At 42.6% G+C, this 46,060-nt stretch carries 41 protein-coding genes, 1 tRNA gene and 1 pseudogene; 21 read left to right on the forward strand and 22 right to left on the reverse strand.

Annotated features, from left to right (window positions below; translation table 11 throughout):
• Positions 1–195: 195 nt before the first annotated feature.
• The 4 genes from B4K26_RS12560 to B4K26_RS12575 all read left to right on the forward strand — a co-directional run bounded on the left by B4K26_RS12560 (position 196) and on the right by B4K26_RS12575 (position 2,969).
• Positions 196–531 (forward strand): GNAT family N-acetyltransferase, encoded by a 336-nt coding sequence (locus B4K26_RS12560; protein ID WP_296245865.1) that lies wholly within the window; start codon positions 196–198, stop codon positions 529–531.
• A gap of 348 nt (positions 532–879) precedes the next feature.
• Positions 880–1,506 (forward strand): YceI family protein, encoded by a 627-nt coding sequence (locus B4K26_RS12565; RefSeq protein ID WP_296245866.1) that lies wholly within the window; start codon positions 880–882, stop codon positions 1,504–1,506.
• Between the two features lie 177 nt (positions 1,507–1,683).
• Positions 1,684–1,884, forward strand: a complete 201-nt coding sequence (locus tag B4K26_RS12570; RefSeq protein ID WP_296245914.1) for a hypothetical protein — start codon at positions 1,684–1,686, stop codon at positions 1,882–1,884.
• A 281-nt stretch (positions 1,885–2,165) separates the two neighbouring features.
• Positions 2,166–2,969, forward strand: a complete 804-nt coding sequence (locus tag B4K26_RS12575; protein ID WP_296245867.1) for an SDR family NAD(P)-dependent oxidoreductase — start codon at positions 2,166–2,168, stop codon at positions 2,967–2,969.
• Positions 2,970–3,123: 154 nt separating this feature from the next.
• Here the strand turns inward: B4K26_RS12575 and B4K26_RS12580 are convergent, their stop codons facing one another.
• On the reverse strand, positions 3,124–3,915 hold the full coding sequence (locus tag B4K26_RS12580) for a glucose 1-dehydrogenase (protein ID WP_296245868.1): 792 nt from the start codon (positions 3,913–3,915) through the stop codon (positions 3,124–3,126).
• Positions 3,916–4,132: 217 nt separating this feature from the next.
• Positions 4,133–4,207: transfer RNA gene (locus B4K26_RS12585), tRNA-Gly, on the reverse strand.
• Between the two features lie 486 nt (positions 4,208–4,693).
• On the opposite strand from B4K26_RS12585, the gene B4K26_RS12590 reads away from it, so the two are divergent.
• From B4K26_RS12590 to B4K26_RS12605, 4 genes are all read left to right on the forward strand, one after another.
• Positions 4,694–5,506, forward strand: coding sequence for a M48 family metallopeptidase (locus B4K26_RS12590; protein WP_296245869.1), 813 nt, complete (start codon positions 4,694–4,696; stop codon positions 5,504–5,506).
• A gap of 208 nt (positions 5,507–5,714) precedes the next feature.
• Positions 5,715–6,041, forward strand: coding sequence for a BolA family protein (locus B4K26_RS12595; protein ID WP_296245870.1), 327 nt, complete (start codon positions 5,715–5,717; stop codon positions 6,039–6,041).
• Positions 6,042–6,192: 151 nt separating this feature from the next.
• Positions 6,193–6,552: a SirB2 family protein gene (locus B4K26_RS12600; protein ID WP_296245871.1), complete on the forward strand. Its 360-nt coding sequence runs from the start codon at positions 6,193–6,195 to the stop codon at positions 6,550–6,552.
• A 96-nt stretch (positions 6,553–6,648) separates the two neighbouring features.
• Entirely contained in the window at positions 6,649–7,050 is a 402-nt protein-coding gene (locus tag B4K26_RS12605) for a hypothetical protein (RefSeq protein ID WP_296245872.1), read from the forward strand.
• 121 nt (positions 7,051–7,171) lie between these two features.
• Here the strand turns inward: B4K26_RS12605 and trxC are convergent, their stop codons facing one another.
• Both trxC and B4K26_RS12615 read right to left on the reverse strand, forming a co-directional pair.
• Positions 7,172–7,609 carry a thioredoxin TrxC gene (trxC, locus tag B4K26_RS12610; RefSeq protein WP_296245873.1) on the reverse strand — a complete coding sequence of 146 codons (438 nt, stop codon included), beginning with the start codon at positions 7,607–7,609 and terminating at the stop codon, positions 7,172–7,174.
• A gap of 248 nt (positions 7,610–7,857) precedes the next feature.
• Complete coding sequence (locus B4K26_RS12615; RefSeq protein WP_296245874.1) at positions 7,858–8,724, reverse strand: MBL fold metallo-hydrolase; 867 nt, start codon at positions 8,722–8,724, stop codon at positions 7,858–7,860.
• Positions 8,725–8,992: 268 nt separating this feature from the next.
• Between B4K26_RS12615 and B4K26_RS12620 the strand changes: the two genes are divergently transcribed.
• The 5 genes from B4K26_RS12620 to B4K26_RS12640 all read left to right on the forward strand — a co-directional run bounded on the left by B4K26_RS12620 (position 8,993) and on the right by B4K26_RS12640 (position 12,957).
• Positions 8,993–9,361: an ArsR/SmtB family transcription factor gene (locus B4K26_RS12620; RefSeq protein WP_296245875.1), complete on the forward strand. Its 369-nt coding sequence runs from the start codon at positions 8,993–8,995 to the stop codon at positions 9,359–9,361.
• An 82-nt stretch (positions 9,362–9,443) separates the two neighbouring features.
• The gene (locus B4K26_RS12625; protein WP_296245876.1) at positions 9,444–11,153 is read left to right on the forward strand and encodes a SulP family inorganic anion transporter; all 1,710 of its coding nucleotides are present in this window, start codon (positions 9,444–9,446) and stop codon (positions 11,151–11,153) included.
• Positions 11,154–11,326: 173 nt separating this feature from the next.
• Positions 11,327–11,653: a beta-lactamase hydrolase domain-containing protein gene (locus B4K26_RS12630; protein ID WP_296245877.1), complete on the forward strand. Its 327-nt coding sequence runs from the start codon at positions 11,327–11,329 to the stop codon at positions 11,651–11,653.
• A gap of 79 nt (positions 11,654–11,732) precedes the next feature.
• A complete protein-coding gene (locus tag B4K26_RS12635; protein WP_201544531.1) occupies positions 11,733–12,065 on the forward strand; it encodes a TIGR01244 family sulfur transferase in 333 nt (110 codons plus the stop codon).
• A 148-nt stretch (positions 12,066–12,213) separates the two neighbouring features.
• Positions 12,214–12,957, forward strand: coding sequence for a glutathione S-transferase family protein (locus B4K26_RS12640; RefSeq protein ID WP_296245878.1), 744 nt, complete (start codon positions 12,214–12,216; stop codon positions 12,955–12,957).
• 87 nt (positions 12,958–13,044) lie between these two features.
• Here B4K26_RS12640 and ahpF read toward each other — a convergent pair whose 3' ends face one another.
• Positions 13,045–14,622: an alkyl hydroperoxide reductase subunit F gene (gene ahpF, locus B4K26_RS12645; RefSeq protein ID WP_296245879.1), complete on the reverse strand. Its 1,578-nt coding sequence runs from the start codon at positions 14,620–14,622 to the stop codon at positions 13,045–13,047.
• A 514-nt stretch (positions 14,623–15,136) separates the two neighbouring features.
• Here ahpF and B4K26_RS12650 point away from each other — a divergent pair.
• Positions 15,137–15,385, forward strand: a complete 249-nt coding sequence (locus B4K26_RS12650) for a YdcH family protein (protein ID WP_296245880.1) — start codon at positions 15,137–15,139, stop codon at positions 15,383–15,385.
• A 174-nt stretch (positions 15,386–15,559) separates the two neighbouring features.
• On the opposite strand, the gene B4K26_RS12655 is transcribed toward B4K26_RS12650, so the two are convergent.
• Positions 15,560–16,429: a glucose 1-dehydrogenase gene (locus tag B4K26_RS12655; RefSeq protein WP_296245881.1), complete on the reverse strand. Its 870-nt coding sequence runs from the start codon at positions 16,427–16,429 to the stop codon at positions 15,560–15,562.
• A gap of 347 nt (positions 16,430–16,776) precedes the next feature.
• Entirely contained in the window at positions 16,777–17,343 is a 567-nt protein-coding gene (ahpC, locus tag B4K26_RS12660) for an alkyl hydroperoxide reductase subunit C (protein WP_296245882.1), read from the reverse strand.
• A 276-nt stretch (positions 17,344–17,619) separates the two neighbouring features.
• Here ahpC and B4K26_RS12665 point away from each other — a divergent pair, with 276 nt between their 5' ends.
• The gene (locus B4K26_RS12665; protein ID WP_296245883.1) at positions 17,620–18,528 is read left to right on the forward strand and encodes a hydrogen peroxide-inducible genes activator; all 909 of its coding nucleotides are present in this window, start codon (positions 17,620–17,622) and stop codon (positions 18,526–18,528) included.
• Positions 18,529–18,574: 46 nt separating this feature from the next.
• Entirely contained in the window at positions 18,575–19,270 is a 696-nt protein-coding gene (locus B4K26_RS12670) for a hypothetical protein (protein ID WP_296245884.1), read from the forward strand.
• Here the strand turns inward: B4K26_RS12670 and B4K26_RS12675 are convergent.
• The 7 genes from B4K26_RS12675 to B4K26_RS12705 all read right to left on the reverse strand — a co-directional run bounded on the left by B4K26_RS12675 (position 19,248) and on the right by B4K26_RS12705 (position 27,722).
• Positions 19,248–19,853 carry a methyltransferase domain-containing protein gene (locus B4K26_RS12675; protein ID WP_296245885.1) on the reverse strand — a complete coding sequence of 202 codons (606 nt, stop codon included), beginning with the start codon at positions 19,851–19,853 and terminating at the stop codon, positions 19,248–19,250. The genes B4K26_RS12670 and B4K26_RS12675 overlap by 23 nt on opposite strands.
• 80 nt (positions 19,854–19,933) lie before the next feature.
• The gene (locus B4K26_RS12680) at positions 19,934–20,599 is read right to left on the reverse strand and encodes a M48 family metallopeptidase (RefSeq protein ID WP_296245886.1); all 666 of its coding nucleotides are present in this window, start codon (positions 20,597–20,599) and stop codon (positions 19,934–19,936) included.
• Between the two features lie 2 nt (positions 20,600–20,601).
• Positions 20,602–22,128 (reverse strand): DUF1513 domain-containing protein, encoded by a 1,527-nt coding sequence (locus B4K26_RS12685; RefSeq protein WP_296245887.1) that lies wholly within the window; start codon positions 22,126–22,128, stop codon positions 20,602–20,604.
• Between the two features lie 3 nt (positions 22,129–22,131).
• Positions 22,132–23,277: an imelysin family protein gene (locus tag B4K26_RS12690; protein ID WP_296245888.1), complete on the reverse strand. Its 1,146-nt coding sequence runs from the start codon at positions 23,275–23,277 to the stop codon at positions 22,132–22,134.
• A gap of 90 nt (positions 23,278–23,367) precedes the next feature.
• A complete protein-coding gene (locus B4K26_RS12695) occupies positions 23,368–25,023 on the reverse strand; it encodes a di-heme oxidoredictase family protein (RefSeq protein WP_296245889.1) in 1,656 nt (551 codons plus the stop codon).
• A gap of 317 nt (positions 25,024–25,340) precedes the next feature.
• A complete protein-coding gene (locus B4K26_RS12700; RefSeq protein WP_296245890.1) occupies positions 25,341–26,795 on the reverse strand; it encodes an imelysin family protein in 1,455 nt (484 codons plus the stop codon).
• Between the two features lie 273 nt (positions 26,796–27,068).
• A complete protein-coding gene (locus B4K26_RS12705) occupies positions 27,069–27,722 on the reverse strand; it encodes an OmpA family protein (protein WP_296245891.1) in 654 nt (217 codons plus the stop codon).
• A 499-nt stretch (positions 27,723–28,221) separates the two neighbouring features.
• Between B4K26_RS12705 and B4K26_RS12710 the strand changes: the two genes are divergently transcribed.
• From B4K26_RS12710 to minE, 5 genes are all read left to right on the forward strand, one after another.
• Positions 28,222–29,190 (forward strand): acyltransferase, encoded by a 969-nt coding sequence (locus B4K26_RS12710; protein ID WP_296245892.1) that lies wholly within the window; start codon positions 28,222–28,224, stop codon positions 29,188–29,190.
• A 265-nt stretch (positions 29,191–29,455) separates the two neighbouring features.
• On the forward strand, positions 29,456–30,550 hold the full coding sequence (locus B4K26_RS12715; RefSeq protein WP_409521365.1) for a hypothetical protein: 1,095 nt from the start codon (positions 29,456–29,458) through the stop codon (positions 30,548–30,550).
• Positions 30,551–30,659: 109 nt separating this feature from the next.
• Positions 30,660–31,538 (forward strand): septum site-determining protein MinC, encoded by an 879-nt coding sequence (gene minC, locus B4K26_RS12720; protein ID WP_296245894.1) that lies wholly within the window; start codon positions 30,660–30,662, stop codon positions 31,536–31,538.
• A 426-nt stretch (positions 31,539–31,964) separates the two neighbouring features.
• Entirely contained in the window at positions 31,965–32,780 is an 816-nt protein-coding gene (gene minD, locus B4K26_RS12725; RefSeq protein ID WP_296245895.1) for a septum site-determining protein MinD, read from the forward strand.
• On the forward strand, positions 32,780–33,070 hold the full coding sequence (minE, locus tag B4K26_RS12730; protein ID WP_296245896.1) for a cell division topological specificity factor MinE: 291 nt from the start codon (positions 32,780–32,782) through the stop codon (positions 33,068–33,070). Before minD ends, minE begins: the two co-directional genes overlap by 1 nt.
• A 102-nt stretch (positions 33,071–33,172) precedes the next feature.
• Here the strand turns inward: minE and B4K26_RS12735 are convergent, their stop codons facing one another.
• The 8 genes and pseudogenes from B4K26_RS12735 to B4K26_RS12770 all read right to left on the reverse strand — a co-directional run bounded on the left by B4K26_RS12735 (position 33,173) and on the right by B4K26_RS12770 (position 46,043).
• A complete protein-coding gene (locus tag B4K26_RS12735; protein WP_296245897.1) occupies positions 33,173–33,700 on the reverse strand; it encodes a cytochrome b in 528 nt (175 codons plus the stop codon).
• 181 nt (positions 33,701–33,881) lie between these two features.
• Complete coding sequence (locus B4K26_RS12740) at positions 33,882–34,385, reverse strand: hypothetical protein (protein WP_296245898.1); 504 nt, start codon at positions 34,383–34,385, stop codon at positions 33,882–33,884.
• The gene (locus tag B4K26_RS12745; protein ID WP_296245899.1) at positions 34,382–35,428 is read right to left on the reverse strand and encodes a chemotaxis protein CheB; all 1,047 of its coding nucleotides are present in this window, start codon (positions 35,426–35,428) and stop codon (positions 34,382–34,384) included. The genes B4K26_RS12740 and B4K26_RS12745 overlap by 4 nt, the downstream gene beginning before the upstream one ends.
• The gene (locus B4K26_RS12750; RefSeq protein WP_296245900.1) at positions 35,418–42,422 is read right to left on the reverse strand and encodes an Hpt domain-containing protein; all 7,005 of its coding nucleotides are present in this window, start codon (positions 42,420–42,422) and stop codon (positions 35,418–35,420) included. Before B4K26_RS12750 ends, B4K26_RS12745 begins: the two co-directional genes overlap by 11 nt.
• Before the next feature lie 30 nt (positions 42,423–42,452).
• Complete coding sequence (locus B4K26_RS12755; protein ID WP_296245901.1) at positions 42,453–43,460, reverse strand: CheR family methyltransferase; 1,008 nt, start codon at positions 43,458–43,460, stop codon at positions 42,453–42,455.
• Positions 43,461–43,566: 106 nt separating this feature from the next.
• Positions 43,567–44,949 (reverse strand): annotated as a pseudogene (locus B4K26_RS12760) (methyl-accepting chemotaxis protein); the annotation flags it as partial.
• A gap of 197 nt (positions 44,950–45,146) precedes the next feature.
• Positions 45,147–45,677 carry a chemotaxis protein CheW gene (locus B4K26_RS12765; protein WP_296245902.1) on the reverse strand — a complete coding sequence of 177 codons (531 nt, stop codon included), beginning with the start codon at positions 45,675–45,677 and terminating at the stop codon, positions 45,147–45,149.
• Between the two features lie 3 nt (positions 45,678–45,680).
• Positions 45,681–46,043, reverse strand: coding sequence for a response regulator (locus B4K26_RS12770; protein WP_296245903.1), 363 nt, complete (start codon positions 46,041–46,043; stop codon positions 45,681–45,683).
• Positions 46,044–46,060: the final 17 nt, after the last annotated feature.

Consider the following 46,060-nt stretch of genomic DNA (forward strand, 5'->3'; position numbering starts at 1 on the left):
TTAACAAATAAACCTCCAAAATTACAATTTACTGTTCTCTTTTTTAGAACAATAGTGCCATAAAGACAGCGTAATATATTAATAACAGATCTCAGTATATTCATAACAATGCTATTAGCATAAGATGGGACAATAGTAGGTTATAATTGAGTGTATAAGTCGCTCATCCTACTTACAGAATAAGGAAGTTTAACCATGTCAGATACGACAAACAAAGCCCCATTAAATTATGAAATCATTGATAATACGGACAAGGAGCGTTTTGAGATTCATATTGGTGATCAACTTGCTTTTGAAGATTATGAGTTCTTTACCACCAGTCAAGGTGAAAAAGGTATCGATTATAAGCACACTAAAGTACCAGATGAGCTAGGTGGTCAAGGTATAGCAGGATATTTGGTCAAATATGTTTTGGATGATGCAGCCGCTAAACACTTACGCGTGAAACCGACTTGTTCTTATGTAAAATCCTATATTGATAAACATCCTGAATACCAAGACAACTCGGTATTTCATAACGCTACGCCCTAAATTATTAGGCCTAAGCGTTTAAGCGGTAGTAAAAAAAATACCTTATCAGAAGAGATAGGGCGTTTTTTACTAGCAGTTTTTTCTATTATCAATAATATAAACACTAAGGGCTAAGCAACATACATAAGTAGAAAATATGTTGTATTAAATAGTCAATTATTTTCTAAACCAATCTCAATGCTATATAAGTTATACTTAACGATTGATATTTTACTAAACGTAGTCTTTTTTAAGCAAGCTTAGTTTCTGAGTATAATTTAAAAAAGGCGATATAGTTAATTAACAATATACTTGCCTGTTTGTACTTCCTTGACCACATAAACCCACTTAATAAAAGGATGACTTATCATGACCATAAAATCCATTAAACCTATGCTAACTATGAAACAAGCAAACCGTGCGATAGCAATCGCAGCTGTCAGCACGCTTGGTATGTTTAGCACTTTGGGTCACGCGGCAACTTATGAGCTTGACCCCAAACATACGGCGGTTCGCTTCTTTGTCGATCATTTTGGTACTACAACCAACGCGGGCGGTTTTTACAATCTATCAGGCACTCTTGAGTACGCGCCTAAAGAGAAACAGGGTTTTGTGGGTATTAAGATTCCTATGGGTAGCTTAAGCACGGGAATAAAAGCATTTGACGGCCATCTAAAATCTGCGGATTTTTTTAATGTAAAAGAGTATCCAACTGCTTATTTTAAATCGACTAAGTGGGAATTTGAAGGTGATAAAGTCAAAGCGGTCAAAGGAGATTTAACACTGTTAGGTCAGACGCACCCAGTGACTTTAACGGCCACTAAATTTAACTGTTACGACAGTCCTCTATTAAAAGCTGAAGCTTGTGGTGGAGACTTTGAAACCACTATCGATAGAACCAAGTGGGGTATCAATGCTTTTACCGATGGCGGTATGATGAAAGACATCAAATTGGTCGTTCAGGTCGAAGGCAGTAAAAAAGCCGATCTTAAATAAGGCCGCTGCATCTGCATAAACATGTCTTTTTAGATAGAAAAACAGTCTCGATTATTTAACGTTATTGATTTAAGGCTGGGTTTCTAACTCAGCCTTAAATTTTTTATATCGTGGTGATAACACGATCTATCAGAACAATAATGGGATGGCTCAGATGGGAAGACTAGAAGACATGGCATCGCTTTTTTACCCAAGTTCCTCACTTATAAAACTTTAGCCAGTGGTAAGCTTGTGCCTGTTATGCAACAGTACCAATTACCCACTTTAAACGTTTATGCCGTCTATCACACAAACCGCTTTTTATCCCAGCGCTGGCGCTATTTAATTGATTTTATTGTCGAGCTTTTTGATGATGACCTTTACTGGAATGAGTTTTAATATACCTAACTGAGTAAACTGAACAGTTTTTTCGAGTCGCTACAAATTTTAAAACATTGCTGTTAGTATTATCTCAAGATATCCATTGGTCATAAGGAGATGCAATATGGATCTGATACCGCTTAGCATGGTGCGCGTACCTAACGTCACATGGTACACACGCAGCAGCTTCTACCTACAAAAAACCTATAAAATCTTTTATCTTTGGTCTACAAAGCAGATTGGTATTGCTCAAATAAGATTCGAAACGAACATAGCTCTTTGCAAAAGGATGACGCTTGATGAGTTACTTTAGCAATAAAACCGTTTATATCACTGGGGCAGCATCCGGAATCGGATTTGAAACGGCTAAGCAGCTGATTCAACAAAACGCCAACTTAGTACTGTTTGACAGGCAAGCGCTCGATGAAGCCATTGTCACGCTGCAAGGCTTGAACAAAAACAAAGCTTCGATTATCAGCTATGAATTAGACGTTACCGACGCCGCTATGACAACCAAGCAAATCGCTGAGGCAGCAAGCAAGTTATCGCCTGATATATTAATGCACTTTGTTGGTATTACCGGGCCTTGGACATTTGATGAAATGAGTCAGGAGCAATTTGAACGCGTTATCAACATCAATGTATTTGGAACACGCAATGTGTTGGCAGCCGTGCGGCCGTTTTTATCACGCGGCAATCAAATCATGGTAACCTCATCAATGGCCTCTTTTACGGGCAGCTATGGTTATAGCTCATATAGTGCCTCAAAATTTGCTATTTGGGGCATGATGCAATCCATAAACTACGAATGGCAGCCCTTAGGTATCGACGTTACTGTCTTTGCTCCACCGCCAATTGATACGCCAATGACCGAATCTGAAATCGGAGTCATGTCAGCGGCTGGCCTAAAGATGAAAAAATTTGCCGGTAAGTTAAAAATTGAGGACGCTGTGGAAACGATGCTTAAAGGTGTAGAAAATCGTCAGTTCTTGGTCGTGCCGGGCGTTATAGCAAACCTGCTTCGCCTACAAATGCGACTGTTGCCGGTCAGTTGGGTCAATTGGATAGGTAGTAAGACGGTCGCATTGTCGCTTAAAAAATAGCGATTAATAAAAAGCTTTATTTGTATTGAACTTTTAGAAGATTCATGTTCAGTCATGAAGTGAGCAATAACTCGCATAAAAAAACGTCACCTAATAGCAAGTAAGGCGACGCTCTTTTATGGTTGCTTCTTTATGCTAACCTTGAGTATTGGTTTCAATCTAAAGTTTGTACCCCGCCACCATTGACGAATATGGTCTGACCACTCACCCACGTTGATACTGGAGAGGCAAAATACAGCATGGCGCCAGCAATATCATCGGCTTCACCCAAGCGCTGAATAGGCGTATGAGCCAGCATTTTTTTCTCAATCTCTGGTGTCAATACAGTTTGCAACGCATCAGTGCGGGTAGCGCCAGGTCCGACCGCATTAACACGCACTTCAGGACCAAAATCGTGCGCTAAATTGGCCACCATGTGATTAACAGCAGCTTTTGAACCCGCATAACCACTCATATTTGGACTTTTATTGATACTGGACATCGATGTGGTAAACACAATTGAGCCATAGCCAGATTTTTTCATATGTGGCACGCACAGTTGTGATAAGCGCCAACCGCTAAAGACATTCAATTCAAAATCACGGCGAATATCATCGACAGAAATCTTAGTCGGGTTTTCACGGCCGCCACCGCCGCCGCCCGCGTTGTTGATCAAAATATTGATGCTACCAAATTCAGCGACTACTTTTTCTACCATATTTACCAAGTCATCGTCTTTTAAAATGTTGCACTCAACGGCAAATCCTCTGACGCCATATTCTTCGATATCTTTAATGGCCGCCTTAGCATCTTCTAATTTTAAGTCAGCAATCGCAATATTCGCGCCAGCTTGTGCTAAACGTAGTGCCGTTGCTTTACCAATACCGTTTGCCCCTCCCGTGACAATTGCCGTCTTTCCTGATAAATTAAACAATTCGTCAAATGCTTTGTATTCAAATTTTTGCATTATAAATCCTTATAATAGTTTTTGGTGATAATAGTTATTGGATTGGTTACCGTCATTTTTACAGCTCTTTGTATTATGTACTTTTGAATATAAAAACGTGTGTTGAATCATCTTCATTTTGTAACGCTATTCTTGCTTTCCCTAAATTTTGACCATAAAAAAAGCCTCACACCTTCTTTAAAAAGTGTGAGACCTTAGTGCTTTTTCAAGCCATATTTGGAGCGGGATAAGAGATTCGAACTCTCGACCCCAACCTTGGCAAGGTTATGCTCTACCACTGAGCTAATCCCGCTAAATATCAAACCGTAACGTTGTTAACAACGACTACGTCTCGATAGGCTGGCTATTTTAGCAAATATTTTGTTCATGTCAATAGCTTTTTTCAAATTTTTAACCAATAGCTTGCGTCTCAATCTGTTTTCAAAACAAATATGCCTATATATTATTGATTTTAAGAACTATTTAAATCAGTTTCGATGAGAACATTTTATTTTAAATACGTATGAAGAACAACTGATTTTACTATGACTATATGACGTTGTGTCAAACACCTATAAAGGGCATTTACAATCCTACCGCCTATTGTTACTTTTTTTGTATTGGTTTGAGCTTATTAACATTATTATACTTATGCCTAATGACAGTTGGCGTAAAATTTTACTGTTTAGGTAGTTTGGCGGGCGGTAGTAGAACTTTAATAATAAACTACCCTTTCCTCTACGGTTCGGATTTCAGCTTTGTTCAACTTTACTTTTTATTTACAGCGAGGATGTTTATTATGAAAAAAATGCTTACTACCACAGTGATGGCTGCATCACTGTCAGCATTGACCCTAACGGGTTGTTCTAGCACGACTAGCACTGGGGCCGTCGGTGTTGATCGCCAACAGCTGCTTTTGGTTTCTAGCGAACAAGTACAGCAATTATCAGCGCAAAGTTACAATAAAAATATCCAAGAAGCGCGAGCGCGTGGGTTACTTGACACCAACACAGCGCAGCTTAATCGCCTAAAAAAAATCTCTAGTCGCCTTATTGGCCAAGTGGGGGTTTATCGTCCTGATGCCGCGAAATGGAAGTGGGAAGTTCACACCATCAAGTCTAATGAGTTAAATGCGTTTGTAATGCCCGGCGGTAAGGTTATGTTTTACACTGGCATCATTGATCGCCTAAACTTGAGTGATGACGAAATTGCCGCCATCATGGGCCATGAGATGGCGCATGCGCTTCGTGAGCACTCACGCGAGCGTCTCTCACGTGAATATGCGACACAAACTGGTATCGGCGTTGCAGCGAGTATCTTTGGTCTCTCACAAGGTCAGGCTGAGCTTGCAAATGTCGCCGGTGATTTAGGTCTGAGCCGTCCACACAGTCGCACCCAAGAAGCCGAAGCCGATCAGATCGGTCTTGAGCTAATGGCACGTGCTGGCTATAACCCACAAGCAGCCATTACTTTATGGCAAAAAATGCAACGCGCCAGCCAAGGTGAGCCACCACAATTTTTGAGTACTCACCCAACCAGTAGCAACCGTATTGCGCAAATACAATCACTACTGCCTAAGGTGATGCCACTATATCAAAAAGCGCGTCGTTAAAATTTAACGGCAAATTGTATTCATAGTAAATGAAACGACAAAAGCAGAGCTCAATAGGGTTGAGCTCTGCTTTTTTATACACATAATTAATCCTTTCTTCACTTGTATAGAAGGCTTTGTAGAGTATTGCAGCATAACTATCAGTGTCTGCTATAATGAACGCCATCAGCCATTTAAAAGGCTAAGCATTAAAATAACGAGGATGACTATGACAACGAATACGCCGACTGCAGACGCCCTTAATGAGGCACTACAAGCCCTGCAAGCACAGTATGTTGAACTGGTGAATGAATCGATGAACCATGCCGGTTATTTTAACGGCAAAGAAAGTCACTTTAAACTGACCATTGTCAGCGACGCGTTTGAAGGTAAACGTCTGGTTGCACGTCATCAGTTGGTGTATGGTTTGGCAAATCCGCTTTTGACTTCTCAAGGCGGTCAAATTCATGCGTTGGCTATCCATGCTTATACGCCGTCAGAGTGGCAAGGCCAAAGCCCTGATAGCCCATTATGCGCTGGGCAGAATAAGGGCTAGATGACTGTTGTTTAGATCGCTTTTTTACACAGTCAATTCTAAAACAACAATAATCATCTATAAACTATAATTACCTATAATAAACACGCTGGTAAATGCCACTTTTTAAATAGCACCTGACAATTGGCACTCTTAAAGGAAACGGTATCCGATGAAACATCTTCACATGCTGATGGCAGTACTTTTGATTGCGCTGTTTTTATATCAAAGCTATGTGGTGCTACGCTCAAACAAGCAGCCACCATTTGCCATCAAAATTTCAACCCATATCCTCTATGCCGTTATTATTCTTTCGGGAGCCGGCCTGCTGGTGCAATTAATGAGTGCCAATGCGCCAGTCCAATGGGTATTTGCAAAGGTCATTTTGCTCGTTGCCGCCCTCAGCGCCAGTATTAAAGCCTTTAATCCTAGCGCGGCACCTAGTCAGAGAAAGACCGGTATTCTTATCACAGGCATCGCCTATGTTGGTATTTTAATACTTGCCTTTACCAAACCGGGAAATCTATTTTAATCATTGTAAAATCATATAACTTTCAATATCTTAATCGCTTTTTTTTTGCTATCTTAAATAAACACAATCACATCGACGTAGCTTAATGGAGACATTATGAAAACTCTTACTGCCGCAATCTTTCTGGCAACAGCTGGCGTTTTTGCTCTTTCAGGCTGCGCTTCAACGGGGAATATCACTCCGCAATACGTGCCACCAAGCACTTATCAAAGCTATGATTGCCAAGCGCTAAACCAAGAATATAACCGTGTCAATCGTTATGTAGACGCGGCCCGCAATGAGCAATCCACCTTGTCCGCCTCAGGTGTTGGCGTTGGGGTGTCCGCTGGACGTTGGGGTATTTCTCCTAATATCAGCTTTGGCGTGGGTAAAAGTAACAATACCAAAGCCCGCGATGCAAAATTATCGCGACTTTATGGTGAGCGTGATGCCATTATCCAGTCAGCCCGTATCCAACGTTGTAGCTTTGCCAATGGCATTAAGATTTATGGTGAGTAATGTTTAATCTGCCAAATTTGATCGTTTAATTTCATGCTGACTTTAAAAGCTGATTGTTAAAAAAGCCAATACGCGACAAGCATATTGGCTTTTTTAACAATCATCAGGACTTATTTAAAACTTAAGAATTTAAGCTTCTCACCCACTGAACAATTTGATCGCTCGGTAAAGCACCAGATTGACGTGCAACTTCTTTGCCGTTTTTAAACGCAACCATCGTCGGTAAGCTACGAATATTATAAGGTGCCGCGGCTTGATCGTATTTATCTGTTTGTATTTTGGCAAAAATTACTTGCGGCAACTGACTAGCAGCTGCTTTAAACTGCGGCGCCATCATCAGGCAAGGCTGACACCAACTCGCCCAAAAATCAACGATCGTCAATACCTCATTCTTTTGAATGACTTTATTGACTGACTGCGCATTCAACTCATGCGGGCTGCCCGTTAATAATGGCTGACCACATTTACCACAGTTTGGCGCTGCATTAAACCGTGCGGCGGGAATACGATTGGTGGCCTGACAATGAGGACAGACCAAATGAGAGATTTGTTCACTCATGATAGAACTCCTTTACGATTAACGTTGGCGTACGACTGAGCAACGCGCCAACAGTTAATACTTTTTAAGTGACCAATAATACGTCTAATCGCTATTTTTACTTGGTTTTTATTAAATCATATCAACTTATCGTAAAGACTAACATTATGATAGCGGTTACTCGTATTGTGCTTGCGTAACGGTTTGCTTATTTTTTTGCTTATTAATTACTTATCGATGTTGAATGGGTAAAACACTCTTATGGCTGATCAAAGTGCATTAATGGGTACCTTTAGATAACGCGTCCCATTGTCTTCTGGTTTTGGAAAGTGACCAGCATCGATATTGACTTGTACCGACGGGATAATCAGTCGCGGCATATCAAGAGTGGCATCGCGACGTTCGCGCATTTCGACAAACTCCGCTTCATTGATACCATTTTTAACATGGATATTACCGAGTTTTTGCGCTGCCACCGTTGTGGTTGGGCAATGTTTGCGACCTTGACTTGGATAGTCATGACACAGATACATGATGGTCTCATCAGGAAGGGCTAGTAACTTTTGAATTGACTGATACAGAGTTCTAGCGTCGCCACCTGGGAAATCACAACGCGCCGTGCCCACATCTGGGGCAAACAATGTATCGCCCACGAAAACCACAGTTTTTTCATCGTCGGCGGCAAGATACGCCATATCTGCCTGCGTGTGGCCGGGCACATACATGGCAGTGATCGTAATACCGCCAAGCTCTAAGGTTTCGCCATCATCGGTCAAGATATCGAACTGACTGGCATCGGTGTGAAAGCTGCTATCGAAGTTAAAGATTTGCTTAAATATTTTTTGAACTTCTGTAATGTGTTGACCGATGACCAATTCGCCGCCAAGCTCATTTTTTACATGGATAGCAGCCGATATATGATCGGCATGAGCATGGGTTTCTATAATGTAAACCAGCTCCCAATCTTGCTCGCGCACGAACGCTATCACTTCGTCGATACTAACCGTAGCCGTACACCCTGATTTGACATCAAAATCTAATACAGGATCGATAATGGCACACACTTGCCGCTGTACATCAGCGAGAACGTGGGTATAAGTTTCTGTATCGCTGTGTAAGAAAGAATGAACTTGCATAGCTACCTCTTTACTTTTATAGGAATGTTCTAATTTTTAATAGATTCTTACGTAGAATAGGCGCTTATCTATAGACACTGTTTGTATCTATATACCACTATAGCAACCACTAAACATTTCATCAATTTATATAATGTAATTAACGATAACTTGCTATCAATGCTGAAATCATTGATAATTCATCATATATAACCATATTTTTTTATACTTCTGTCTATTTATCTCTATTTTATATAAGGAGCTCGCTCTGACTACTTCAAATTCAGCATTGAGCACATCTACTCACAATACTGATGCGCATGTATCGACCAGCGCAGACTTTGCTCCCAAAGACCTTGCTGAGCAAATGCAACAAGCATCTACGCAAGCCAGCCAATTATTAAAATCACTTTCGCATCCCGATCGCCTATTACTTCTATGTCAGCTAACTCAGGGCGAGTACTGCGTTAGTGAACTTGAGAGTTTGGTCGGTGTTGGTCAGCCAAGCTTATCGCAGCAGCTTGGTATCTTACGCAAAGGCAAGCTAGTCACGACCCGCCGCGAGGGTAAACAAATCTACTATAGCATCGCAAGCGACGATGCGTTATCGGTACTACAACTATTGTATGAACGCTTTTGTGCTAAGACCGATAAGTAGCTTGGTGGCCTAATTTTTAGCTTAACCTTTTGAACTTAGTACTTGGCTATAATTACCCTTTTATAAATGATGACACATTGTTATGCCTTCCATTATTGCTCGTCTGATTCCTGATTGGTTACGCCAATACCAGCTGTCTGCCCTGCCGACTGACGTTATCGCAGGACTGGTGGTTGGAGTGCTTGTCATTCCACAAAGCTTGGGTTATGCGGTGTTGGCAGGATTGCCGCCTGTCTATGGACTCTATGCGGCGATTGTACCAGTCGCTGTTTATGCTTGGTTAGGCTCTAGTAATGTACAGGCAGTCGGCCCCGCAGCTGTTACGGCTATTATGACAGCAAGTGCTTTGCATCCTTATGCAGATAAAGGCATTGAGCAGTACGCATTGATGGCAGGATTGTTGGCCTTAATGCTAGGCGCTATTTTGTGGCTTGCAGGACAGCTTAAATTGGGCTGGATTATGCAATTTATCAGCCGCGGCGTATCTGCTGGTTTTATTAGCGGAGCTGCCGTCCTTATTTTTACCAGTCAGCTTAAATATTTGACCGGCATACCTATTACCGGTAACGGCCTAATTGGTTACTTATCTAGCATGCAGATATATTTTAGCCAGCTGCATCCATTGACATTACTCATCGGTGTGACCGCCTTTATACTGATGATGTTGAATCGTTATGCAAGCAAATGGCTATGGAGATCTTGGTTATCCTCCTCTTATGTCAAATGGGCTGAGCGGCTATTCCCGCTCATACTTCTTGGTGTTGCTATTGCGCTTAGTAGCAGCCTACATTGGTCAACTAAGGGCGTAGCAACCATTGGAAATGTGCCACGAGGTCTGCCGACTTTTACGCTGCCTTATCTGCCAGACTTTTATGAAGCTCTTAGTCTATTACCCACAGCCGGATTAATGGCGCTTATCGCGTTTGTATCCAGTAGCTCCGTCGCCAGCACCTATGCCCGTCTGCGTAATGAGACATTCGACGCTAACCGTGAGCTGCGAGGATTAGGCCTTGCCAATATCGCTGGTGGTTTCTTTCAGAGTTTCCCGATCGCTGGTGGTTTTTCACGTACCGCTATCAATGTTGAATCGGGCGCAAAAACGCCACTGGCGAGCTTAGTAACAGTACTGGTCATGGTTGCTGCTTTGATCGCATTTGGCAGCCTACTGGTGCCCCTACCCTATGCTATTTTGGGTGCAACCATTATGTCCGCCATTATTGGTCTTATTGATATAGCGACCTTAAAATCAGCATGGCAACGCGATCGCTTAGATGCAGCCAGCTTTATGGCTGCATTTGTCGGAGTGCTGATATTTGGGTTAAACACAGGCTTGGTGATCGGCTTGATGGTGTCCTTTGCCAGCCTAATTTGGCAATCGAGCAAACCTCACGTCGCTGTCGTCGGTCAGCTAGCGGGAACGGGACATTTTCGTAATATCAACCGTCATGATGTGGTGACATTTAGCAATTTACTGATGCTGCGTATCGATGAGAGCTTGTTTTTTGGCAATAGTGAATCCGTGCATCGCAGCGTCATTCAAGCCACGCGGCAGTATCCTAACGCTCAGGAAGTCATCCTCATTATGTCCGCGGTCAATCATATTGACTTTACCGGACAAGAGATGCTGATTAGCCTCAATCAAGAGTTGTTAAATCAAAACAAACACTTAAGCTTTAGTTTTATTAAGGGGCCTTTGATGGACATTATTGAGCATACGCCCGTTATTACTGGTCTGTCAGGGAAGGTTTATTTGAGCACTATAGATGCAGTGAACGCCCTAAAAGACACTTAACTTATAATCGCCTGATTTTCATGTTAAATGAATCATAACAGTGATGGTCTGTGACAAAATATAGCTATGATAAAAGCTGTGTTATGCTAAATTGTTATAAGCCTTTAAAAAATAGCCCTTAACTATAACTCTCTATCTCCAAACATCTTTTAATATACGCGACCGAAACCCTTATGACCGATGATTTAACCATTTATAAGCAAATTTATCCAAGCCAATGTATGAAGATATCAGAGCTTGGCTATCGCTCCGTGCTTAATATCCGTCCTGACGCTGAGGTTGAATCGCAGCCCAATAGTTGTGACTTTACCAGTGCGACTGCAAAAGCCAACTTGACCTATCAGCATTTGCCTTTTGACGATGAACGTTTAAGTATGGCGACTGTCGAGCAATTTGCCGCCTTTTATCGTATCATGCCCAAACCGATTTTGATGTTTTGCGGCACGGGTGCACGTGCAAAACTGCTCTATCAAAGTGCGCTGATGCAAGGGCTGTTATAAATGATTGCTATATTTTATATAAACGCTAGACGCTCATGATAAAAATTCATTTTTACGTTAAAAATAAAAAGGAGCTCCTATGAGCCATCAAGTTAGTATTACTGGACAAATCACCCCTGACCAAGTTCCGATGATTGCGGAGAATGGCTTTAAAACCATTATTAACAACCGTCCAGACGGCGAAGAGCCGAATCAACCGACCAGTGCTGAGATTGAAGCCGCCGCTAAAAAAGCAGGTCTTGCATATAAAGAAGTGTCCTTTGCCGGTAGCGAGCTCAATCAAAACCATGTCGAAGAATTCGCAGATTTCTTTAACCAAGCTGAGCAGCCGATGCTGATTTTTTGCCGTACGGGTAACCGCTCGACAGGTATCTATGAAGCAGCAAAGCGTATGGATTTGTTAGACGACTAATAGTGATATAAATATAATTGATACCATTTCAAAACGCTCATCCAAACTTTGGATAGGCGTTTTTTTGTATATTACTCAACTATAGACTGGTTAATTTTTAATATTAAAGACATAATAAAATTCTACTGGTACAACCTAATAGGATTTTATGATGCAGAGACCGTTACTCATCATCGGCAATAAAAACTATTCATCATGGTCATTACGAGCTTGGCTACTATTAAAAGCATTCAATATTGATTTTGATGAGCAACTGATTGAGCTTTTTCATCCATCAGCGACACCCATTCTCAATGAGCATGCGCCAACAGGCAAAGTACCTGTTTTGGTTTATGTTAAAGATGAGGATAAAGTCACGGTCTGGGATACTTTAGCAATTGCCATTCACGCTAATGATTATCTGACGAACTTAGATATTTGGACAGGTCTGAATAAATCTGATGCTAAGAGCAATACTAACAACAGAATAAACAGCGCTTATTGTCAAAGCATCGTTGCGGAAATGCACTCAGGACTGAAAGGCATTCGTAGTGAAATGCCGATGAATATTCGAGCTAAAGCAAAGATACAAGCAAGTGACGAATGCTTAATGGATATCGCGCGTATAGAAAACATCTTTGAAGATTGTTTAAAAAATCGCTCAACAGACAATTATCTATTTGGACCATTTACTGCTGCCGATGCTTTTTTTGCTCCAGTAATACTACGTTTGCAAACTTATGCGGATGCCTCGGGCATACCATTGAAATCAACGACTAAACAGTATTGTGAGACGATGTTAAACAATCCTCATCTACAAGCTTGGCAAGAAGCGGCACTCAATGAAGTTCGTATTATTAAAGAAGATGAAGCAGGTGAATTACTCTCGGTAGTTGGTGTATTGGCAAATTAAACTTTAACCACTGCTCAAAAAACAAAACCCCTAAAACCTTAGTAGGTTTTAGGGGTTTAAAACTCTAGTAGAAGCTAAAACAACATTTTACTGCATCACCAAGTATTCAAACGCTGATAATGCAGCCTTACTACCCTCACCCATCGCAATATTAATCTGTTTAAAGGGGACGGTGGTCACGTCACCACAAGCAAAGATACCTTTGCGGTCAGTACGGCAGCGCTCGTCAATTTCAATTTCACCGAAACGGTTTAAATCGACAAACCCTTTAACAAACTCAGTATTTGGCACCAAACCAATTTGGACAAACACGGCTGAAATATCGAGCTCTTTAGTTTCACTACTATTACGGTCTTGATAAACAAGTGAAGTCACTTTACCATCATTCGCTTTAATCTCTTGAGTTGCAGCACTGGTAATGATATCAATATTACTTCTTTCTTTGGTTTTATTAATCAGTACTTGGTCAGCCTTTAGGTCATCGGCAAATTCAAGGACGGTCACATGTTTAACGATTCCTGCCAAATCTAGCGCTGCCTCGATACCTGAGTTACCACCGCCCACGACTGCGATATCTTTACCTTTAAAGAATGGGCCATCACAGTGAGCACAGTAGGCAACGCCTTGACCCACGTTTTCATCTTCACCCGGCACACCAAGTTTACGCCACTGTGCACCCGTCGCTAAGATAATACTTCGCGTCTCAAACGTTTCACCAGTATTCAGATGAATACGGTAGTTTTCTTCCTCAGTTTCACTGATTTCTTTGACGCTGACATGCTCTTTGAGCGTGATGTCATATTCGTGCAAATGCTTTTCAAAGTTTGCTGACAGCTCACTACCCGTCGTTAAAGGCACAGAGATTAAGTTTTCGATATCCTGGGTGTCTTTGACTTGTCCGCCGATACGGTCAGCCACCATAGTGACTTTTAAACCTTTACGTGCAGTATAAATCGCCGCCGCCACGCCAGCCGGACCCGCACCGATAATCGTTACATCTTGCTGCTCTAACTGCTCAGCGTCCTCGTCCACTTCGCTCAATAAATCAGGGAACTGCTCTTGTAACTTCTCAATCAATTTAGCCGTATCAATTTTACCATTGGCAAAAGGTTTACCATTTAGAAATACCGCCGGTACACCTTGGATATTATTGGCTTCGACCTGCTCTTGAAATAACGCCCCATCAATCATCTCGTTACTGATGTCATCATTCAATAGCGCAAATTGGTTCAGCGCTTGCACGACATCTGGACAGCTATGACATGAGAGCGATACATAAGTCTGAAACTGTAGCGGCTTGTTAAAGCGTTTAATCAGCTTTTGAATACCTTCATCCAGTTTTAGCGTATGACCACCCGCTTGCAAAATCGCCAAAATCAGCGAGGTAAATTCATGACCTCCCGGAATACCACTAAAAACGATACCCGTATCAGTTAATGCATTATCAATATGACTGACGACTTTAAAACTAATCGGACTTGGTAAGCTGTCATCAGTTGCTGTTGCATCAAAATTAATTTTATCCGTCGTACCAGCAATTTTAGTCAAAAAATCAATCAGCTCAGCACGTTTGCTGTGTTCGCCGCTACCCAATACAAAGGTAATGGGGCGGGTCATATTTTCACTATAGCTTTTGACTGCGTCTAATAAACCTTGATCTATCATGTTTGTTCCTCATTATTATCGAATATGTAACGTCAGCTAAATCGCTAGACATTTAAATAGGGCTTGGTGACAAGCTAAGTAACTGATTTAAAAAGCCATAAATACTTGGCTTACCCCCTTTGATACGTCTATTATCAAGGCTTTAGACGTGCCACGCAAGCCGATAAACTCAAACCTTATGTTTAATAAAACAAATCACAAATAGGTATTATTATTTAATTTTAAAATTACTGATAAAATAAAATCCATGACAGTCATGGTATCGGGTAAATTTTTTCGCTACAATCAAGTGAGGCGAATAAGAAACACTCTTATTTACCGGTCGGCAGATCGACTGCTAGTTGTCGTTAGCAAATGCCCTTTCTGCTGCGCATAAGCCTGTTCAAAACTGAGCTGAATTGCGATTTGGCTTGGTAAGAATGAAGTCTCACAATCATATAAATTCATCAGAGCACTCTTAACTAAAATGCGCTATGGCTTTACTAAGCCGGCGCTTCATAACAAGGATGACAACATGAGAAAGACTGATACATGGCAAGACAACAGAGATATTATTTGCGAACTTAAGCAAAAAGACAGCTACTTTGCGAGCATTTTTGATGAGCATACCAAGCTTGATCAGCAAATCAATCAGCTCGATAAGGATTTGGTGACGCACGCCAGCTGTGACGAAGAAATAGAAAAAATGAAAAAGCGCAAGCTGCACTTAAAAGATGAGATTTATAAAATAATCGATAAAAATAAAATTAATTCTGCCGTCTAAGCACTTTATTCTATATCTTTACCTGATTTAATAACGGCTTGATTTGATGATTACTTGCTCATCGAATAAAGCCGTTATTTTTTAGCGCTATTTTTATTGTGCTTAGGTCAATTGACGTTCGATTAGCTTTTGCTGAATTAACCATTTACTTAGTTAAGCAAGCGCACATTCTCCCTATCCACCAACAATTTCACCACCATTCACATGAATGACCTGTCCCGTCACATAGCTTGCGTCGTCACTGGCCAAGTATAGATAAGCAGGCGCGACCTCGTTTGGCTGACCGGCGCGGCCCATCGGCGTGCTTTGACCGAACTTTTCTATCTCATCAGGGGTAAATGACGCCACAATAAGCGGCGTCCAAATAGGACCGGGTGCGACGCCATTGACGCGGATACCTTTATCCTGACTCATTAAATTATTGGCTAAAGCGCGGGTGAAAGATAAAATCGCGCCTTTAGTCGCGGCATAATCAATCAAATGGTCACTGCCGCGATAAGCGGTGATAGAGGTCGTATTGATAATGGCGCTTCCCGCTGACAGGTGCGGTAAGGCAAATTTACTCAGCCAAAAATGCGGATAAAAATTGGTGTGAATGGTTTTATCGAACTGCTCACTACTAATATCGGTGAGCGATTCTTGCTCAATCTGCATCCCCGCGTTATTCACTAAAATGTCGATTTTTCCGAACTCAGAGATGGCAGTATCGACCAGCTTTTGGCAGTTGGACTCTTGTGATAAATCTGCCGCAACCAATACACAGCGCTGGTTATAAGACTGCACATGCTTTTTGGTCATCTTGGCATCGTCATCTTCACACAAATAGCCGACCACCACATCCGCGCCTTCTTTAGCAAATAATATCGCTACTGCTTGCCCGATCCCGCTATCCGCGCCAGTGATAATAGCAACCTTTCCAGCAAGCTTGCCATTTGGATACTCTTTTGGCAACACCTCAGGGCTTGGATGCTGCGCCTGTTGCGAACCTGGCAGTGACTGCTCTTGTTTCGGAAACTCTTTATCAGATGATTTATCGTTACTCATAATATTCTCTCTTTATTATCAGTTGGTGTTATTGACATCAAAATAACAAACGTTTTAGCGGATGAGCATTAATTAAGTTTGTTATAGGCTTCTTTATTATCATAGACACTTAATTATCATAGACCCTCAGATATAAAAATCGAATGCGCTTAGGTGATAATCTGTAGACAGCCTGTAACTTTGTGTATAAACGAAAATTGTGCAAAAAAAGCCCCTATCAACCATGGTTGATAGGGGCTTTTTCAAGTAAGAATTGAATAGCATTTTATTATCTATTAAAAGCTAATAATTAACATTCATCCTTATGGTTTTTACTTGTCTGAAAAGTCAGTTATCTAAATATTTATTTAGATTTTACCTACAAGATCTAGGCTTGGTTTAAGAGTTTCTTGACCTTTTTCCCAAGCTGCTGGACAAACTTCGCCGTCGTTGTCACGAACATACTGTGCCGCTTTTACTTTACGTAGCATGTCTTTTGCACTTCGGCCGATACCACCAGCATGGATTTCAGCGACTTGAATCTTACCATCTGGATCCACTAAGAAAGTTCCGCGCTCAGCCAAACCTGCTTCTTCAATCATGACGTTAAAGCCACGAGTGATACGGCCAGTTGGATCGCCGATCATTGGGAAAGTGACTTTACCAATAGCGTCCGAAGAATCATGCCATGCTTTGTGAGTGAAATGTGTATCGGTTGATACTGAGTACACTTCTACGCCTAAGCCTTTAAGTTCTTCGTACTGGTTCGCCATGTCTTCAAGTTCAGTTGGGCAAACAAAAGTAAAGTCTGCTGGGTAGAACATAAAGATGGCCCAGCTGCCTTTGACATCTTCTGAAGTGATGGTTTTAAACTCACCATTTACAAACGCTTCTGCTGAAAATTCTGGGATTTCTTGATTGATAATCGACGCCATGATTGGCTCCTTTTTTGATTGATTGTTGTTAATGGAATTGGTGTTTATTACTGATGGTTTTTACTAACCCACTCATTAACTGGGCTACCTGATAAACTATACGCGAATTCTATGGTTAATCCAGTTAAAAGTTTTTAATGTGATGTTTTGTTTTATTAAACTTGTTAAACTGTTCTAACGGCTTTTTTTATACGAACATTGGCATTAAATTGCTATAGTACACAAGATAAACGTCTAAAACAAATTGCGCTAGAAACCCATTAACAGAGAGGTTTTATGATTACCTTACGTCAACTTGAGTTCGCCTTAGCGGTTGCCAAACACCGTCATTTTAAACGCGCGGCGGAAGACTGTAATATTTCGCAATCGGCGCTAAGCTTAGGTATCGCTGAGTTAGAAAAACAATTGGATACGCAGATTTTTGAACGTAATAATAAGCAGGTTTTGATCACCCCTATCGGTGAGGACATCTTGAGGCGAGCGCAGCGGGTATTTTCTGAAGTCAACGATTTGACCACGCGGGCGCATAGCCATCAATCACCGCTTGCTTACCCCATGACAGTCGGTATCATTCCAACGATTGCCCCTTATCTGCTGCCAAAAGTGCTGCCAGCGCTGCGAAAGCATTATCCAGAATTTCGAATGACCATTATCGAGCAGCAAACCGAGCGCTTACTTGAGCAAGTGCGCTACGGTCATATCGATACCGCGATTATTGCGCTGCCTTATGCAGTCGATGGCTTACATACCTTTGAGTTCTGGGCAGAGGATTTCTTTGCGGTCTTTCCAAAAGACGATGTCCATGCCAAGCTTGAAAAAATTAATGCCGATGAGCTAGCAACGGCCAATCTGATGCTACTTGGCGAAGGACATTGCTTAACCGATCAAACCTTAACGGTTTGTCATTTTGACCGCGCGCAGATGAGATCAAGCTTTTCTGATGCCAGCTTAAATACTCTTATACAAATGGCGCTTGCCAATATGGGAACGACATTGGTACCAGAGATGGCGTTAGATCAATTGCATCTACAAAACCAAAATGCAGTCGCGGTGCCATTAGCAGAAAAAGGCCCACACCGTCATATAGCCTTTGTCACTCGCTTAAATTATGCCCGCGTTGATGATGTTAATTTACTTGGCAAGCTATTTAAGCAAGCCTTTGAAGATGCTGCTAATAAAAAATAAACGGCTCATTGTGATTTGCAAGTAAGCTATAAAATGAAGGTAAACGATGGATGCTTTTTCGCAAATAGAAAACGAGCTGGGTAAGCATTTTTATTGGCATTTAGCTGCTATAAATGACGACATCGAACCAGAAAAAATGCAAGTGCTTTGGCAAGATATCGCTACGCGTTATCATGAATCTCAACGCGCTTATCATACGTTGTCACATGTTCAGCAGTTATTTGCGCAGTTTGAACAAATCAAACAGCATCTCTATGAGCCGCACATTATTGCATTGGCATTGTTTTTTCATGATGTGATATACGACCCAACGCGCTCAGATAATGAGCTTAAAAGTGCAGAATACGCCGTAGAGGCATTAACTCATTTAACTGCTAAACAATGCCAACATGCCTATTCGCTGATTATGATGACGGCTAACCATCAAATTATCAGAACTGATGAAGGCTCAGGCAAAAATAAAGATAACGCTAAAGAAAAAGAAAGCGATGCCGCCTACTTACTGGATATGGATTTAAGTATTTTGGGCGCATCTTGGTCAGAATATCAACAATATGCAAGAGGTGTTCGTCAAGAATATGCGCACGTCTCAGACGTCGATTACCGCGTTGGACGCATAGCCGTATTAGAACGGTTGTTAGCGCATCCAACGCTTTATCTGACTGATTACTATCATTCTCGACTAGAGGAACAAGCGCGGCATAATATCAATTGTGAGATTAAGATTTTACACGCATCTTAATAAACAACTCACTGCCCTGCCGCGCGGGATGCGAGTTATAGCTCGGCTCCATAATTTCAATATCGAAATAAGACGCAAAACGCTGTTGGTATTCAGCTTTCGTACCGCCAAACGGTGGCTCGTTTTGTCCAAAATCCTTATCAAACAGCAAACCAATCAGTTTACCATTCGGTTTAAGGAGGGCTGCCATCTGCTTGACATACTCATCGCGGCGCGCCGGATTTATCGCACAAAAGAACGTCTGCTCAAGCACCCAATCAAACTGAGATTGCTCAGGCGATAACTCAAAAAAGTCGGCACAGATTAGCTGCTCAGTTGGGAAGTCAGGATAGCGCTCCGCAAATGCCTTAATCGGCGCAGGAGCAAAGTCAACCAAAGTAACATTGGTAAATCCCTGGTCGTGTAAGTAACCAACTTCATAGGCATTCCCCGCACCAGGAACCAAAATAGCTTGGTTTTTAGCCGATTCAGGTAGCTGATCGATGTAGGCTTTCAGCGGTGGCGATACTTGTCCCATATCCCAGCCGATACTGTCTTGCTCATAACGCTGCTGCCAAAAATCGGCTTGATTGACGTTTTCCATATGGCATCCTTGTCTTGATAAAAATACCTATCTTAGCAGATTACGATAAGATATCTGGCTATTTAGAAGTAGACAGGGCTTTAATCTAATTGTCCCTTCTTTCCTGCTAGCATATTATGCCAACGCTTATAATCAGGCATCGCCGCAGCTACGGTTTGCCAAAACGCACGGCTATGATTGGCATGATGCAAATGACACAGCTCATGGACGATGACGTACTCACAACATTCGATAGGATAAGCGGGCAGATATACAGACAACCAAATTCGCCGCGCGCGCGTGTTGCAAGTGCCCCAGCGCGTGTACATTTTTTTTAGGCGTATCTCATTAGCATAAGCGCCAACGATGGGTTGCCATTTTTCAAATAATGAAGGCGCTACTTTAGAGAGATGTTGTCGATAATAGGCAACTTTTTCATCATGACTGAGCGTAAACGCTTGCTCTACCCCCCACAACCGAGTAGGACGATTGGCGCTTGCTGACTGAGATAAAGCGCTTTGCTTGCGTTTGTACTGTTCTAATACTTGCGGGTGATTGGCGAGCGCCCATGGCACGCGTTTATTGACAGCCTTTGCCACCTGCGCTGTGCTAATAAGCATGGGCACAGATACCAGTAATTTATGTGGCTTTAGACGAAAATTGATATTTTTAACACGTTTTTTAGTAATGCGTAGCTCAACTCCCGCTTGCGCTAAGTTCTGAATAGCGCTGTTTAATGAAGAGGAATATTCTGGCGGCACGCTCATATTTAAAGCGCTTGCAAGTGATTGTCAAACGACATCATATGACATTTGCTGTCTGTAAAAATACGCTCACTTTTATTGACAGTATCCAATTCTGCGCCTAATTGATTAACCCCTAACGTGGTTAACTGACCTTGACCATCGCTAACAATAAAACCTGATTTCTCAATATTATTGTCTTTTTCATTAGTACTCTGGTTAAAAAATACTGCTGCCCCTGCGCAATCTGGTAAATTAACATCACCAATTAATGCTCGCGTATTTAAATCGTAAATCGCCGCGCAGCCACCAATCGGTGTGGTCACGCATAATAGGTCACGCTCACTATCGACTGCCACGCTAGCAATATATTGATGGAAGCGTTGCCATTGATTATTGGGCATCACAAGTGCTTTAAAATCATCATCACCGCGCTTGTGCGTCAACACCAGTGGTACATTGATGTGCTTTTCACCTTGGAACTGGATACCTATCATCACAGTACCATTATTGTGCATTGCCAAATGACGAACGCTCATTTGATTGTGCTCAGGCGTAATTTGCTCAAGTAAAGCGCCATCATGACGATTAAGGTAAACCAATGAAGGGCGCATACTGTCTAAATTTAACTCTTCACGAGAGGCTTGCTCAGTCTTAATACCGCCATTTGCAATCACCAACGTTTCGCCATCAGGATGCATGATAAGCTCGTGCGGTCCGATACCATAAGAATCGAATTCCGCTATTTTTTTATAATCATCATAGGCATCATAAATGCCAACTTTACCGTCTAAACTTATCGTGTCATTCTCGGTCACGTAGAGCAGTTTACCATCTAAGCTATAGCAAGCATGACCGTAAAAATGACGGTGCGTTGATGCTTTAATAGCAAACTTTACTTGTCCGTTTGCTGTATCTAATACCCAGAACTTCTCACTTGGGCGACGGCCCATAACGACAACATCGCGTGTTTGGTCATTTCTAGCAGATGAGTTTTGCGCATTAGAAATAGGCTGGACGACAATATCATGCACACGTTCAGGCATGGTAGTTTGCCAAACGATTTGTCTATCGGCGTTGATACCAACCACGCCAAAGTCATTTTCATGACTATCATCATCATTTGCTAAGGCGATATTTTTTGGCATAGACGCCACACCGCTAACCCAGCAAATAGGACGCGCTAGCACTGTGGTGGTGTGTAGTGCGCTAAATTCAGTGACGCTATTATTATGAGTAAAATGCTCGGCACCTGTCGGTGAGCGATAAGCTTCTTGCCACGCAAAAGCGGCTTGCTGACAGGCGTAACGAAGTTGTGATACTTGACGCTTAGGTGCTGACATTGACGGCTGTAACTGCGAGCGAATTCCAGTCACATAATCCCGTAAGCTTGCATTAGGCTGATACTGCTTACGATAACGATGATGCATTCCGACAAGCGCAGCTGAACCTATGACTGAGCAAAGTGCTGTCAATGCGGATGTTGCAACCAGCTCGTAGTGAGACTGCTTATCTTGTTGTTTGTCTGCCATCTTGGCGTTGGTAGTAGGCATTATTTAATCGCCATCAGTGCTGTTAAAGCCAACCCGCAGGCCAAGGATCGGAATCAATTGGCGCTTAATCAAGCGTGTAATAGTCGTCAGATGGTCATACAATTCTTGCTGAGCCGCTTTATCAGCATTGGACAAGTCTTCTGGCATTTGCGCCAATAGCGTGCTGGTTTCAGCAAGCGCGGTCGATAGACTATCCGCTACTTCATTTTCATTGTTACTACCAAGAATGGCAGTTAAGACGGGATCGGTCAGGGCTTTATTTAGTATAGCCAATTTAGCGTTGATAATAGCGCGGCTTTGTCCAGCGGTAGCGGCTGGCAGATGTCCTTTTGCTTTACCCGTTAGGCCCAGTGGCTGATCGATAGCATTAGATTTCATGGTTTCAACCAATGAAAGTAACGAGTTAAACCACTGGTTCAGACCTCGATCGTTATCAGTGGTGGTATCAATCGCTAATAAATCGGTTGAGTTTTGCTGCCAGTCCTTTTCGATGTTTTTGAGTCGAGTGTTTAACGCACTACTGGCACTGACCACATAGGCGCATTGCCCAGCATTTAAGCTATCGTTAGCGTAGAGAACTTCTTCTAGGCCTGGCACACCTTGAACAATCGCGCTCTCGTTAACCAACTGCTCAGCGGTGAGGTTAGGATTAGCGGCAATCAAGTCAGCAACGCCTCTGTGAACCAAACCGCGCTCATCAGGATAATAATTGATATATAAATTACTCATGCTAGCGGTCGCTGGACCAAAGTTAACCATCTCAGCGCCTGCCCATGCTTGTGCCAACACAAGCCATTGATCGCGTAACTCTTTTAATTCTTCACCGCTAACTGGCGCTTGTTGACAATGCTTTTGTGCCAAATCCTGTAATAAATCGCTTTGCTTAGCCACATCAGCATAGACTGGGATGACGATATCTTTTGCCACATGGGACAAATAGGTTTTTCCGGTCTCGGCGCTAATATCAACCGCAGTCACTTTCACTGCACTGCCACTATTGTCATCGGCACTAGTGGTTGCTTTTTTGTCTTGTGCAACTTGGCTGTCTACCTCTGGCACTTTATTTTCTTCCGCAGGTTTGACGCAGCTGATAAGAATACCAGCACTTAGTGCGGATAGTGCCATTGCTAAAGCAGGGTTTATCTTCATAAATTTCTCAGTATTTATAGGGGCGTTGATATACGTAATTATTTAAATCGATACATATAAGAAGTATAGCTAAAATATATAGCTTAATTTTTATAATGATTTTAAGAAAGCTGTTAACTCAGCACGACCTTGTTTGTCTAACTTTAATACTTTTTGTTTCTGTTTTTCCGCTTCGCCGCCATGCCAGAGCACCGCTTCCATTAAGGTGCGCGCGCGGCCATCATGTAAAAATGTCGCTTGCGGATCGACCGTTTGCGCAAGGCCAATGCCCCACAATGCAGGCGTACGCCATTCATAAGAATTGGCTAAAAATTCAACCTGTAAATCTTTTGACGGCAGTTTGCCCGCTATTGTACGATCGGCAAGATCATTGCCCATGTCGTGCAACAACAAATCCGTATAAGGATAAATCACTTGTCCGTGCTGCTCAAGATGGTCATCATCGGTTTTTAGCAAATGATACCTTGGCGTATGACAGCTTTGACAGCCCATATCATAAAAACGTTTTTTGCCTGCCAACACCAACTCGTCTTCGGCATTGCGGCGATGCGGCACCGCCAGATTACGGGTATAAAATTCGACGAACTTTGCTACTTCATCGTTGACTTCGACGGGCGGTTTGCCATTACCTTGCTCATCAGCGCCAGTCGCTGCATTGACACAAGCAGTCTGCGTTGGCATACACGATTCATGCGGACGGATGTTAGAAGTCAGCCCCATATCTTCATTAAACGCACTTTGATTTTGGGTAATCAGTTTGGTTTGGCCCGCTTTCCAGCCAAAACGTCCCAAGGCGACTTTACCCGTTTGCGGATCCATCACCATATTAAATTTGCCGCTAATGTCGCTATCGGCATTATTTGCCTTTATCGCTTGTTTTTTGATATCGTCGTCAGGGATTTGTTCGAGCAGCCCCAGCCCAATCATCGGCAAAGCAACACGCGGCGACACCATCAGCTCATCATCAAATGGGCCATAACCCGGTTTGGTCAAATTGAAGGTTGGCGCGCGCAACGTCTCGACATGACCATCAGCAAAGGTAACCGGTTTATCTGTCCACTGTACCGCAATTCTTGCTTCGGCAGGGACACCTTGAACGCCGCGATCCTGCAATTGACCGCCGTACATAGGATGGACGACTTTTTCAATCAATGAATTTTTTAATTTCTGGCGTTGTTCGTCGGTGGTAGCAGGCATCGCAAGACGGATGAGTAAACTGTCAGCATCGTCATCACTGCTCATCGGCGCATGACCGCGACCGTCTTTGATATGACACGATTGACAAGCAGCAACGTTAAATAAGGCACCAAGCCCATCACGGCTATCGGTACTCGCCGGCGCGACCACCCAAGGTTGCCTAAAAAACGCATTACCAATAAAGAATGCGCCTTTACGTGAGGCAGTGATATTCGAGGAAGGTTTAGAGTAGCTCTCGCTAGTGGTAATGCTAATGCCAGTATCGCCACCTTGCTTAATTTCTTGCGGATCAAAGCTGGCGAGCTGCTGCATAGGTACGCCTGCTAGCGCTTCAATTGTTTGAGCACGTTCAGAAGTTATGGCTTGCGAATGGCTATTTTCTTGAGCTTTGCTATCATTATTATTAGCAGCATTATCACTCGGTTGGCAAGCGCTTAATGATAATGCACATGCTATTCCTAATGATAGCTTGAATGGCGAATTCTTAAATATCAAAGAGGAATAGAACGCGATAGATTGTTTGGTTGTTAACACCTTACTGCTGCTCATAGGGGACCTTAGTTCTGATATAGAACCATTAAAAACGCGTGCTATAATTTTTTCACTTCTATTCGATAAGTATTTCTAGTCGATCATTATGTCACTTCGATAAATAATCGCTGCGCCTAACATCTTTGTCTATTCTATTGTGCTAAAAAAAAACACGCTGCCAACAGCGATCGACAGCGTGTATATTATACCTAAATTATTTTTCCATGAAAATAATTCTCATTCACTGATAACGACTCATCAGGCATATAAATACAGGCAATGAATAGCACTCTAAGTTTAAACAGTAAGCATTGCCTTAAACAGTAAGCGCTATCTTAAAACTGTGAGCCTGCATCAGCATCTAGATTGTCGATGCCAACTGCTTTTGCCGCATTTTCGATCCCATCTGTTAGCTCTTGTAAACTCGTAATGCTGCTTTCAATCCAGCCGCGGCGTTTATTTTGCTCCTCAGCAGAGATACCATGCTTGCTGGCTTGACCTACCGTGGCAATCATTTGATCTACCTTGATGCCTTCTTTCTCGCCTTTTTCAACAATCACATTAAATGCCGCTTCTACTTTAGCAAAGTCAGCCACTAACTGATCAGCCGCTTCTTTATTGCCGGTATCGACAAGATAGTTCTTTAGTCCATAACCACCCACTGTTTTACCAGCGACAGTTTTGTAGCTGCCATTAAAAATATTTTGGATACCACGAGCATTATTAGCATAGCTCAAATGGGTCAAATCACTAAAGCATTCATGCTCATCTTCGGTAGAGCCAGTGACGAAAGCTACCTGAATACGTTCAGAGGCCAACTCACCAAGTGCTAAGCTGCCCATTTGATACATGATTTGACGTAGGCCGTTTTTGTCTTTACGTGCCATCATGTCGCTACGTAGGGTATTTTCGCTATCAGGTTGCCACTGAGCTTCCATCGCGGTTAAATCATCGACCAATAGCTGAGTGACCGCTTTTAAATACTGTCCACGGCGCTCGCAAATACTGGCATCGGTGTTTTTAGTTTCTCCGCTGGTGCATTCACCATCGGTAGTCATATAGTCGCTAACCGGACGATTACCTGCGCCTTCACCGACACCATTGGTATCTTGACCCCACAGCAGAAACTCAATCGCATGATAGCCCGTGGTGACATTGGCCTCGCTACCACCAATCTCATTCATCTCAGCCAGTAGTTCAGGTGTAATAGTACTCGTATCTTGCTTGACGCTACCAACCGTGATGCTGTCGCTATTGATAATATTGTCTTGACTGTTATATTCGCCTTCATAGTTGTCACTGACATAGTCAATCAATGCCTCATCAAGCGGCCAAGCATTTACCTGCCCTTCCCAACCATCCACACTACCAATCGCACGTTTATCATTAGCAGTCACAAAACCTTCATCAAAGCGAAACACCTCAGTCTGTGAATATGGCTGACGCGCGGCTTTATACGCCAATTTTGCGGCATCCAGATTGGCTTGAGTCGGCGTTTCTACATAAGTATTGACTGCCGTTTGTAACGTCTTGGCGGTTTCTAAAGCATCCTTGTAGGCAGCGTGCGCCATGTCCGCATAGCTAATCAATAAGCGATCGGTATGCGCCTGATCAGCAGCTGACGAGGTTTTGCTATCCGTGTTTTCTGCCGCTTTGACGTCAGCTTGCGTATCTGCCGTTGCGGTCTCATCAGACTGTTTGGTACATCCTGATACGAGCAGTATCCCTGCCAATGCAGCAGCTAAAGTAGTCGGTAAAATTTTACGGCTTGTCGCTGGGCTGTTATTCATACACGTCCTCGATGAAATATATTAAATAAGATGGCAAAAGATAAAATAGTAAAAGGGAGTTTAAAGAATGATAATTTCAACAAGGTAAAATCTAGTATTTATTTAAATCCTAATTAAATGCTGACAAAATTCAATCCCTGCAAATTATAATGTTATTGATAACTATTATCAAATATAATTTTTTGAATATTAGACACATTTTAAGCAAAAAAAAGACCAACTTTACGTCGGTCTCTTTTATATAATTCTAAATTACTAATGCACTGGCATCAATTAACGAACGCTACTTGGCGCATTAACGGTCAACTCAACACGGCGGTTTTGTTGACGGCCGTATTCAGAACTATTATCAGCAACTGGACGAGACTCGCCATAAGCAACTACATTAATACGGCTAGATGCTACACCGCGAGCACTTAGATAGTTTGCTACTGCATAAGCGCGATCACGTGATAATTTCATGTTATAAGAATCAGAACCTTTACTATCGGTATGACCGGCAATAGTAATAGTGTTCTGGTTATATTCATTCATTGTAGCCGCAAGTTTATCAAGCGTTGGTCTGAACGATGGGTTCAAAGACGCATCATCAAACGAGAATGTGATATTTCCTGGCATAACTAGATCAATATTACCATTTGCATTTGGCGTAACGGTCACGCCAGTGCCAGCCATTTGCTGCTCTAGCTGCTTCGCTTGACGCTCCATGTAGTAGCCTACGCCTGCACCCAATGCTGCACCGATAGCCGCATCACGACCAGTTTTGCTACCGCCCGTAGCTTTTGAAATAGCTGCGCCGCCTGCTGCACCCGCTAGTGTACCAATTGCTGCTTTATTTAAACGTTGTTGTCCAGTATTTGGATCAGTAGCACAACCACTTAAAGCCAAACCTGATGCCAACGCTGCAACCATTAATGTATTACGCATAATAAGTCCTCTTAAGTTAAAAAATTGAATATTAATAGATAAATTATGTTTTTTATAAATATTACTTATCGCAATTGCTTATCACAACGATATGTTAATAAACGCCTTTATTCGTTTACGCACACTTGTTGTCATTATGACAATTACCGTCTATTTATGTGTAATATTTTGTCACATCTATGTATGAAAAGTGCATAGGTGTTTATAGCTCATTGTTTATAAAAGCACCTTATTTGTTACCGCAAGTCACGTTTACAATCGTACACTCTAATTCTTTTCTGCTAAAATTGGCCAATAAAGCAGCTGGCGACAAAGATACTATAAAAGTATAAAGCCAAATAAAGATTGAACTTAAATAAGGGCTTATCTGCTATTAACGCTAAAAGTTTTAACCAATAAAAGAGCTTTTATAAGAAAGGTGACAGCCACTCGAAGGTTTTGCAAACAGTCGATTAAAAAAGCTTGAGAGATTAACGAAATAAATAGGAAGGGATTGGATATGCGCTTGAACGCTGCTATGCAAAAAATTCACGAACGGGCTCCAAAACTTGGCAAGGCAATGTCGCTTGTAACAGCCAGTGGCGTCATCGCTGCCAATAGCTTTGGGGGCAGCATTCCGTTATGGCTCATGGGCGTGGGTAAAATCATTACGGGTGCTCCTATCGCCGATAAAACAGTGATTAAGATTGCTGACCATTGGATTAGTAGCAATAATGCGCTGATCGATACTATTTTGCCCCGTAAAGACTGGCGTGTTGATTTGCCGGACGATGTACGTTTGGATGGTAAATATCTGCTCGTCAGCAACCATCAATCCTGGGTAGATACTAGTATCGTGCAGTACATCAGTGAAAAGCGCTTACCGCTGACGCGTTTCTTTACCAAGTTTGAGCTGATTTACATTCCTATCGTTGGGCAAGCATTTTACTTTTTAGACTTTCCAATGATGCGCCGGCACTCTAAAGAGGAGATCGCCAAAAACCCTGCCCTTAAAGGTAAAGATATCGAAGAAGCCAAGCGCGCTTGTGCATTATTAAAAGATAAGCCGTTTACCTTATTAAATTATTTGGAAGGCACACGCTTTACCCAAGAAAAACACGATAAGCAAAACTCCCCTTATACGCATCTATTAAAACCGCGCGCTGGCGGTTTATCACTAGCTATTAACGCTTTGGGCGCTAACATCGATGGTATCCTAGATATGACCATCGTTTATCCCGACGGCGTGCCGACCTATGGCGATTTATGGAAAGGCAATATCAAACGCTTGGGCGTTGATGTCCGTTATATCGACATACCCGAAGACCTGTTTGCTGGCATTCAAAACGGCGGCTATGAAAACGATGACACAATCAAAGCACGAATGTTTGATTGGGTCGAGCAAATTTGGCAGCAAAAAGACCAGCGCATTACAAAAATGCTTGCTGAATTTGATGAAAGAAAGGTCGCTCAAACATCAAACACTTAGAATAATATTCAAAACCCTCTCTTCTTTCAGTCGGCGAACTGGGCGACTGATTGTATATCAAAGTTTTTATGCAAAAAGATTTTATGCAAAAGGATTTTATATAAAAAGATAAGAGATAAAATACCAAATTATAATGGTTGATGGCTTGTTTTTTGGCATGATTCATTGATAATGTGAATAACCGTTAAAACTCGTTGCTTATTTGGTAGTGGTTGGCGCAAAGCGCTTCACTACTAAGCCATTTACTATTTAATAAGGTATGACTGTGCCCGCCTCTTCTACTACCAGCGCGCCTATAAAACCAACGCCCGCGCTCAATCAGTCCTTAGATTTATCGCATAGCCCGCCGCCAAAACCAAATCGTCCCAAGCCCAATCGCTTGAAGCTGACCTATGATATCGTGATGATTATTGCCATCAGTATTGATTTATTACTCATCAGTATCGATGCTATCTTGATGAGTAATTTTAGTAGCAATACGGCGCCGCGTTTAGCAATGAGCGAGACACTAAATTGGTATCGCAACCATGTCCATGATACGTTACGAACCGCAGGCGGCTTTTTTACCCTATTTTTGATTGCTGAGCTGCTGTTGCGCTGGGCGATTGCCATTAAACAAAAAATTTATTACCGCTGGTTTTTCTTCCCTTTTGTGCATTGGTATGAGGTATTGGGCTGTTTTCCGCAGCTGCGCGCGCTGCGTTTATTTCGCGCCGTGATTATCGGACGCCGCTTATATCAGCTGGGTTATCAGGTATTGCCGCAGCCATGGATTAATCGCATTAATTTTTATATCAATTTACTGTTAGAAGAGTTGTCTGATCGCGTCATCTTAACGACCGTTCAGAGCTTTCGCCAGCAGCTAACTGATCCTAAAATGCATAAGTCGTTTATCGATTCTACTATCGCGCGCAATCGCGATGAGATTGAAGCAGCATTGCTATCGCTACTGCGCACTGAACTCGCGCCAAAGCTGCAAGCATTAACCGAATCCTCGGGCGGCGGTGCTATGATTGCCACGGAAATGGGTAATGCGATTAAAGATGGGCTGGCCAATACGCCTGAGTTACGCCGCTATCTGCGTATGATTCCCATTGCCGGCACTTTAATTGAGTCTCAGCTCCAGCATGTCGGGCACAATATTGGCGAAAACGTGGTATATGCGCTGAATGAGCGCCTCCTTGATGCCGAACGTATCGATGCTTTAATGGTTGCTATCGCCAGCGGCGTCTCTCAAATCGATACTAATAACAGCGCACTTGATACGTTAATCGCAAGCATCATCGCTGATGGTTTAGATGAATTTGAAGCTCAAATAAAGGTCCAGCAATGGAAGCATCAGGACATGCTCAATTTATAATGTTTTTAATAAGAACCAGATTTTTCGATAATCATACTTTGATGCTATATGCCGAGGCAAAAACGGCATCGTGAACACCGCAACACGACCATTTTTGAGGATTTATATTATGACGATTTCAGACAATAATCAGCAGGCGCTTGACTCCCCTAACACGCCAGCTTTGGCATTTTACGGTAAGATGTTGACCTTTTCGCGGCTACAGTTTAGCACCGATGATTTTGTGGCGATTACCAGCCAGCTTGAGACCACTCTGAGCCATAAAAATAGCAATATCCCTGTATTGATTGACAGTGAGGTTGAGCAAGATTTATCGGCATTGGTAGAACTGCTTTGGTCGTGGGGTCTGCAACCTATTGGCGTGGTCACGGGATTACTTGACAATCAAGCACATGAGCTGCGCTTGGCGATATTCCCAGCAGATGGTAAACGTATCGAGCGTATTTTACCCAGTAAAAAAGCCACTGCTCAGCTAAGCCAAGTCGCCGCTTCTAAGGACAGCGCACAAACGACACCTGCAAACGATTCTGTCAGTCCTACTACGGATAATATTGGCTCAGCTGTAAATAGCCAAGCTGCTGCCACTGCAGAGGTAAATGCAACGACTGAAACCACCTTGACGGCAGAAACGCTCATTAGCGCTGAGCATATTACCAGTCTTATTTATGATCAAATGCTACGCTCAGGGCAAAGTCTCAATCATGTCGGCGGTGATTTAATTTTAACCAACAGCGTCAATAGCGGCGCCGAAGCCATCACTGACAACAACTTGCACGTTTATGGCCGCGCCCAAGGACGATTGGTTGCAGGCGCAACGGGTGACAAAGACGCGCGTATTTTCTGCCAAGTATTTAATCCTTCTTTGGTATCAGTCGCTGGCACGTATTGCTTACGCGATAACCTACCTGAGCACGTGATTGATAAATCCGTTGAAGTGCGTTATTTAGAAGGTCAAGGCTTGGTCTTTACCGTCATGGACGATGCTTAGGTTTTATCTGGCAATTCTATGACTCAGAGACTCAATGCAATCACGGTTAACTTAAAGGAATTCAAGGAATTCAGCGATAAACACTAAGTGGCATCTAAACATCATGGTTAATATTATAGTAAGTTTATTTAACAAAATTGCGCTATGATGAATTTTTAGCTCTGCCACTATTTACCAGCCTATTTTTGCTACTGTGAGCGTTGACATTGAATAGCTATTTAACAGGTTACAGAGCTGGCATAAATTCTTATAGCGGCTGTTTTTTATGCTTAAATACAGACTGGCTATAAGTTTTTGTATATGTATGCTAGGCTTACGCTCGCAGATAGCATATATACGCTAGGTAAACGACGAATAATTGTGCTACTTTATATCTATACTGTTTCATCTAATAAATATCCCATTAATTCATAGGAGTGTGCCATTGTGGCGAAGATTGTTGTAATCACTTCGGGTAAAGGCGGTGTGGGCAAAACCACGACCAGCGCTTCTTTTGCTGCCGGTTTAGCATTACGTGGCTATAAGACGGTTGTTATCGATTTTGATGTAGGGTTACGTAATCTGGACTTGATTATGGGCTGCGAAAATCGAATTGTTTATGACTTTGTCGATGTTATCAATGGTAATGCACGCTTATCCCAAGCGCTGGTAAAAGACAAGCAACTAGAAAATTTATATATTCTACCTGCCAGTCAAACGCGAGATAAAGATGCGTTAACAGACGAAGGCGTGGCAGAAGTCATGGATGAGCTATCCAAGCAGTTTGACTATATTATCTGTGACTCGCCTGCTGGTATCGAGCGCGGTGCACAGCTTGCGATGTATCATGCTGATGAAGCGATTATTGTCACCAATCCTGAAATCTCTTCAGTACGTGACTCGGACCGTATTATTGGTATCTTGCAAAGCCAAACCAAAAAAGTGGCTGAAGATCAAGGGACTGTACGTGAGCATCTCATCATTACTCGCTATAATGCAGATCGCGCAGCTGCTAACGAGATGATGGATATTAATACTATCTCTAACGATATTCTAAAGGTACCGTTACTGGGTGTGGTTCCTGAAAGCCATTCAGTGCTTGAAGCGTCTAATCACGGTGAGCCGGTGATTCATTATACCGACTCTGTCGCCGGACAGTGTTACGACGATATCGTTGCCCGTTTCTTAGGGGAAGAGCGTCCATTACGTCACATTGATGTGAAGAAGAAAAGCCTGTTACAGCGCTGGTTTGGAGGTCAATAATGAGTAAGAAAAAAGGATTTTGGAGTAGCCTATTCGGCACTGATGACAGCAGTAATACGGGTAGTGCCAATATGGCAACTGAGCGTCTAAAAGTCATCGTTGCAAGCGAAAATCGCTTGAATAATCGTTTGACTGCCGACCGTATTGAAAAAATGAAACGTGAAATACTAGAAGTGGTTAATAAGTACGTCAACGGCGTTCAGATTGATGATGTCAATATCAATCACCGCTCTGAAGATAGCCTAGACGTGCTTGAGATGAATATCAGTTTACCTGAACATAAAAAGTAGACTGACTAACTTTATATTTATACAGTTCTGATTACCCAAAAAAGCCCTAAGAATTAGACTTAGGGCTTTTTTCTGTGCGCATTTTTTCTTATCTTTAAGCCGCTATTTCATACGCGCCATAATATTGTCTTTTTTAATAAATTGATGGTATAAAGCAGCGCCAATATGAAGCACAGTGAAAGCGATAATCATCGGCCACAAAATATCGGTATGCCAGTCATTAAAAAGCCGTGCCAAACCTCTATCTGGGGTAACAAAAACGGGGATTTGAAATAAGCCAAAAACGTCAACCGCTCGGCCACCGTAAACAGTCATGAGTAGCCCTGCAATGGGCATAGCAATTAATAAAACATATAAAACAAAGTGTGATAGATGTGATAGGAGTGTTTGCCATCTTGGCATCACAACTGCTGGTGGCACTTTAGTAAATAGGCGACTGATCACGCGGGCAATCATCCAAAATAACAAACTGATCCCAAATGCTTTGTGCAAACCGATATAGACCTTGCCATCAAGATTGTCATATAGAAGTATCATAATCCAAGTGATCAGTAATAAAATGGCGCTAACCCAGTGAAAAATTCGACTAGCAACCGACCACCTTGTTAGATTTGAATGGACGTTATTCATAGTGTATTTTATCACCCTTATTGCTCATTGTGCCCATCGGTACTGGCTGATGTTCATGAAATAACCTGGATAAACAGCTATCGGCCGATAAAGAAGCGTTTTGACTGTTTATATCATGGCTAATAATTTTATCTTAGAGCTAACAATAAAGTCCATTATAAGAAGCATAACCATGAGCAAATTAACTGTCTAAGTCAACCAATTGGTGGGCGATTTTATCTAAATCTGGCACCAAGTAAAGCGTATTATCAATCATAACCGTTTGAAAGAGGTAGGATAGCACAACATCTTCTTGAACGCGCTGCTGATCAGTATCGATTTTGCGGTCTGTTTTGATAAAATGCTCAGGCAGATCGATATCTTTGACATCAGAGATACGCACCTGCAGTTGGCGCAGCTCTCCTGCCGTCTGTAGCGCGATGCGATGGGCGGCCGTATTCCCTTCCAAGACAATCATTTTTTCCGGCGTTTGATGGCGCGGCAATAGGTGAAATACGGCGACTTCTTGTTGTTGCCATTCATAATTCCATGTATGTTCGCTATACTCATCAACACTTAAAATCAGACTACTAGGAATAATCCAGTCAGGTTGGTCAACTGCTGGGACAATCGTTACGTCGAGCATACCATTATTAGTGGTTAATAAGCTTACGGCCTCAAACGAATGCTTTAAAATCTGTTTCATAAGTCGCTCACAATAAATGAATCCGAAGAGGCGTCCGCCGCCCTTTCAGCAATATAATTGGTAAGTTTTTCTGCTAACGCTTTGGGACTACCGACGAACTGACAATATTCTGAATCAATAATCGCCTGCGGCTGACTCGGACAAGCGCTTGAACTTGGGTCTTGCGCCCACAATTGACTGTCATTGTCTTGGATTAAGTCCAAATATTGCGAACCATCATTTCCCATCCCTGAGAAGATAATATTGATAAGCTCACTGCCATAAACATCACTGGTATTTTTCAAGATTTGACCGATAGCGGGCTTATAATCGCCCTCCCACGCCTGATCTATTAAGATAATACGACCAGTTGAATCGCAAACAATTTGTTTATCAATGGGCACAATAAAGCATTGGCCACCGCGCAAACGCTGTGAGGAGGTAATTAACCGACAGCGCCAGTCATTATGACGATTAAGTATGCGTGGCAGAGTACCTATCATCGTTTGGTTAAAATGATGGGCCAATAAAATACTCACAGGTAGCGCAGGCGATAGGTGATCTAAAAATTCTTTGACTGCGCTAGGACCACCCATTGAAGCGCCTAAAAACACCACATAACGCCAATCATCGGTTCCATTTTTATAAGTAGTATTCTTATAAGTAGGACTACCTACTGCACTATTTAATAGAGGTAGCGCCAGCATTTGGGCAAGCTTACGCTTGAGTTTACGCTGCCATTTGGCATATTGCTGGGCTTCATTAAGATAAGGGGCTTGACTAAATCCTACTAACACGGCGGCAGCTTTAGAGGCTGTCGTCGTCGCTGTTGCCATATGATCGTCATAATCGCCGTCTATGAGCCAAATATCGATAGCCGCTGCATAGCCATTCAGCTTATCTTGCAACTGTACCCGTGATACGCAGTCAATCAGCTGAAAACCACAACTGCGCACAGTATCTGAAAAAGCCATGCGCTGATGATGGTCCTCTGCGACAACCAATACCTTGATATCACTTTTATGCTTATCTTTTAGCGCCAAGGCATGAACATTATCCTTCATGGACTAAGTTAGCCTCTATACCCAACAACACTTGGATTTTATTAAGAAGCTGGCTTTCTTGGAAGGGTTTGCCCATGTAGTCATTGACTCCAATCTCAAATGCTCGTTCACGATGCTTTTCACCGGTTCGTGAGGTAATCATAACAATAGGTAAATGTTGCAGACGTCTATTATGGCGGACTTGTGTTGCGACTTCGAAACCATCCATCCGCGGCATTTCAATATCAAGTAGCATTAAATCTGGTGTCGCTTCTTGTAGAATCTCAAGCGCATCGATACCATCTTTGGCAAGTACCACATTGAAACCTTGACGCTCCAAGAAACGTGAGGTGACTTTGCGGACTGTGACTGAGTCATCGACGACCAAAATAGTGGTTTTAGATTCTGAACTGCTACGGATACCGATAACAGGTTTTGTTATTTCCTTCATCAAAGCGGTATTTCGCATCAACGCGATTAAATCAAGAATAAGCATTACTGAGCCGTCACCCATGATTGTCGCAGCTGAGATACCTGATAAGTTTGAGAATTGTTGCCCTAAAGGTTTTACTACGACTTCAATACGTGATCCTGCAATCTGATCAACCTGTAGCGCCATGTTTTGTCCACTACGGTTTTTAATGATAATGAGCGGAACGCTCGTATTGGTATTAACGACCAGCTCATTGAGTTTATTACCAGATAAAATCTCGTTTAAATAACGGACGCGATAATCGGTACCTTCAAAGTTAAGTGTGGTCGCACCTGATTGATAATAATCATAAATTTTTTCTGGATTGATACGTACCACACGCTCAATCTGCACCAATGGTATCGCATAATACCGGTCTGCTGCGCGAACCACCAAAGCATCAGAGACGGCAACTGTCAGCGGCACGCGCATCGTAAAGCGGGAGCCTTTACCAAGCTCTGAGACCACCGATACCGACCCGCCTAATTGGCGAATTTCACTGATCACGACATCCATACCGACACCGCGACCTGATATTTGCGTTACCTGTTTACTGGTACTTAAACCGGCATTAAAGATATACTGCATGATATCAAGGTCGCTTAAACTGGTATCTTTTGCGTCAATCAAACCTTGAGAAATGGCTTTATTACGTACCGCTTCTACATCAATGCCGCGTCCATCATCGGTTAACTGGATGACGATTTCACTACCTTCACGCAGTACTTCTAAAGTAATCTGACCACTACGCTCTTTGCCCGCTTCTAGGCGCGTGGCAACAGTTTCAATCCCGTGATCGACAGCGTTTCGTAACATGTGCTCAAGCGGCGAGGTAATGCGCTCTAGGATGGTTCTATCCATCTCGTCATCAGCATTGATAATCTTTAGCTCAACCGATTTGTTAAGCTCATTGGCCGTTTGGCGCACGATACGCTCAAGCCTTGGCGTCAGGCGCGTAAACGATACCATTCGCGAATTCATCAAACCATCTTGAAGCTCAGTTTGCGTCCGCGATAATTGCAGTAATAGACTTTCACTATCGCGCATCTTTTCAAGTAAAGTATGATTGATATCGACCAAATCTGAGGCCGACTCTGTCAAAGATTTTGACAACTGATTTAGTGACGAATATTGATCCATCTCGAGAGGGTCAAAGCCTTCATGGTTGACTAATTCGTCATCGATCTGCGATAAAATCTGCGCCTCGAGCTCAATCTCCATCCGGCGCAACTGATCTGCCAAACGCTGTACAGTTGTGCCCATCTCTTCAATACTAGTAGTCAAACTACTCATGCCCATGTCGATACGAGCGCGGTTAATCGCCGACTCGCCCGATAAATTAATCATATGCTCAATCAGGCCACTTGATATACGAATCATCTCACTGTTGCTGGCGTTGTGTTCTTGCTCAGCCGTGTCTACTACCATCAGTGGCATCTCACTAATATCCTTTTGGATATAGGTTGATTCTTGCTTTTCTTTCGCCATTAAAATAGCGTCACGCTGCGGCTGCAATAACTCTTTCGGAATGTGCTTTAAGCTATCAGGATTTTTACTAAATTGCTGCAGCGATTCAATTAGCAAGTCCGGCGTTGGTGGATTCACCTGTTGCGCGAGAATAAACACGGCATCTGCCAGCCAGTCATGGCAAGCTACTAATAGCTCTAAGACTTTTTTGGTAGCAGGACGGCGGCGATCAATAAAATCGGTATAAACGGATTCCATTTCATGCGCAAGATCGGCGATACCGCTTGCGGTGACCATCCGCGCGCCACCTTTTAGAGTGTGTAAGTCGCGCTGTAACGCCTGCAGTGCGACCGTGTCGCCTGCATCACTTAAAAATGCTTGCAGATATTCATTGCGGTTGGTCAGCGCTTCGGCTTCTTCTAAAAACACCTCTAAAATATCAGGGTCAGGCAAGCCGTGCGCCCATGATTGTTGAATGATTCTATCTAAACTTAAAGTATCAGCAGTTTTTTCGATACGATGTGTATACTCATCTGCGAGGATTTGGGAATCAGAAGTAGCCTGATGTTTCGGCATCGGTACAATAAGTTCGACGGTTTTTGGTAACGCTGCCGCTTTTTCGAACTGCTGTAATTGCTCAATCAGTTCAGGGGTAAAAAATGATTGTTGATAACGGACAATATGCGCTACTTGCAATGACAACGTGTCTTGCACAACTTGCATAATTTCAAGCCACTGAGAATCTGGCACACGTCTTTCTTCGACAAACGCCTCGTAAATGCTCTCCGCCTCATGGGTTAAATCGCCAATACTACGAATTCCCGCCATTCGCGCCCCACCTTTGATGGTATGCAGGTGGCGTTGTAAGACTTTTAAGGTATTGATATTCTTAATATCAGAGCGCCATTTACTAAAGCTTTCATTTAGCGCATCATCAAGCTCTTGTGCCTCTTCTAAGAAAATTTCTAATAGCTCAATATCGGTATCGATAGTCTCAAGCGCAAGCTTAGGCGCCGCAATACTTTGCACTGTCACCTCATCTTCGGCGTCAACACTAGCTCGCGCATTAATATTAATGTCTATATTGCCATCAGCGCTCTCATCATTACTGTCGTCGCTTTGAGAAATATTTTGTAACTGCTCAAGGATTTGCTTGTCGATTTTTAACGAGGTGCTGGCTGCTAAAGCATCAAATAAACCGACCAATTGCGCGTGCCCAGCAAGTAAAGCTGCCTGAATCTCAGTATCAGCAGACTTTTTAGGATGTTGACTTAAATAAGCATAAGCATTGCCTAACTCATTGAGAACGGTAGTAAATTTTGGAAACGCTTGTGCCTTGCTGGTTAGGTATTTTATCTGTGAAATTTGCTGCGCTATATAAGCCTGAGCTTGTGCATCGTCTGAATTGTTAAAGACGGCTTCTAGCTGCCATTCAGCATCCAGTAATTCATTGATGTGATCATCCAACAATTGATTTATCGTTGGCCTATCATCGACTGGGTTTTCGCTATCGCTAATATGATACTGCTCACCAAGCATGGCTTGTAAAGAGGCAATGTCTTGCTGACTTTGCATCTCTTCTAACGGAACATCTTGCTCCTGAACGTTTTGTTTGTCATTGTCTAGCTTATAATTGTCTAGATAGCCCTCAACAAGCGTCACAGACTGAGCGAGCGCCTTTAGATGTTGAGCATTCATTGGTGTATCTTGCTGCTGTAGAAGCTCTAAACTTTGCTCTATGGTCGCGCCGACCTCACTAATTGCTGCCAACGCGCTCGAGCCAGAAGCCGCCCTTAAGGTATGAAACGCGCGGACAATCTCATCACTCACAGTAATATAAGCCTCATCTTGATGGTGATGGACAAAGTCATTTACGCTTTCTAATAACTCTTCCGCTTCTTCAACAAAAATATCAAAAAAGGCTTGCTCTTCCTCGCTCCGAGGCGTCAAAACGATGGGCGCTTCTGCTATTTTCTCATTCATAGAATGAATCGTTTGTAACATGCTGTCAATATTGTTGTCACTGTCGACATTATCATAACCATTATCGCCAGCACGTTTCTTATCAGAGTTCTTATCATTAAAATTTTTATCATCAGAACTGTGAGCAGTGCTTGTATCATACTGTGATTCAGAGCTCATAAATAGTTGACTATGTAGCATACGGTAGCTGAATTCATCACCCAACTGTTTGCTGTAAGCCTGAGCACAAGCCACCCATAATGACACAATCGCAGGATAGTCTTGGCTGTCACTTTCAAAGGTAGTTAACAATGCTGGATAAGCTGCTAATACATCACCGATAAGTTGCTGTATATCTATAGAAGCTGCAATAGTATTGTCTAAAATACGGTTCAGCATGTTTTCTATCGACCACGCTAACTCAGCGCTATAATGAGCACCAACCATTCGACCCGAACCTTTTAAGGTATGAAAGCCGCGGCGAATGTCTGTGAGTTTGCTCAAGTCATTAGGAGTAAGCTGCCAATGCTCATACAGAGGACCAATTTCGTCCAAGACTTCATTGGCCTCTTCGATAAATATCTCTTTAATATCAGGATCTGCATCATTGGCATCCATCGGTAGCGGCTGAGCAGCTAACATAAATGGTTCTAATACAGCGGGTATTTCTAAATCTACTAATGAAGCGGAAAGCTCTTTTTCCGCTTCAAAAACTTCGTTAAAGGTGCTAATACTAACCGTTATATCTGAATTGTCTATTTGTTCAATGTCTAAAATTGCCTCATCCGACAACAGTTCTTCTTCTGATATCGCATTATTTTCTTCAATATTGTCTGTAGAAGAATTACCTTCAAACGCTTCTAAACCAGTATACATAGGTTGCTGGCTCATTAAATTGTTGCTTTGCAAGATAATAATGGCAGGATCAAAACTTGGCGGGTCCTGCGCTTCAAAATCACCCAACATCGCTGGCAGACATTCGGTAGTTTGGGTTACTAGCGCAACGACCTCATCTGTCACCGGTAATGTTTTGTCCAACAGACGATTGAGCAGATTTTCAATTGACCAGGCCATCTCACTAATACTAAAAGCCCCAACCATTCGTCCTGACCCTTTTAGGGTATGGAACGCTCTACGTACTTCAGTTAATGGCGTTAAGTCTTGCGCATCTTGTTGCCAAATTGGTAAAAAATCCTCTAAGTCAGCAACAACCTCTTCAACCTCTTCGATAAAAATATCACGAATATCTTCATCAACATCAAAGTTATCGGGCTTAAGCCCACTGCGAGCATTTGATAAAGCGGCGCTCTCTGTTTTATCACTATTGTTCGTACTGCTATCGTTAGCTGAATCAATGTTTTTACTATTAATAGGCGCAATCTCACCACTGTCATCATAGCGCAGTACATCATTTGTCACTTGTTTTTGAGTTAAAAAGGTATCATTAACCGTTTCAGGTGCCTCAATATAGCCACCAAGCAGCGCTGCTGCCTTATCGATATATGCGTTTGCCTTTGTTAGTAATGGTTGATCAAAGACTTGCTGAGCAAGATAGTCAAGTAGCAACTCAATAGAGGTCAAACCTTCTGCTAAGGCTTGGGTAACATCCCAGCTAAGTATTTCAATCTCATGGGTGTTTAGTTGGTCGAATATATCAGCTATTTTATTTGTGGCTTGGCGAATGGATGGCAGACCCATGCTATCGAAGGCAGCGCCAATTTTGGTAAAGTCCGCTGTGTCTGGCAATAGTTCTATGTGTTGGCGCTGAATATAATCGTTAAAGCCTTGTTTAACATCTTCGACAGCAATACGTAGCTCGCGCAACTCTTTATCGTTTGTGATAATTTGGTGGCTATTTTCTACTTGCAAGCTATCCAAGTTATCACTAGCAATAACTTCAGCTTTAGGAATAAAAGAAGCAGCGTCCCCTATCTTGCTTGAGATAATTTGTTCAGTATTGTAGATAGCATTATGTAATTCTTGGAGTTGCTGCTCAATTTGCCACTGCTCTTTTGACTGCTCTTTTATCACTTCATTGTGTGCAATTAAGTCACGTTCTATATCCGTTAGGATTGATGCCGCTTGTGAGGCAAATAATGTCCAACCTCGACTTTCTAGCTGATTGCTTATTTGTTGTAGTGGTTTAATTAGGGTTTTCGGTTTATCAAGACTAAAAATAAGAGTATCGATATCATTTAATATGCGCGGCAAAAAGCGCGTTTCTATATCCGGTTGCCATGCGCTGCGCAGTATAGACAGAGTATTCTCGCTATGTTTGGCAAGACTGCTGCTTTCGATATAAATACTTGTTACGAGGTTGTCGATAAGGCTCGGCGATACCTTACTTTGTTGGGCGCCGGACTCTATCAGCGCATCTAACTGACTTAATAGCGCCGCATAATACTTAGGCAGCGGAGTTTCATTATATGCAAGGTCATGCAACCAAATTTCAGTCAAATACCAAAGACGCTGCAAATCGCCATCTTGTGTCGTTTGCCATAAGTATTGACTGACCTTTTCCAAGATCGCCAGTATAGAAGGATTATTGGTATCAGCTGCGAGTAACGCTTGCACTTGTTGACGCCAAACCAATAATAGCTGCTGATACTGCTCATCATCCAAACTGACCACATCTATAATGGCTGGTATCACAATTTCAATAGGGTCATGATTAGCAACGCTAGCAGAACTGTTATCTTCAGAGTCTAAATAAGCATCAAGATGATCGGTCGCTATATCATAACGTGCTAAGACTTGCGTCAGCTCAGCTGATGTTTTATTTATCAAAGCCCTGTGCTGATTACCCGTATGCGCATAGTAAATCAGCTCACGCGTAAGTAATCGATGCGCTACTTGACCAACATGGCTCGCATCGGCACAGAAGCTGTTTGCTTCTACTTCGGCTAGTAAACTAAGTTTAGTGGCCAAACTAGCCAATGTTGGCAAGTTAATCATGGTCAAGGCGCCACTAATCTGATGATAGCTCTGTACCATCTGCTCATAATCAGCGCTTTTTTCACCTAATTGCCAGCCATCAGCTATCTGTGATAATTGCTGACTAAACACTGGTAATAACCACTCAAGCGTCACCATGTTATTGGGCTGGTTTTTCATAAATTTATCCTAACTCGTCTAGGCGCTAATTTAGGCACTGATTTTTTGCCATGCGTTAATCTGTGGGTGCGCAATACGGCGCATGTTTGAAGGACGCCAAAATAACGCCTCACCTGGAGCCAATATAATATAACCACCCAACGCACACTGCTCTGATAGCCGCGCTAAGATGTCACGCTGATCAAACTTACGAAAATAGAGCAGCATGTTTTGGCAGACAATTACTTGTTGTAAATGCGGCGTTGGCGGTTTTTTATCGATAATGTTGTGTAAAGCAAAGTGTACATGCTGTTTTAACGTCGGCATAACCTGCCAGTGCTCACGAACTCTTTTTTCCGTATTTTCTTTAATAGCCACAGGAAGAAAGCGTAGTTCTTCAATGATGCTTGCTGGGCGCAATGGCTGGATAAACTGCTGACAATCTTGCGGAATTAAAGCCTGTTGATTTTTATCATACCGTCCTAGGCGTGCTTTTTTTAAAGCTTGCTGACTGACGTCAGTCCCTAATATGGTGTAATTAGCCAGCTGCTTTGTCGCCAAACTCATGGCCAGCGACCAAGTCTCTTGCCCACTAGCACAGCCTACGCTCCAAATACGAAATGTTTCATCAAGCTTAGTAGCCTTACTGTTATTAGTATGGTCGCTAGAGCTAGCAGTATGGTTACTAGAGCTGGCATTGATTAGCTGCGCTCGTTGATGCTGCAAAGCACACGCAGTGACAAATTTTATCGAAGGCAGATGCCGAAAAAAGCGGCTTTCATGAATCAGCACTTTATCCAATAATTGCTGACGCAGCTCATAGTTAATCGGTAGCTGATTCCATAATTGTGTGATGGTCAGACCATACAATAACGCCGTTTGACTGATTGCGTTGACCAACCACTTACGCTGAATAGGCGGTAATACAAAGCCAATCTCTTGCTCTATATAATTTTGCCACTGCTCGCTATCAAAAGCAGCATCATGCTTTAAAGCTTCGGCCGCTAAAGCGTCAGCTTTATTCATGATAAGGCTGTCTTTTTGAGTATGATTATTCACGTGACCCGCTATTAATAACCAATCGTTTTTACATACTATCCGAAATTATTTCATCAATCTCTAAATATTCATCGTCGATCAGCTCTTGATCCAACTGCTCATCATTATTAGAAATCTTGAAGCCTGTTACCGACTCCTGCAGTGCCGCCGCCATTTCGCTCAGCTCACCAATAGAACGCGCTGTTGCCATCGAACCTGATGAGGTTTGTGAGGTAATATCTTGAATGATATTCATCGTATGCGAGATATGACCGGCAGACTCGGCCTGTTGCATAGCCGCGTTAGAGATGTTTTGAATAAGATCAGCCAAAGTATTAGAAACGGTTTGCACCTCTTCTAGCGCCTCACCTGCATCTTTTGCCAAACGAGCACCACGAACCACTTCAGAGGTCGTTGATTCCATTGACATTACTGCTTCACTGGTATCGGCCTGAATGGTTTTTACTAGCGTTTCAATCTGTTTGGTTGCGTTTGCTGAACGCTCAGCCAGACGTTGAACTTCGTCGGCAACCACCGCAAAGCCTCGACCGGCTTCCCCTGCCATCGACGCCTGAATCGCAGCATTCAACGCCAAAACGTTGGTTTGGTCAGCAATATCGTTAATCAGACCAACGATATCACCAATCTCTTGCGAAGATTCACCCAAGCGTTTGATACGTTTTGAGGTCTCTTGAATCTGATCTCGAATAACGTTCATACCTTCAATTGAGCGTTGTACCACTTCTGCACCATTGTAGGCAATGGCAACTGAACGCTGTGCAACCGTTGCTGATTCTGAAGCGTTATTGGATACTTGGTCGATCGATACCGTCATCTCATTAATGGCCGCTGATACCCCAGCGATTTCTTGTGCTTGGTGCTCAGATGCCTCAGCAAGTTCAACCGCGTTCATCTGCGTTTGCTCTGACGACTGCGAAACGCGCTCCGCGGTACTGTTGATGACTAGTACCAACTGACGTAATTGGTCAATCGCAAAGTTAACAGAGTCAGCAATCGCGCCAGTAAAATCTTCTGATACGGTCGCATTTACCGTCAAGTCACCATCTGCTAAATCGCCCAGCTCATCAAGTAAGCGTAAAATTGCAATCTGGTTTCGCTCATTCTCTTCTTGGATTTGACGAGCGCGCTCAGATTCCGCTTCCGCTTCTTGACGACGGCGTAAGGTTTCTTTTTCAATAAGCAAACGTTCTGAGCCGCCACGTTGTTTTAGTAACTGGTATAAAGCAAATAATGCACCAACTACCCCTAAAACAAAGACAATCATTGGTAATATGACTGACTGATTAAAATCCGTTAAATACTGACTGACCGATGATAATGAACTGACCAGCCAAAACAGGCAAGCCACACTCACTAAAGCACAAAGCCCTAATAATAGCTTCCATTTACTATTAACATCTGTCGTTGTTTTATTCGTACCAGCTACAGGGCTGCTTATAACATCACTCATCGTGCCTATTCCTTTCAAACAATCATCAAAGTCGTGTCGTGACTGACTCTGAAATCATATTGCTATCAAAACAACAGTGATTCACAAAGCCGGTATGAATGCTGACATATCATCGAACCATGTCAGCCTTTGTTCTTCTATCGTTTTAACCAATGTCGCTTTAACAAAAACAGTTGTTTGTTAGAGCGGTTAATTTACCCGAAGCAGTTATTTATTAAAGAACTTTATGCTTAGGTTTATATGGCGGCATCGATATATTGCAAATCCTGTGCCAGTAAGCTTGGCATGAATACATACCAATCTTGCTCATCTTTAAAAAACTTGCCGTGGTTATAAGGCGCAAACGGTGAGCTAGGCTCAAGCGCTTCTGCACGGTATTGGTCTTGAGTAAATTGCTCAATACCAAGCACCTGATCGACCAGCAGTCCTGAAAACATATTATGATAATCAATAACAATGACTTTACGCTGGCTCATTTGCGATAATCGGCTGGGCACTTGTAAGAACCGAGACAAATCGGTTAATGGTAACAAGCGCCCACGAATGTTGGCGATGCCGAGCATCCAAGGCTTTACTAAAGGTAAGCTGGTATATTCTGGCATGGAGAGTACTTCTGATACTTGGCCCATCGGCGCCACTAAACGCTGACCGCCAATTTCAAATACCACTCCTTGCCAATCAAACTCTTTTCCTCCGCGGCGATCACTTTTGCGCGCGCGTGCTAAGTCTGCTATGCGCAGCAGCTCAATAAATCCTCTGGATGCCACAAGCTACCCCATTACTTTGCGAATTATCTGGACCAGACCGCTTTCGTCAATTGGTTTAGTAATATACTCTTTAGCGCCTTGACGCTTGCCCCATACTCGATCGGTTTCTTGATTTTTGGTACTAATAATAATGATAGGAATATGAGACGTCGTTTTACCGCGTGTAATCTTACGGGTTGCCTGAAAACCATTCATCTCAGGCATCACTACATCCATTAGAATGACGTCTGGTAGATGATCGGCGGCCATCTGACAGCCTTGCTCTCCATTAGTCGCCTCTAATACTTGAAAGTTATTTTTAGAAAGCATGTCGCGAAATTTCGCCATCTCGGATGGCGAGTCGTCAATGACTAAAACAGTAGTCATAGGTATTTCCTTTATTT

Origin of the sequence: Psychrobacter sp. UBA6766 (assembly GCF_002453355.1) — a bacterium.
Lineage (GTDB): Bacteria > Pseudomonadota > Gammaproteobacteria > Pseudomonadales > Moraxellaceae > Psychrobacter.

Coding starts and splice junctions, on each gene's coding strand:
- B4K26_RS12680 (WP_296245886.1), bottom strand. CDS start 20,599: ATGAGCGTGCCGCCAGAATATTCCTCTTCATTAAACAGCGCTATTCAG.
- B4K26_RS12665 (WP_296245883.1), top strand. CDS start 17,620: ATGATTACCTTACGTCAACTTGAGTTCGCCTTAGCGGTTGCCAAACAC.
- B4K26_RS12750 (WP_296245900.1), bottom strand. CDS start 42,422: ATGAAAAACCAGCCCAATAACATGGTGACGCTTGAGTGGTTATTACCA.
- B4K26_RS12695 (WP_296245889.1), bottom strand. CDS start 25,023: ATGAGCAGCAGTAAGGTGTTAACAACCAAACAATCTATCGCGTTCTAT.
- B4K26_RS12605 (WP_296245872.1), top strand. CDS start 6,649: ATGAAAACTCTTACTGCCGCAATCTTTCTGGCAACAGCTGGCGTTTTT.
- B4K26_RS12615 (WP_296245874.1), bottom strand. CDS start 8,724: ATGCAAGTTCATTCTTTCTTACACAGCGATACAGAAACTTATACCCAC.
- B4K26_RS12770 (WP_296245903.1), bottom strand. CDS start 46,043: ATGACTACTGTTTTAGTCATTGACGACTCGCCATCCGAGATGGCGAAA.
- B4K26_RS12640 (WP_296245878.1), top strand. CDS start 12,214: ATGATGCAGAGACCGTTACTCATCATCGGCAATAAAAACTATTCATCA.
- ahpC (WP_296245882.1), bottom strand. CDS start 17,343: ATGGCGTCGATTATCAATCAAGAAATCCCAGAATTTTCAGCAGAAGCG.
- B4K26_RS12655 (WP_296245881.1), bottom strand. CDS start 16,429: ATGAGTAACGATAAATCATCTGATAAAGAGTTTCCGAAACAAGAGCAG.
- B4K26_RS12675 (WP_296245885.1), bottom strand. CDS start 19,853: ATGGAAAACGTCAATCAAGCCGATTTTTGGCAGCAGCGTTATGAGCAA.
- B4K26_RS12635 (WP_201544531.1), top strand. CDS start 11,733: ATGAGCCATCAAGTTAGTATTACTGGACAAATCACCCCTGACCAAGTT.
- B4K26_RS12670 (WP_296245884.1), top strand. CDS start 18,575: ATGGATGCTTTTTCGCAAATAGAAAACGAGCTGGGTAAGCATTTTTAT.
- B4K26_RS12700 (WP_296245890.1), bottom strand. CDS start 26,795: ATGAATAACAGCCCAGCGACAAGCCGTAAAATTTTACCGACTACTTTA.
- B4K26_RS12630 (WP_296245877.1), top strand. CDS start 11,327: ATGACCGATGATTTAACCATTTATAAGCAAATTTATCCAAGCCAATGT.
- B4K26_RS12560 (WP_296245865.1), top strand. CDS start 196: ATGTCAGATACGACAAACAAAGCCCCATTAAATTATGAAATCATTGAT.
- B4K26_RS12745 (WP_296245899.1), bottom strand. CDS start 35,428: ATGAAGGATAATGTTCATGCCTTGGCGCTAAAAGATAAGCATAAAAGT.
- B4K26_RS12690 (WP_296245888.1), bottom strand. CDS start 23,277: ATGAAGATAAACCCTGCTTTAGCAATGGCACTATCCGCACTAAGTGCT.
- B4K26_RS12580 (WP_296245868.1), bottom strand. CDS start 3,915: ATGCAAAAATTTGAATACAAAGCATTTGACGAATTGTTTAATTTATCA.
- B4K26_RS12710 (WP_296245892.1), top strand. CDS start 28,222: ATGCGCTTGAACGCTGCTATGCAAAAAATTCACGAACGGGCTCCAAAA.
- B4K26_RS12595 (WP_296245870.1), top strand. CDS start 5,715: ATGACAACGAATACGCCGACTGCAGACGCCCTTAATGAGGCACTACAA.
- B4K26_RS12705 (WP_296245891.1), bottom strand. CDS start 27,722: ATGCGTAATACATTAATGGTTGCAGCGTTGGCATCAGGTTTGGCTTTA.
- B4K26_RS12625 (WP_296245876.1), top strand. CDS start 9,444: ATGCCTTCCATTATTGCTCGTCTGATTCCTGATTGGTTACGCCAATAC.
- minC (WP_296245894.1), top strand. CDS start 30,660: ATGACGATTTCAGACAATAATCAGCAGGCGCTTGACTCCCCTAACACG.
- B4K26_RS12600 (WP_296245871.1), top strand. CDS start 6,193: ATGAAACATCTTCACATGCTGATGGCAGTACTTTTGATTGCGCTGTTT.
- B4K26_RS12575 (WP_296245867.1), top strand. CDS start 2,166: ATGAGTTACTTTAGCAATAAAACCGTTTATATCACTGGGGCAGCATCC.
- B4K26_RS12565 (WP_296245866.1), top strand. CDS start 880: ATGACCATAAAATCCATTAAACCTATGCTAACTATGAAACAAGCAAAC.
- B4K26_RS12590 (WP_296245869.1), top strand. CDS start 4,694: ATGAAAAAAATGCTTACTACCACAGTGATGGCTGCATCACTGTCAGCA.
- B4K26_RS12740 (WP_296245898.1), bottom strand. CDS start 34,385: ATGAAACAGATTTTAAAGCATTCGTTTGAGGCCGTAAGCTTATTAACC.
- trxC (WP_296245873.1), bottom strand. CDS start 7,609: ATGAGTGAACAAATCTCTCATTTGGTCTGTCCTCATTGTCAGGCCACC.
- ahpF (WP_296245879.1), bottom strand. CDS start 14,622: ATGATAGATCAAGGTTTATTAGACGCAGTCAAAAGCTATAGTGAAAAT.
- minE (WP_296245896.1), top strand. CDS start 32,780: ATGAGTAAGAAAAAAGGATTTTGGAGTAGCCTATTCGGCACTGATGAC.
- B4K26_RS12685 (WP_296245887.1), bottom strand. CDS start 22,128: ATGCCTACTACCAACGCCAAGATGGCAGACAAACAACAAGATAAGCAG.
- B4K26_RS12650 (WP_296245880.1), top strand. CDS start 15,137: ATGAGAAAGACTGATACATGGCAAGACAACAGAGATATTATTTGCGAA.
- B4K26_RS12735 (WP_296245897.1), bottom strand. CDS start 33,700: ATGAATAACGTCCATTCAAATCTAACAAGGTGGTCGGTTGCTAGTCGA.